Genomic DNA, 50,225 nt, shown 5'->3' with positions numbered 1-50,225 from the left:
GGAAAACATTCAAGAAATGTGATGAAGACAGATGTCAGAGAAATGGAAGGAACATATGAATTGGATGTGGATCTTCCAGGCTTCAAGAAAGAAGATGTGGAATTGTCATTTGACAATGGATATTTGACAATCTCAGCTAAAAAGAGCTTAAATAAAGATGAGAAGAATAAAGAAGGACAATATATCCGACAGGAAAGATATGCAGGAAGCATGAGTCGAAGCTTCTATGTAGGAGAAAGTGTACCACAAAGCGATATCAAGGCTAAATTTGAAGATGGAGTCTTGAGAATATCAATACCAAAACAGGATATGAAAGTCATCGAAAACAACAATACAATTACGATTGAATAAGCAGGGTTAAAACAACCCTGCTTTACATATTCTTAAACAAAGTTTTATATAAAATGATAGTAAGCTCATGAAAAAGAGCGTATATTAAGGACAGTTATCAGGTTTTCTCTCCACAATAACATTCTTTATACTGATAACCAAGTGGGTTAACCACTTTTTTTATTGTACAACAACCGCTGTGCCAGATACAGTCACCATTAACATACCATTATCAGCACCTAAAACTTCATAATCAACATCAATTCCTACAATAGCATTTGCACCTTTTTGATAAGCACGTTCTTCTAACTCTTTTAATGCATTTTCTCTAGCTTCTAACAATTCATTTTCATATGTGGCAGATCTTCCACCAAAAAAATTAGATAATCCTGCAGTAAAGTCTTTTATAAAGTTAATACCAGAAATAACCTCACCAAAAACAATACCTTTGTATTCAATAATTTCTTTTCCTTCAACAGAAGGTGTTGTTGTTAAAATCATATAATCGCCTCCTTACTTTTAAAATATCATATTTGTTTGGAAAAGATGTGTATTTTACAGTTAATAAGATTGCCTTTTTGATTATTTTTCGCTAAAATGGAATGGAGTTAAGGAGTGATGAAAAAATGGCATTAACAGCCGGTATTGTAGGACTTCCTAATGTAGGTAAGTCAACATTATTTAATGCAATTACAAATGCACAGGTCGAAGCTGCCAACTACCCATTTGCAACAATTGATCCAAATGTGGGAGTGGTAGAAGTTCCTGACTATCGATTAGATGAATTAACAAAGATTTTTAATCCTAAAAAAACAATTCCAACGACTTTTGAATTTACTGATATAGCAGGTCTTGTTAAAGGGGCAAGTCGTGGAGAAGGACTAGGAAACAAGTTTTTAGCAAATATTCGTGAAACAGATGCGATTTGTGAAGTTGTTCGTTGTTTTAGAGATAAAGACATTACACATGTTGATGGAGATGTTGATCCTGTAAGAGATGTTGAAACAATCAATTTAGAATTAATTTTTGCAGATTTAGAAACAGTTGAAAAACGTATTGGAAAAATTGAAAAGAAAGCAAAATCAGGTGATAAGGAAGCCAAAGCTGAAATGGATGTTCTAACGCCATTAAAAGAAACTTTAGAAGCAGGAAAACCAGCAAGAGTGATGACTTTTTCAAAAGAAGATATGGATATTGTCAAACAATACACATTATTAACAATGAAACCATTAATTTATGTGGCTAATCTTGGTGAAGAAGATTTAGAAAATCCTGAAAGTAATCCATATTATGTTGCATTAAAGGATTATGCAACCAAAGAAAATTGTGATGTTGTTCCTATCTGTGCCAAAATTGAAAGTGAACTTGTCGGACTTGATAAAGAAGAAAAACAAATGTTCTTAGATGATTTAGGTATTGATGAAAGTGGTTTAGATAAATTAATTAAAGAAGCTTATGCTTTATTAGGTTTAAATACTTTCTTTACTGTTGGAGCTGATGAAGTCAGAGCATGGACATTTAAAAAAGGAATGTTAGCTCCAGAAATGGCAGGAATTATTCATACTGATTTCCAAAAAGGATTTATTAAAGCAGAAACATATAGCTATGATGATTTAATGGAATATGGCAGTGAACATGCTTTAAGAGAAGCTGGAAAAATTCGTCAGGAAGGAAAACAATATGTAGGACATGATGGAGATATTATGTTCTTCAAATTTAATGTATAATGAACAAAATAATCAGAAGAATATTGCTTTTTATATGTATTTGTGTTTTTCTATTTTCAGCTTTTCAATTAGGAAAAATCTTTTATAATTATTATACAATTGAAAAAGAAAGTGCAGAATTAGTGACTCAATATGTAGAAGAACCAGAAGAAGAAAAAGAAGATCCATTAAAACGTGTTGTTAATTTTGAAGAACTACAAAATATTAATTCTGATGTGATTGGATGGTTATATATTCCTGATACAAAAATTGATGAACCTATATTAAAAGGTGAAAACAATAATACTTATTTATATACAGATTTATATATGAAATCTAATACAGCAGGAAATGTATTTATTGATGAAATCAATTCTAGAGATTTTAGTGATGATAATACCATCATATATGGTCATAATATGAAAAATGGTTCACGTTTTCATGATTTGAGATATTTTGTTGAAAAAGATTATTTTAATGAACATCAAGATATTTATATCTATTTGCCTGATGGAAGTGTTTATGTTTACCAGGCTGTAGCTTCTACAGTTATTGCCGCAACAAGTGATCTGTATCAAAAAGGTATAGATTATGATTCTTATATGAATCAGGTTAAAAGTGAAGCTTCTGTTTATCAAAACGTAAGTGATGAACAAGTGAACATGATTATGTTAAGCACTTGTTATTCAGGGACTGAAAATAGATATGTTGTTTATGGACAGTTAAGAGAAAAAGTAAAAAGTGAATAGTTATGAAGAATTATAATCAAGACAAATGGTTATAATTCTTTTTTTATAAAAGACATCTATAAAAAGAGTCATTTTCATCACATGACAGTCATAGAAAGGGTATGCATTATTTTTGGAAAATAATGCAAAATAATAAATTGATTAAATATAAAGAAAACGTTAATAATTTCAAATAGAGTTCATATGATAGAAAGGAAAAGAGGTGTAGTATGCTTACACAATTTCATGAACAGGCACAAAAAGCAATTGTCATAGCTGAAAGTATTGCGTTTGATTTAGGACATAGTCATGTAGGAAGTGAACATCTTTTATTATCATTATTAAAGATGAAAGATATACTTATGACAAAGATGTTAAAATCTTACCATGTTGATGATGAAGTCATATATAAAGATATTGTAAGGTTGTTTGGTGAAAAGGATATTCAACCTTTTTATATGGAATATAGTGATATTGTCAAAAAGATATTAGAAGAAGCTATCAATATCACACGTGAAAGAAAAGAGTCAAATGTCAGTTTAAATATATTGTGCTTAGCTTTACTTTCACAAAAGGAAAGTGTTGCTGTTGAATTATTAAATAAATATCATGTTTCTTTTGATCAGATTAAAGAAGAACTAAGTCAAACCAGATCATTACTCTATGAATTAGATAAAATTCATGAACTTGTTAATTTTAATGAATTAGTAAAAAAAGAAAATAGATTGATGATAGGGAGAGATCAGGAATTAGAACAACTTTTTTTAACATTATGTAAAAAAGAAAAAAATAATGTTTTATTGATTGGAAAAGCTGGTGTGGGTAAAACGGCGCTTGTTGAAAAATTAGCTTATAAAATCAATCACAAGGAAGTTCCAAAGCTATTACAAAACAAAGTTATTTATGAACTCAGTTTATCGAGTATTGTTGCAGGGACAAAATATAGAGGAGAATTTGAAGAAAAGTTTAAGAAGATTATTGATAAAGTGATTCAAGCAAAAGATGCTATTTTATTTATTGATGAAATTCATAATTTAATTGGTGCAGGAGGAGCAGAAGGAGCTATTGATGCTTCTAATATTTTAAAGCCTTTTCTAGCTAGAAAAGATTTAACTTTGATTGGGGCAACGACTATCGAAGAATATTATAAATACTTTGAAAAAGATCAAGCTATGAACAGACGTTTTTCCATACTCAAAATAAACGAGAATACAAAAGAAGAAACAAAAGATATTCTTTTAGGTTTAAAACAACAGTATGAAAATTATCATCATATTGATATACCTGATGAACGTATTGACGAAATTATTAGTCTTTGTGATCAATATTTATTATCACGTGTTTTTCCTGATAAAGCTCTAGATGTTTTAGATTTATCATGTGTCAAAGCAACTTTCCAACAAGATCAGACTTTACAGTCACAACATATTGAAAAGGTTATTGAAGAAATTTCAGGAGCAAGTCTTCAAAATCATTCTTATCAGGATATTGAGACTTCATTAAATCATCATATTATTGGACAACAGAGAGCTATACATCAACTTATTGAATCTTTAGAGTCCTTAGCACAGTTTCCCCATCCTCATAGACCAAAAGGTGTTTATCTGCTGACAGGGAGCAGTGGCATTGGAAAAACAGAAACAGCCAAATTTTTAGCAGAAACCATGCATAAACATTTTATTAAATTAGATATGTCTGAATATAGTGATACAACGAGTGTCAATAAGATTATTGGTTCATCACCAGGATATGTTGGTTATGACCAGCAATCGACTTTATTTCATGATATGATTTTATATCCTGACAGTATTTTATTATTAGATGAAATAGAAAAAGCCAATCCACAAGTTATGCATTTATTTTTACAAGTCTTTGATGAAGGTGTATTAAAAGATAATCATCATCATATCATTTCATTTAAAGATACCATTATTATCATGACTTCTAATGTCACAAAACAAAATCAATCTATTGTTGGTTTTAAAAAGAAACTTCCTTCATATCAACATTTAGAGTCTTATTTTTCAAAAGAATTCTTAAATCGTATTGATGAAATTATTGAATATCAAACATTACAAAAAAAACATCTACAACAAATTTTAAAAAATCAGACACCAATCCCACTTACCGAGAGTATGATGGAAGATATTTTAAAAGATTATGATGTCAATCAAGGAGCAAGAACATTATTAAAACAGATGAAAAAATATCTTGTTTCTAAAAATAGATAATGATAGATACTGAGTGCTATTGATAAAAATAGCACTTTTTTGTAGATTCTTTTATTTTGATGAATGTTTTCATTTATCATTTGATGTGGTATGGTAATGATATGGAAAAGAAAAGAGGAAGATTATGTTAGATAGAAAAGATAGTCAATCCATGCCAACACAGCAAGATATAAGTCAATATATTCATAATCCATTATGGGACTTGTTTTATCAATATATGATAGATTAATACTTTATCACACCAAAATATGAATTTAGTAAATGTAGCTGGGAGTATGGCTGGAATATCAAAATGAAAAAAAGTCAAAAAACATTATGTACGATTTATCCTAGAGAGAATTATTTTACTGTTATGGTTGTTATTGGAAAGAAAGAGAAAGACAGTTTTGAACAAATATTACCAACATTACACAGTAACATACAAAATATTTATGCAAATACACAAGAGGGAAATGGACAAAAATGGTTAATGATTGATTTAGATGATGATAATAAACAATATGAAGATATCAAGACAATCATCAATATAAAAGCTTGTGGAAAGTAAGAGGTATAAATAAAAATGTTCATTTATGAAGAAAATACATTAAATATTGAAGATATTAAAAAGATAAGAGAAGGTGTACAATGGAGAATGTTGACTGATCATCAATTACAACAGGCTTTAGATATGACAGTTTATAGTATTGTTGTTAAAGATTATGAACATTCTATTGCAATGGGAAGATTAATAGGTGACGGCATTTATTATCTGATTTGTGATGTGGCAGTTCTCCCAGACTATCAGCATCAGGGAATAGGGACAAAAATTATTCAATGTATGATTCAATATGTCCAATCACATTTACAAAAAGAAGAACGCTGTTCTCTTCAATTGATTGCCGCAAAAGGAAAAGAGAGTTTTTATGAAAGTTTAGGTTTTTCATTATTGCCTAATGATTTATCAGGACATGGTATGCAGATGTTTATAAAGAAAAAATAATACATATTTAGAAATGGAAAAGAGACTATCTTTTATATAAAATGAATAGGAGGAGGGATAGTATGAATAGAACAGAAATAATGCAAAAAGCTGATGATGTGATCAAAGATCAGAAATTAAGAGAAATGTTTAAAAAATGTTTTATGTCAACTTTAGAAACAAGTTTAAAAGTTGAAGGAGATAAGACTTATATTATTACGGGTGATATTAATGCTATGTGGTTACGTGATTCAAGTTGTCAGGTGAATCATTATTTAAAATTAATGAAAGATGATCAGGATCTACAAAATAAAATCAAAGGATTAATTCGCTCACAAATAGAATATGTTTTATTGGATCCATATGCTAATGCTTTTTTAAATACGGAAGATGTTCCAAGAGAATATCATGATACAACAATTATGAAACCATATGTCTGGGAAAGAAAGTTTGAACTTGATTCATTATGTTATCCAGTCAAACTCGCTTATCAATATTACAAAGAAACAAATGATACAACTATTTTTGATAAACAGTATCTTTATTTTATTCATACGATTTTAGATGTTTTTGAAACTGAACAGTATCATAGTCAGAAATCTTCTTATACTTTTGAAAGAGATATGGCGAAAGTATGGAATTTAAGAAAAACAGAGACATTACAAAATCATGGACATGGATTTGATACAAGATATACAGGAATGGTATGGAGTGCTTTTCGACCTAGTGATGATGCCTGTGCTTTGAATTACAATATTCCAGGAAATATGTTTTGTAGTGTTATTTTATCTTATTTAGTAGAGATTGTACGTGATCTTTATCAGGATGAACGTCTTGTAGAACGTATTATTGATTTGAAGTTCCAGATTGATTATGGTATTGAATTATTTGGAACATATCTTCATCCAAAATATGGCAAAATTTATGCCTATGAAACAGATGGATATGGAAATCATATTTTAATGGATGATGCCAATGTACCAAGCTTATTATCTTTACCATATTTAGAATATTGTCATGAAGATGACCCGATTTATCAAAATACAAGACGTTTTATTTTAAGTGAAGATAATCCATATTATTATGCAGGAAAAAAAGCCAAAGGCATTGGTTCTCCACATACATGGGAAAACTATATTTGGCCAATTGCGCTGACAATGCAAGCTTTAACATCTACCAATCAACAAGAAATTCAGACACTTATTGATATGATTGTGAATAATACAGGTGATACAGGATATTGTCATGAAAGTTTTGATGTCAATGATGATAGTCAATATACAAGACCATGGTTTTGTTGGGCTAATTCATTGTTTGCTGAACTGATTATGAAAGTCTATTTCTAAGAGGTAACAACCTCTTATTTTTTTGTGGAAATCTGTAAAAATATTACAGGTTTTGTAATTTCTATTTGAAAGTGCTTTCTGTATACTTATTGTTGTTGAGGAGGAAAAAATATGAAATTAATTATGTCATTTTTAGAGAAGTATCTTATGCCACTTTCTGATAAGGTCACTTCAAACAAGTTATTAAATGCGATTAAAGACGCATGTATCTTAACGAGTCCATTTACTGTTGTTGGATCTCTTGCAGGTTTAGTGAGTCAACAAGCTAATTATTGGTTTACACAATGGGGAATTCCTTTAGATGGAATCTTAGGAAGTATTATTAACGCTTTTACAAATATTAATACAGTTGCTATGGGTATGACTGGTTTAGTTGTTGTACTGGCTTCATCTTACAATTATTCTAATCAGTTAAGAGCAAATAAAACAGGTGATAAATGTGTTCCATTAGTAGCTTGTATTGTTTCACTTATTGCTTATATCGCAACAATTCCAAATGCTATTGATGTTGGTGATTCAACAATTACAGCATTTCAAATTAATTTCTTCAATTATGAAGGTATGTTTACAGGAATGATTATTGGTTTAGCTTCATCATTCTTATATTATCATTTAGTTAATTCTAAATATACAATTAAATTACCAGGACAAGTTCCACCAATGGTATTAAATTCATTTTTATCAATTATTCCATTTTTTGTCATTATGGTTATTTTCTCAGTTATTAAAGAAATTGTTGTACTTTGTGGGTATGCTTCATTACAGGCATTAATGACTGAATTTATTATTTCACCATTAAATGGTATTGGTACAGGATTACCAGCCGTTATTTTAGTTATCATTATTATGCAATTATTATGGTTCTTTGGTGTTCATGGATTCTCAATTATGTGGGGATTAATCTCAGTTTTATGGATGCCAATTTTCTATGAACACATTCAAATGTATGTGGAAACAGGTTCATTTGATGGTATTACACAAGTTGCTCCAAATACATTATGTAATGTTTATGCCATGATTGGAGGATCTGGTTCGACATTAGCACTTGTTGTTTTATTACTTATTTTAGGTAAAAAAGGTTCTGCTGAAAGATCTATTGGTAAAGTTGCAATTATTCCAGGATTATTTGGTATCAATGAACCAGTCACTTTTGGTTTACCAATTGTATTAAACCCAATTATGTTCTTACCATTTGTTTTTGTTCCTGTTATTAATGCAATTATTGGTTATTTTGCGACTTCTTGGGGTTGGGTTAACCATTTAGTTGTCTTAAATTCAGGTGTAGAACCTATCTTTGTCAATGCATGGGTATTAGGTGCATTTACAATCAGTCCTGTTATCTTATGTATTGTATTGTTTATTATTGATTTAATCTTATATTATCCATTTGTTAAATTACAAATTAAACAAAATAGTATTGAAGCCCAGAATGAAGGTGTTGTTCTTGAGTAATATTCATTTTATTCCTCATGTTCATTGGGATAGAGAATGGTTACGTTCAACAGATGCTTCACGTATTAAACTTTGTTATTTCTTTGATCGTTTAATTGATATGTTAGAAAACGATCCACAAATGAAATATTTTACATTCGATGGACAAACTGCTGCTTTAGAAGATTATTTAAGTATTAAACCATTTCAAAAAGAGCGTATTGCAAGATTAGTCAAAGCTCGAAAATTATTTATAGGTCCATGGTATGTGCAACCAGATATGATTATTCCATCAGGGGAAGCATTACTTAGAAATTTAATTATAGGATCTCAATATGCGCAGTCATTTGGACATTGCCTCCAAGTTGGATGGGTTCCAGATGCATTTGGTCAAAATAAAATTACGCCTTATCTATTTAAACAAATTGGTATGAAAGGTGTTTATGCATGGCGTGGATTTGATTATGATTGTTTAGAAGATTCATTGTTTTTATGGGAAGGAAACGGCAATACAGTTTTACCGGCTATTCATTTTGCTTTAGGATATGGACATTATCGTGGTTTCCCAGAAGATTATGAAGATGTTAAAAAGGATATGGAAAATTTTATTCCAAAACTTAAAGAACGTTATCAGGATGGCGAAATATTATTTATGCTAGGAAGCGATTATGCTTTCCCTAGACGCCATTCTTCTCAAATGATCAATCGTTTACAAAAAGATGGATATCAATGTCAGATGACAAACCCTGAAGACTATCTTGAAAATATTTTAAAAGCTGCTAAGCAAAATCATCATGAATTAAAAGTCTATAAAGGTGAAGCAAGAAGTGCAACTTTAGGACGTATTCATGCAGGCATTACGTCTACACGTGTAGATATAAAAAATGCGATGCGTTATTATGAAACAATCATGGCAAAAGTTGTAGAACCAATGGTCAGTATGACACGTTCACTTGGGGGTCACTGTGATCAGGAATTAATCAATTATTTCTGGAAGATTATCTTTAAAAATCAGTTCCATGATTCTATATATAGTTCTTCGCCAGATAGTATCAATCATACAGTGGAAAATCGTTTATTAAATTTACGACATGGTTTGAATGAACTGATTTGGATGAATTTTAGATTTTTAGCCGAAACAGTGGATTTAAGTGAATTAAATGATCAGGAAGATATTTTGGTATTATTTAATACTTTACCATATCAAAGACAAGATTTTGCCTTTGTAAGCATGATTGTCAAAGATAAAGATTTTGTATTAAAACGTCATGATGGGACAATTGTTCCTTATCAATTCATGAATGAAACAAAAGAGACATGTCATGATATTGAATACTATAATGGTATGGAAAACTTCCATGACTCAGGAGAAGTATTAGAGGGTACGAAATTTAAAGTTCAATTCAAAATTGACACTTCATTTTTACCACCAATGGGTTATGAAATCTTAAAAGTTTGCTTCAAAGAAAAAACATCTACATCTCTACAAGGAGATGTGAGTGTGATGAATCATGGAGCACAAAATAAATATTTATCAGTAGTGATTGAAGAAGATGGCACTTTAACAGTCACAAATAAACTGACAGGTGAAACTTATCATCATCTTCATACATTACTTGAAAAAGGTGATGATGGTGATGAATATAATTATTCACCATGTATTGATGATCAAGAAATCAGAATTAATGATGTGAAACCAACTATAGAATTGGTAGAATCATCATCCATTGAAGTCAAATATCGTATCACTTTTGATACAGCTGTGCCATCAAAAGTGGTGGACCATCATCGTAGTCAAGAAACAAAACCATTACGTATTATCACTGATGTTTCTTTAAAGGCTCATAGTCAGACAGTTGATTTTGAAACAACTATTGAAAATCATTCTTGTGATCATATTGTCAGAGTTGCTTTTGATGATATCTATACTTCTAAACAAAACTGTAGTCAAGATCAACTTGGAACTATTATCAGAGATAATGTGATTACAAATCAAAAAGGAATAGAAAATGGGGCAACAGAATATGTTTTACCTATCTATGCGATGCAACGCTTTGTGAAATTAAATCATCAAAATGCTATCATGTCATTATTAAGTCAAGGACCTCTTGAATATGAAGTAGAAAATGATCAAAGAATTTGTTTAACACTTTTAAGAAGCGTTGGAAAATTTGGAAAAGCTGATTTGCTGATTAGACCTGGAAGATCATCAGGATATCGTATGGATACGCCATCTTCACAATTGCTGGATAAAAAAGTAACGAGTCAATACTCACTTTTCTTTGGTGAAAGTCAACAAATGTCTGATTTGGTTCGTACAGCTGAAATATTAAATACACCAGTTCAAACACGTTATCTTAATGATATCAGCCGTCAAAAAAATAAAGGATTAAAATGGCAATATGAAGATATAAAATTAGATACAAGAGTTGAACTGATGGCTTATAAGAAAGCTGAATGTGGTCAAGCATCAGTCATCCGTATTCTTAATAATCGTGATGAAGATATTGAAAATGTTGTTTTATATATTCCAGCAGATAAAAAATGTTATCTTGGGGATGCATTAGAAGAAAAACAAGAAGAACTTGAAAATCAAGATGGAAAAATTTATATCAAAAGCATGATGTCAAATACTTTTGTAACTGTTATAATAGAGTAGATTTTCTACTCTATTTTCATATGAAAGGATTGATTGTTTATGAGTCTCATTAAAAATTTTCAAGAATATGGAAATCATTTAACTGAACTAGAAGTGGAATGTTTTCATAAACTTTTGAGTTTTCAGGATTTACAGCCAAATTTAACAATATCTTCATTATCTGAGGCTTTAAATGTATCCACAACAACTATTTTTAGAATGGTGAAAAAATTAAATTATAAAACATTTATGGATTTTCGCTATGATCTTTTATACCATCGTAGAGATGAATATGAATATACATCTAGATGTGATAATGTTTGTGATACTATTGAAAAGGAAATCAAAGATACAATGTCTATGTTAAGACATTTAGATATTGGAAAAGCTATTGAAAGTATAGTACAGGCTAAAAATGTTCTTGTTTGTTCCTCTGGGATGAATAAATATGTTGCGAAGATATTGGCAGTAAAACTGAGTTTATTTGGAATCAGAACAATATATCCAGATGATAATTGGTTTTTATATTTAGAAGCGAATCATTTAACTTCTAAAGATTTTGTCATTGTGATTTCACGTGGTGGGGAAACAAAAGATATTATTGACGTTATGAAAACTGCTAAAATGAATGGATGTCAAATATTATTAATTTCAGAAAAAATAAATTCAACGATGTCAAAACTATCTGATTATACTGTGAATGTATCAGTATCAAAAGATGAAGGATATGATATTGATTCACGTTTACATATGCATTTGGCTATTGAATATTTACTTAGAGAATTAGTGAATCAACATTTATATAGTAAAAAATATTTATAAATAAAAAATGAGGAAAGAAAATGGTAGAAAATATAATTAAACAAATGACTTTAAAGGAAAAAGTTGGTCAATTAAACCAGCATTTATATGGTTGGCAATGTTATCAGAAGGTAGGAGACCATTATGAATTAACAGATTTATTTAAAAAACACGTTAAAGAATATGGAGGCGTTGGTGCGATTTATGGAATTATGAGAGCTGATGCCTGGTCACAGATTGATGAACATAATGGGATTACACGCCAAGAAAGTTATCAGGTTATTCAAATGATTCAGGATTATATCAAGAAACATTCGCGTTTTCAAATACCAGCCTTGATTACAGAAGAATGTGTTCATGGTCATATGGCATTACAAAGTCCTGTTTATCCTACGCAACTAGCGATGGGGATGACCTGGAATCCTTTGTTGATGGAAAAAATTGCACAGAATGTCAGTCAGGAATTAGCCGCCAAAGGTGGAAATCTTGCTTTATTTACTGGTTTTGATGTATTAAGAGATCCACGTTGGGGAAGAAGTGAAGAATGTTTTAGTGAGGATGCGTATCTGACTTCACAAATGATTCAAAGTGCTGTGCAGGGATTTGAAAAAGATCAAAATGGAGTCAGCGTTGTTGTCAAACACTTATGTGCTCAAGGAGCCTGTGAAGGTGGACATAATTCGGATGCAGCTAAGATTGGTCCAAGAGAATTAAGAGATATTCATTTGCTACCAGTCAAGGCAGCAGTCAAAGCGGGTGCAAGAGCTGTTATGGCAGCTTATAATGAAATAGATGGAATTCCCTGTCATATTCATAAAAATCTTCTTCATCATATTTTAAGAAAAGAGTATGGTTTTGATGGCATTGTCATGGCTGATGGATGTGCTTTAGATAGACTGTTATTATTAAATGACAATCCTTTACAAATGGGAAGTCTGGCTTTAAAAGCAGGTGTTGACTTGAGTTTATGGGATCAGGTTTATACCAAACTTGATGAAGCTGTTAAACAAGGTTATGTCACTGAAGAAGAATTAGATATAGCGGTTGAAAGAATTTTAAGACTCAAAGAAAAGTTAGGTCTTTTTGAACCTTCACAAAATATACCATTGCCTCAATGTGATGAATTATTGTTGCAAAGTGCAAGAGAATGTCAAGTGTTATTAAAAAATGATACTCATATTTTACCATTAAAGAAAACACAAAAAATTGCTGTGATTGGACCTAATGCCCATCATTATCTCCATCAGTTGGGTGATTATACGGCTTATCAAAATCCTCAAGACATTGTGACTGTTTATCAGGGAATCTGTAAAAAAGCTTCACAAGTCAGCTATGCATTAGGATGTACTACAAGAAAGAAACAATTTGAAAATTTAGATGAAACATTAAAGATTGCAAAAGATGCAGATATTGTTGTGTTGGTTTTAGGTGGTAATAGTACGCGTTTATATCAAAATGCTTTTGAAAATAATGGCGCATTAAGAATTCAAGATGAAAATGAAATGAATTGTGGAGAAAATATTGATTTAGCAAGTCTTGAATTAGAAGGATATCAAAATCAATTATTAAAAGAGATTCATCGTGTGAATCCAAATATTGTCACAGTCTTGATTCAAGGAAGAGTTCATGTGATCAATGATGTCATGCGTTATTCTCAAGCGGTTGTGGCTAGTTTTTATCCTGGTTCAAGAGGTGGAGATGGAATCGCTGATGTGCTATTTGGAGATTACAATCCTAGTGGACATTTGAGTGTTTCTATTCCACGTCATGTAGGGGCATTGCCATGTTATTATAATCATAAGCATAACGGAGCACAAAAAGATTATATAGATTTACCATCTGGTCCATTGCTTCCATTTGGTTATGGACTGAGTTATACAACATTTGAATATCAAAATATATCTTTATCTCAAAAGATTTCCATTCAGGAATTAAAAGAAAAAGGACTCACTATTACTTTAGATGTCCATAATACAGGTCAAAGAGATGGAGAAGATGTGGTTCAGATTTATATCAAGCATTTACAATCAAGCATTGTTTCTAGAGTGCTGGAATTAAAAGGATTCCAGAAAGTATATGTTCCTCATCATGCTGTTCAGACAGTCAGTATCACATTGAGTTATGATGATCTGGCAATATGGAATATAGATATGGAACATATTGTAGAAACAGGACGTTTGGCTGTTTGTGTCGGTCAAGATTCACAAAATTATAAGGAATATAGTGTCTGTATTGAAGAAAGCTGCTAAGGTAGCTTTTTTTGATAAATTAGGGTAAATATGGTATGATAAATGCAGTTTATAGAGAGAAAAGAGGAAGAACAATGTATAGTGTCATTATTTTATGTGCTGGACAGGGGAAAAGAACAGGATTGAATTATAATAAAATGTTATATTCATTTCGTGGTAAGACAGTCTATGAAATGACTTTAGAAACTTTTATCAACGATACACGCTGTCAACAGATTATTGTTGTGACAAGACCTGAAGAAAGAAAAGAATTTCAACAATTATTAAGTGATGAACGCATAGAGTTTGTTGATGGGGGAAAAGAAAGACAGGATAGTGTATTTGCAGGTTTACAACATGTGACATATGAAAATGTTTTGATTCATGATGGAGCCAGACCTTATTTAAAAAAACAACAGATTGATGATCTGTTAACATGTCTAGAAGAACATCCAGCATGTTTATTAATGGTACCTTGTAAAGATACAATTAAAAGAGTGATTGATGGTGTTGTCGAAGAAACACTTAATCGACAAGAATTAATGCAGGCACAGACACCACAGGCTTTTCATACCAAACTGATTTTAGATGCTTACACAAAAGCGATACAACAGCACTATTTGGCTACTGATGATGCTCAAATGGTAGAACATTTTACTGATGAAAAAGTTTATTTTGTTTTAGGGGATTATGAAAATAAAAAAATTACAACAAAAGAGGATTTAAAATAAAACTTCTGAATATAATCAATGGGGTGGTCTTTTGAAAAAGAAAAAACACAGTTTACTTGTTATTATAATATTATTATGTATCTGTTTGACTATTTACTTCTTTATGCCACATCCACCATGTTCATTATCTTCTTTTGACAAAAGAGCTGTCTGGTTTGCGTATGGAGATTTAGAACAGTTTTCTTATGAATCAAAGGAAAGCTTTGAAGAAGATTTTTCACAAGCTATTGAAAATATAAAAGATTATAAAATCAATACCGTTATTGTTCAGGTGCGTGCTTTTAGTGATGCTTTATATGCATCAGAATTGTTTCCTCTTTCAAGAGTGATTACACATCAGGAATCATTATCATTTGATCCATTAGAAGTGATGATTGACATTGCTCATCAACAAGGTATGTCCATTGAAGCATGGATTAATCCCTATAGAGTCTCTTTAAATCAAGCAAGCTTTGAACAGTTTTTAAATCATTCACCGCATCGTGACTGGTTGGAAGATGCAACTCAGACAATTGGTTATGCCACATATCAATATATTTTAAATCCTGCCAGTCAGTCAGTGAGAGATTATATTGTTGATGGAGTGAAAGAAGTTGTGGAAAACTATGATGTTGATGGTATACATTTTGATGATTATTTTTATGTATCAGGAACACATGATGGCACAACGGCCAATCAACGTATGGATTATGTTAATATGCTCATACAGGATGTTTATCAGACAATTAAAGAGACTGATGAAAATGTTGTATTTGGCATCAGTCCTCAAGGCAATTATGAAAATTGTTTAAATGATGGGGCTGATATTGATACATGGTTAGGGGAAGAAGGCTATATTGATTATTTAATGCCTCAGATATATTGGAGTGATCAGTATGGTGAAAATAAAAAAACAACAATGTTTACTGATCGATGTGAGCAATTTGCGAAAATACCAAGACATCAAGATGTTATGTTATATGCTGGATTAGCGCTTTATCGTGCTGGCGGGGCTGTTGATGAGGATTATGGATGGCAGGAAAACTCTCGTAATATTGCTTCACAAGTTCAAATTTTATATGAAAATGGATATAAAGGGTTTAGTTTATTTCGATATGATTCATTCCTGAAAGAATCATCAATACAGGAATTAAATGAATTATTAAGGCAACATGCATAAAAAAGGATGTGACCAATCGACTTATATAGTCTATTGGATGACATCCTTTTTTGTTTTTGTATGGATTGTTTGTGTCAATTGATAACTTTCATCTATATATTTGAAAATATCTTCATCAGATAATGTTCCATCTAAGATGATAGAAATCCATTTCTTTTTATTCATATGATAAGCTTTATAAAAACCATTTTCTTGAAGTAGTTGTAAAATATGTTCTTCTTTTAATTTTAAATTGATGATTTCTACATCCCCGTTTTCAGAAGTGATTTTATTTTTATTGATGTTCATCATTAAAGCATACCATTTTTGATTGTTGTGATGTCTAAAAACGCCATAGTGAGGATCGCTCGTCCATGGAAAATCAGGATAATCATGATATGTTTTTATTATGTAATCAGCGATTCTATTGGCTTGAGGATATATAAAATATTGCGGTGTAGTACATTGGTCTTTGATATCATTTAAAATCTTTTCATATTCTTGACGTATTTTTGTGATAAATTCACCAGTTTGCGCTTTGATACGAAAATTGATATATTCTTCATGAAAAGCTAAATCAATCATTTTTCCATGAATATCTTCATCAGTATTGATAGTAATGATGACTTGAAAGCTATTATCTAAAATATTTTGAATATAAACATATTGATGACATTCTTTTTGAAAGCCATAGGCTATCAGTTTATTAAAATCAATTTTTGTTCTTTGAAATATATCTTGTTCTAAACTCAAGATGAATCACCTCATTATAGAGAATTTAAGAATTCTTGCCATTGATCTTCATGATCAACAAAATATTTCGGACAGATTTTACCAGTAATATCATAATGTCTAATCACATCTTGACTTTGTAAGTGATAGGAGTCCATTAAAGCACGCACGAGTTTTTGTAATGACTGGTAAGTTGCATCATTAAACTGTCCGCTTTCATCAGGATGGCAGCATTCAATAGAAATGGTATCTTTATTACGATTGTTAGAAGCATAAGCGACTTCATTCAAAGGAATACATTGAATGATTTCTCCTTCTAAACCAATGATAAAATGGCTAGATACAGAAGTCGTTCTGGTTATTTTCAGATTTTCAAAATAATCTCTGTTATTTTGAGCAGTGGAACCAGGATTGGCAGTATAGTGAATCACAATACCATTAACTCTTGGTAATGTTTTTCCACTTCGCGAATTGGGATTAACCGTTAAAAATTGATGTTGTATCGATAAGCCATCAACCTGATATTCTTCAATATCATTATGATGACGTGAAGACAGATAAATTGTTCCTATGCCAATGATCAGTAAAATCACAAGCATACAAATCATAGGCTTTTTATTGATTCTTTTTTTCTTTGCCATAAGATCACCTCGCTTTTACATTATGTCATGATAGCATTGAAAATGTATAAATAATTTCTTAATATTTTATAAATTGATGTGGATATCAACTATTATATCATGATTGTTGATTTGAGAATATCAAATGATTATTGTATTGTAAAAAGTATTGATTTTATGAGGTTTTTATATATGTCTGGATTGACAAAAGGGCGTATATGTGGTATATTACGTGAGCATGTAATAAATTTACTGCCTGTCTATATTTAAGATATAGACCATTAGACCATAGGAGGAGGTAAAAAGATGAATAAGTACGAAATCATGTTTATTGTAAAACCTGATGTTGAAGAAGAAACAAGAAATGCATTAATCGAAAACTTCAAAAACATTTTAACAAATGGTGAAGGAACTGTAGATAATGTTAACGAATGGGGATTACGTGATTTTGCTTATGAAATTCAGGATTACAAAAAAGGATATTATGTTGTCGTAGATACAACAACTACTCCTGAAAATATTTCTGAATTTGAACGTATTTCACGTATCAATGCAAACGTTATCCGTCATATGACTCTTAGAAGATCTAAATAAGAAGGTGAATTCTGATGATTAATCGTGTTGTATTAGTTGGAAGAATGACGAGAGATCCTGAGTTAAGAAGAACAAATAGTGGTGCTGCAGTTACAAGCTTTACTTTAGCATTAAATCGTAACTATAATTCAGCAGATGGACAACAGGCTGATTATATCAATTGTGTTGTTTGGAATAAAGTTGCTGAAAATGTAGAAAGATATTGTTCAAAAGGTTCATTGGTAGGTGTCGAAGGAAGACTTCGTTCACGTAGCTATGATAATGCTCAGGGACAAAAAGTGTATGTTGTTGAAGTTGTTTGTGATAGTGTACAGTTCTTAGAAACAAGAGCTGCTAGAGAAAGAGCACAGCAACAACAACCACAAGTATCACAAGATAACTTCTATGATATGAAAACAGTAGAATTAGAAAAGGATTTTGATAATTCTTTTGATTCATTTGATATCATGGAAGATGATATTCAATTTTAAGGAGGAAAAGGTTTATGGCATTCAAAAGACAAAGACCAAGAAAAAAAGTTTGCTATTTTACAAAAAACAAGATTGATTACATCGATTACAAAGATGTTGAATTATTAAAAAGATTTGTTTCTGCTAACGGTAAAATCATTCCTAGACGTGTAACTGGAACAAGTGCTAAATATCAAAGACAATTAGCAGTTGCTATTAAACGTGCTAGACAAATGGCTTTATTACCATACGTTGGTGAATAGAAAGAAAAAAAGCCCATATAATCAGGGAATTTTGAAGTTAAAATGTAAGCTGGTGGCAAACTGGTGGCACTTTTAAAGTGATTTTTAACTTAATATGATATGTTTTTTTAGAAACTACGGAAGCTATTTCGTAGTTTTTTTGTTGTTTCTTACACCATTACCTCAATATGTCGTAGGAAAGGACTTATTTTGTTATCGGAGCGTATAAAGTCAGCTTGAAACTTTATATAACATATGTGATCATAGATGGGAATTTATACTATGATAAATGACAATATTATGTCGATATGGATGAATATAAGAAATATCATCAATAAAGAAGATTTTTTCATGAAAAAAGGAGTCCAGATTGTCTGGCTTCCTTTTTAGAACAAATCAGAATGTGTACCTGTTCTAACCAATGCAAGTGTCAATTCACATTTTTCTATTCTATAAATGAGAAGCCAATCAGGCTCAATATGGCATTCTCTAAAGTTTCTATAATTGCCTGTCAATTCGTGGTCACGATATTTTTCATCAAGTGGACGCTGATTAGCCAGTTCATTAACAACGTATTTCAGCTTTGCCAAATCCTTTCCACGTTTCTTCATCAGCTTATAGTCTTTTTTGAAGGTATGATGATACCTGATTTTAAGCATCTAAATCATCGAATAATTCATCCACAGTATCAAATGATTTGCTGAGATTCTGATTGTTTGCTGTTTCATCAAGAATCTTAAGAGTATCACTGTTATATAGAGAAACATCAAAAGGTATTCTGCGTTCTCTACACATTTTTTTAATAAAGATTGTCAATGCAGTCGTTGGATTCAAACCTAGTTCTTCACATATCTTTTCGAAATCTTTCTTGACTGAATCATTGATTCTGAAGCTCATCTGTGCCATGTTTCATTCGCCTCCTTCTCTCACCATCATTATATCAAAATGTAATTCGTTGTCAATACATTGAACTACATTGATAGTATACGCAGTTTCAACCATTTTATGCACTATCTCATATCATTATTCATTATGGTAGTATATCTTTAATTGTTTATATACATGATTCATTTATTTTTGTTATAGTGTAAATAATTATATTATAAAAAGGTGATGAAAATCAATTAATGATAATCATTGCTTTTTTTGGGTATAATAAAATTATCGAGCAATTAGATTTACATAATCTCTTTAAAATAATAAATATAACGTATTTCAGTTATCATTGTAGTATAAAATAATCGAATAAATGAATTGTTCAAAGCATATGGAAATAAATTGAATATAAGAAATTTGAGTTGTTTAAAGGGAATGATTAAATTGATAATTCATATTGACAATAAAGATTTATCAGAAAAACTTCAATTTGCAAAAAGGTTAAATGAAATAGTTCCAGACAATGAGATGATTTTTGATTTTACAAAAATGCATAAATTTGATCCTCTTCCTATGTTGTTTATGGGAGCTATCATACGTCATTATATAAACAAGTTTCCACAAATATCCTTTGACTTTACTGGTGTTGATAATGGTGGAAAGAATTATGCAGGCACAATGGGTTTCTTTAAATATATTTCATCATCATTAGAAATTGGAAAGAAACCTGGTGAAGCAAACGGGAGTCAAAATTATATACCCATAACACCAATAGTTATAGATGAATTACAGAAAAAAGAATATGCGAAAGGGAACTATATGGTTCTTGGTGAGTTAATTGCAGCTGAAGCGAGTCGATTAGCACGTGTTGTAGATAGAGGAAATAAAGAATTGCATAGATTACTTACATTTTTAATTCGTGAGATTTTACGAAATACACCAGAACATGCTAAAACAAATACTGTTTGGATATGTGGGCAATATTGGCCAACTTACGAACTTGCAGAAATAGCAATTTTAGATGAAGGAATTGGCATTTATAACAGTTTGGTACAAAATGCTGCACATAAAGAATATATTACGAATAATCAAGAAGCATTATATTAGGCGTTAAAAGCCGGATATCGTCATATTGATACAGCAGCAGCTTATTTTAATGAGGAGGATGTAGGAAGAGCAGTCAAAGATAGTGGTATTCCTAGAGAAGACATCTTTATCACAAGTAAACTATGGTTACAGGATTATGGTTATGAACAAGCAAAAATAGGTATTGCAAGATCACTGAGAAAACTTGATTTAGGATATATTGATTTATATTTGATTCATCAACCCTATGGTGATGTTACAGGAGCTTGGAAAGCTATGGAAGAAGCTAAAAAAGCTGGACAAATCAAATCAATAGGTGTCAGCAATATGACACCTAAGATTTGGAATCAGTATGTTCCTCAATTCAAAACAAAACCAGCTGTTAATCAGGTTGAATGTAATCCATTCTGTCAACAAAGAGAACTTCGTCAAATTTTAGATAAAGATGATGTTAAATTAGAATGTTATTATCCATTGGGACATGGTAATACTGATTTATTAGGACATCCATTAGTCACTTCATTAGCACAAAAATATAACAAGGATGCAGGACAGATTTTATTACGTTTTGAAACACAGGATGGGCTTATTGTTTTACCTAAGTCTACCAATCCCCAAAGAATTCAAGGTAATATACAAATTTTTGATTTTCAATTAACTGAACAAGAAATGGAAGCTATGAGAGCATTAGATACTGGCAAAACTACACATGATCCAGAAGCAGAAGGTGTGGAAGATATGTTACGTAATGCTTTTGTGATTGAAGATTAAATAAAAATATATGATAGCACTTCAGGTTTTAAAGTGTACCCCATGTCAAGGACAATTAAATAAAAAGGTATATTTTATAAAAAAATTATCTTATATGATTGTGTCAAGGAGGAATGACACAGTCTTAAGCCACTGGTCAAGATCAGTGGCTTTGTGTCTAAGATGATTATGTATAATTTTAATGATTATAAAAATTTAGACTTGTTTGTGTTAAGTATGACAAATGTATTGAATTCAAGACCAACAGAAATGGTAATATCATTGAAGGAATCCTTTTCAAAGGAATTTATTATCATTGGATTGCCTTCCCATCTCTTAATGCTTCCTGTCAGCTTACTGTTTTTTTTAGATTCTTTTTGGAATGAGGAATAGCTTTTCAATCAGAATTATCAATCCTACACTGATGGCTATAAGTTCATCTCCACTCGAGAGTATATTTTCCAGCTTGAAAATCAATGCGAGATTTTATCAGTTGATTGAGAAGCAGACTCGTTTTGAATATGAGCTTGTGTTTATTGGGTATATATCTGCCATTCTTCTATGTAGATTGGCTTTCCTTAATCTCATACTAACATTAAGTAAAAAAGAAAAGACGGCAACTTGCCGTCAATATATTATATCAATAGGATTGTTTATCATATTTCCAAGCCTTCATCATTGTCGAGATGATGACTTATCATCTTCTCTATAACATCCAAATATGATTTTGTTTCTGTTAATGAACGCTCTATTTTTCTTTTTTCAAGTCTATAATTCAAAATATAACGTGTTCGAGCTTCCCACAATGAAAACATCTCACTATGATCATCAATATACTCATTAAGATACAATTCAACATTATTGATGTTTGCCAATCTTATCAATTGGTCAATATCGTGGGTTTTTGGATAGTTGACTCCATTCATTTCAAGCATATACTTGATGGATAGCTCCAGTGCCTGCTGGATATGATATCCGACATAATTAAGATAAGCTTCATCATTTATGGCAATGGTTGAGTAAATACTTTCTGCAACCTTTAAATTCTGCTTTGCCTTATCAAAAAGAGTTTCATTGTTCATATATGACCACTCCTTTCTTTTTTATTTCTTTCTTAAGACGTTCATCAGCAGTGAAATTAGTCCATAAGTCAAATACAAAATCAAAATATCTATTGATTACTTTTTTATCCTTCTTCAATTCTACATATAGGTCAATGTCAGAATCATTATGACAATTTGAAGTGATGCTTGAGCCAAATAATGTTATAGACTTTATGTCAGCATCCTGTTTGAGATAATCAAGCATTTCTTTTACTTTCCTTTGTTGTGTTGGATATACTTTTTCGCAGAATGGAAATGGATTTTGAATGCAAATTTTATATTTCAACTTAGACCACCACCTTATATTATAAGTATACCATATATAAACAAATATTTTCCAGTAAATTAACGACCGCAACTTGCCATCATTATAGTTCCATATCATTTTCTTCTTGTAGCTCATCATTAATCAATTGATTATTGGTAAGCACGGTAGATGTTAAATCGGATTGAATTTCATATGATTGAGTTGCTGCTATTTTTCGATAAGGGCGTTTGTTGCACCCAATTCCTGTTCCACAGATTCTTTATTTCTCAACATGACTGACAGATAGGTTTTTCCTTATCTTGGTGCTCTTTTTTGTTGACGCTTATTGTAGCTATTTTTCTAGCTTCTGATAGGCAATCTTTTCTTCAGGAGACATTTTCCTTGTCTTGAGGCGACCATCATTGTATTTTCTAGTATCTTCAAATCTTTCCAAGTGCGGTGCTTCCTTTTTTGTTCGTTGGACAATGTTACTTATATGTTTTGGCCCAAGATTATGTGAATCAATATCAAAGGAGAAAGTATGAAAGAAAGGGTATCACTCTTTGAATAGCAAGTCCAGAATTCCATTTTAAACTTTTGAGAATTTTGTGAGATATCTTTTTAATATATGGATTATCCCTGAGTATTTTCGTTTGTATGTTATAAAAGAAATCTGTTTTATATAGTTTTTTATTAGTAAGTTACTTATCATAGTAAACATCTTGATATAAATCATTATGATATATTTCAGCATTGTTACCTAGAAAAGCCTGGCTTGCATAAATGTCATCTTGTAATTGCCACATTAACCATGCTGTAACATATCCATCTGCTGAATATAACATCTCTCCGTGATCAGCCTCTTTTCTTCGCATCATGACTTTTGGTGAAGGAATTTTATCATACATTTGTTGCATGGCTTCTCAAGGAATAATAGCTTTGGTTTCAAAATCACCTTCTGTTCCTGCAATCATGAATAGGGGAATAGAAATTTGAGTGAGATCATAGGCCCATCCCAAATCATGAGCCATTTTTTCATGAGTGGGTGATAAAGCAATAGCTGTTTTATAAATCTGTTGATGTTTTGTATGAGATATAGCAGTCAATACACCAACACCACCTTGAGAATGACCCGTTAGACCAATGTGTTTCAAATCAATATGATGGTGGAGAATATGATTTTGATTTTCATTAATTTTTATTAAGTAGTCAATTGTTTCATCAGCTGATAAACCAAATCCTGTGCTTGGATCATCATTGCCAATGACAATAAATCCCCATGAAGCCAAATGCTGAAACAAAGCAGGATATTTTTTAGGTAAAACACCAGTTCCGTTTAATATAACGACAACAGGATATTGTTTTTGTGTCTTTTTTAATTCTTGAGGATAATAGATATGGAAATACTTTATGAGTTCTGTTCCTTTTTCTTTTTGATATGAGATATCATTTGGACCTAATTGAAGATATTGAGCTTCTATTGAGCCACCTGTTTTAATAGTCTTTGTATAATTGGTTGGAACAGATGGAATTGTAGACATTAATAAAAGTAAACAACCAACAAGCAATATTAAAATCAAAAGAATTATAGCTATTATTTTTATCATATTTTTAATCACTTATTTACTGACTCCTCTACAGGTATATATTTATCTAAATAAGCTTCTACTGTTTGCATATATTGATAATAGATTTTATTGTCATTTTGTAAGCCATGTCCGGAATGTTCAGCTACAAAGTATTGATAATCAACATGATGATCTTGATAGGTTTTTAATAAACGTTGTGAACCTTTAAAAGGTTGTACTTTATCATATTTTCTATAAGCAACAACACTTGGTACGGTTTCTTCGTTAATCCACATGAGAGCTGAAATAGGTTTGACTTTTTCAAGATATGTCTGATCTTGAATCATTTCAGATGTGATTTGTGTCCCAGACATGACACTGAATAATCCAGCTGCACCTTGTCTGGCTTCATCTGTATTTTGATCAAATCCATATATATTCTAATCTTCTTTGTAAAAGCTTGATGGACCTACAGCACCAAAGAGCAACTGAATGGGAACAGGGGATGTTTTGGCATCACGATAAGCATAAATCATCGCAAGAATATGTCCTGCTGATCCCCCGGCAATTGCCATTTGATCAATGGAATAACCATATTGTTTGGCTTGTTCAATGATATGAGGAATAGCGTCTTTGATTTCTAGAGATTGTGTGTAGACATTGGCATCAGGATTGTCTTCATTAAAAAGTGTATAATTAATCCCAACAGCAACATATCCTTTGGAACAAAGCCATGATAATATATCTTTATCTCCTGATTTGTCTCCAGAGGTAAACCCTCCAGCATGGAGATAAACAACCAATCCATAATGTTTTTTTGTCTGATCATGAGGTAAATACATATCAAATCGGTTTGATTCTTTTTCGCCATAAGATAAATCAGTATACAATGTTCCAACTTCTGGTGTCATTTTCACTTCATCATTTTTGGCCCATGAAGGTTTTAACACAACTTTTGAACCTATTCCTAGTAAAAAACAAACGACAAATGTCATTATGCATATAAATATAAACATTTTGCGGCCTCCCTTTTTTAAACTCATAAAAAGTTTCCTCCAAATAATGTACCACCTAAAAGTAAGTTTAAAATAGTTCTCAATGCTAATCTTCCTAATACAAAAGCCATAATAGCAATAATCAAAAGAATCATTATACGTGTTTTTGTTAAAGTCATATGTTCTCCTTTCGTTTCTATCTTGACAAGATCGTTTGTATTTTGTTAAAATTCTGATGAAACATATGTATCATCGAATGAAACAAGTGTATCATGGTTGATTGGCTTATTCAAGTTATTTAAAAAAATGATACGAAAAGGAGGATTGTGTTACATCATGGATAATGATGAAAGAAATCAATATGTCAAAGTGGCAATGACAAAAGCATTATTAGAACTTTTAAATACAAAAAATTTAAAGGATATAAAGATTAGTGAAATTACTGAAAAAGCTCAAGTTGGGAGAGTTTCTTTTTATCGTAACTATAAAGATAAAGAAGATATTTTAAAACAATATCTTGACAAAATTATCAAAGAATGGAAACTTCAAGATCAGATGCCCTTTGAATTGATTATGAAAACTTTATTTGAACATTTGGTAGCTTATAAAGATTTTTATATTTTACTTTATCAAAAAGATTTATTTTATTTATTTAGAAATACTTTAAAAAAATTAATGATTCAAGATAATCAATTATCTAATCCAGAAGCCTATGCAGTCGCTTATATGACTTATGGCATTTATGGCTGGATTAAAGAGTGGATTGCACGAGGCATGCAAGAAAGTCCGGATGATATTTATGCTTTTATGGAAGCACAAAAAACAGATAAATCTCATATATAAAAGGAAAGTTCTTATGTTATTTTCAACATTTGAACTTTCCTTTTATTCTTGCAAAGTTTCTTTATAATGTGTTCCCCATTGTCCCATAATATCAATAATAGGACGAAGCGATTCACCTATTTCACTTAAACTATATTCAACTCTTGGTGGTACTTCAGGATAAGCCGTTCTAATGACGATACCATCTTCTACCATGGATTTAAGCGTAGCAGTTAAAACTTTTTGAGAAATTCCATCTAATGATCTCCTTAGTTCATTATAACGTTTTTTTTCAGTCATCAAATCTCTTAAAATGAGTAGTTTCCACTTACTTCCTATAAGTTGAACAGTTGTCGCAACAGGACATTCAGGTAAATTTTCTTTTTTGATCATTTTAAACACTCCTTATAGTCAATTTTTATGATATATGCCAAAAGTTATGTATATAAGAATTATATGATATAAGCATATCATGATGCAAATCATAAAATCAATTTTTTTATAATTCCTACTTTTTGGTAACTATAGCACAAAAAAGTGCCTACTTACAAATTTATCAAATTTGGAGTATATTATGATAGAGGAGAGAAGAACAATGGAAAAACAAATGGATTTAAATAAAAAGTCTTTTATACCTGTTCATACAAATATTGAAAATGTAGAACTTGATGGTGAAAAAGTATTAAGAGTTATCAAAGTTGAAAAAATCATGGAATTTGATGAAAATACTTATGCAAAATTAAAAGATTTTTCATTTCACAATGGAACAATCGAAGTGAAAATGTTAAGTCGTCTATTGCCTGATGCACCAGATTTCGCAAGAGGATTTATAGGTATTGCTTATCGTATTACAGATGATGACAAGCAATTTGAGTCATTTTATGTACGACCAACAAATGGTAAACAATGTCAAGATCCTATGAGAAAAACGCATGGATGCCAGTATTTTTCATATCCAAAATATACTTTTGAATATTTTAGAAATCATCAAATCACACAATATGAAGCACCTGCTGATATTGATTTGAATGAATGGATTCAATTAAAAGCAGTTATTGAAGATGAACATGCTTCATTTTATATCAATGATAAGCTGATTCTTGTTGTAGAAGATATGAAACATGGGAAAGATTTGAAAGGTTCAGTTGGATTTTTTGTAGATATTGGAACAGAAGCTTTCTTTAAAGATTTAAAAATTGATATCAAATAGTTATTTGAAAAGCTAACCCTGGGGTTAGCTTTTAAAGTTCATGAAATATAGGTTGCATCTTATCAAAAGTACAATAATATTCAAAGCCTAATTTTTTAAGTTCTTCTCTGGCTTCTTCAATATAAGCACCGAGATGATCGGGTTGATGTGAATCACTACCAATTGTAATAATTTGACCACCCAGTTCTTTATAAAGCTTTAAAATATTTCGAGATGGGGTCATATCTTTTAAGCCATAACGATGATATGAAGTATTGATTTCAATGCCTTTACCATCTTTGATAACAATCTCTAAAATGTCTTTGACAATATCTTGAATATAAGCAAAATCAATAACACCATTTAAATCATAACGTGTAATCAAATCCATGTGTCCTAAAACACTATAATCTTTATATGTTTTTACAACTTCAAGCATTTCCTGATAATAGCGCATATTATATTCAAGCTGTGTTTTGCCTTTTTGAAAATCCTGTGTCCAAAATTCTTGATCTTCTACCTGATGAATAGAAAGAATAATAAAATCAAAAGGATATTCATGAAATAATTTTTGATATTTTTCAATTGTATGTGTCTGAATACCAAATTCCAGTCCCATTTTCAATGTCATCTGATCTTTATATTTTTCTTTTAACTCATCAATTTCTTTTTCATATTCAGGATAATTGACATTTGCTAAAAGTGTTTCATATCTTTTTTGAAAAGCTCGTGGATCATCCCAGTCATACTTGATTCCATAATCCACATGATCAGTAAAACAGATTTCTGATAATCCTTTATTAATACCATCTTTCACAACATCTTCCATGAGATATTCACTATCATCACTATAGTGAGTATGTACATGATAATCACAAAGCATAATATTCCTCCTATCTTTATTTCTAGTTTATCAAAAAAACATAAAATAGAAAGCTAAAAACATCTTCCTGACAAATATTTTTCAATAAAACAAGATTATTTCTTTATTTTCAGAATATATTTTGTAAATCCTATTTACAAAATATAAGCTTATACATTTTATTTTTTAAAACAGGTTTTGAAACTTTCGTTCAAGTCTTTTATCATGAAATCCTTTTTGTTAAATTAAAAAAGCAGAAAGGAGAAAAGTTATGGAAAGTATCAGAAATTATAAAAGTGTAAGTCTTTGGCAACGTTATCAGAATAGTTATTTAAGTTACTTTTTCATGTATAATTTTTATTATTTATCATGGGCATTATTGAGTGCTTTGATTTCAGTTTATTTGATGGGCATGGGATTTAAAGCCAGTGAGGTTTCATTGGTTGTATCTGCCTCATTTTTAATATCTTTAATCACACAACCCATCATTGGTAAATGGAATGATCAGTATAATCTCAAAAAAGTGAATACTATTTTATTTGTCATTGCGATTGTGGGTGGTCTTGTTTTTATGTTATCATGTCATCTTATCATGATTATGATCAGTTACAGTGTTGTTTTGATGAGCATTAATGGTGTCAATCCTATCATGGAAAAAATTGCGACTGCATCCCCTTATCAATATGGAAAAATAAGAATTTGGGGAACAATTGGTTATGCTTTAGGTTCACAATTAGCTGGGCTTCTATACGAACGTATTTCACCACAATCTATTTTTATTGTTTTTGTTTTCACCATGTTTTTATGTATTCTTGGTTTGTTAGGAACTCAACCACATATGCAAAAACAATCACAGCGTGACAATACAGCCAAAACAAGCGAAATATTAAAAAATAAAAAGTTCTTATATTATTTACTGATTTGTGGTCTGTTTTATGGTGTGACTTATATGTCTAATACATTTATTCCATCCATGTTGACAGATAAAGGATTAGATGTAGGAATAACATCGACAGTCTTATCTATTGCTGTTTTTTGTGAAGCACCACTTGTATTATTATCTAGTCATTTTATGGATCGTTTATCTAATAAAACATTATTAATGATTGCGACGACAATGGTCTGTGTTCAATGTGGTGTATATGGATTAGACATGCCTATGTGGATGACTGTGATTGTCACTTTTTTAGTCAAGCATCCTGCTGGAATGTTATTTATAATGACTAATCTTAAAGTTGTGAATACATTAATTGATGAAAAACATCAGATTACCGCTTTAGCCATTGTCGCGACATTAAAAAATCTAGTTTCAATTATCTTTCAAAATGCAGCTGGATACATACTGGATATGAGTTCATATTCTTATCTTTATATGATTTGTCTGATTTGTATGGTGATCAGTTTATTATTAGTTATTTTCTTTAAGATTGATCGAGGAAATGAAAAAAGATTATTTAGTTAGAAATTGGGAATGAGAGAAGAATAAGGAGAGATGAAAATGAATCAGAATACAAAAGTCAAATTATGTTGTTGTCAAAAGATGCCTATTATTGCTTTAGGTGTATGGCAAAGTGGAAAAGATACAAAACAGGCTGTTTTAGATGCTTTAAAAGCGGGTTATCGTCATATTGATACTGCAGCCTGTTATGGTAATGAAAAAGCTGTTGGAGAGGCTGTCAAAGAAAGTGGAATACCAAGAGAAGATATCTTTATTACGACAAAATTATGGAATGATGATATCAGAGCTGGAAATACACACAAGGCTTTATTAACAAGTTTACAGAAATTACAGATGGATTATGTAGATTTATATTTCATTCATTGGCCTGTAGAGGGTTATGTTGAAGCTTATTTAGAAATGGAGAAACTGAAAGAAAAAGGACTTGTCAAAAGTATAGGTGTATCTAATTTTAGAAAATCACATTTACAAAATTTATTATCTCAGGTTCATAAGATTCCAACAGTGAACCAAATAGAAATCAATCCACAAATGCAGGATGAAGAAACTATACAGTTTTGTCAGGACAATAAAATTGTTTTGGAAGCCTGGTCACTACTAGGAAGTGGAGCCTGTTTACATATGCCTGCTATTCAAATGATTGCTGATAAATATCATAAATCAACAGCACAGATTATTTTAAGATGGTTACTACAAAGACATATTGTTGTATTACCTAAATCAGTTCATAAAGAACGTATTGAAGAAAATATTGATTTGTTTGATTTTGAATTAACGAAAGAAGAAATGGAGATCATGAATGCACTGAATCAAAATAAAAGAACCGGACCTGATCCAGACCATTTTGATTTTTAAGGAAGAATGTCTATGCGTATACATTATAAAAATAGTTATTTCAGTTATTTACTCATGTATTTCTTTTATTTCTTTTCATTAGCTGTTTTTTCTGGATATATATCTGTTTATTTGATGGATAAAGGTTATCATGCTTCACAAGTTTCTATGGTTGTCTCATGTTCATTTATTTTATCCATGATTATTCAACCTATTGTCGGTTATTTCAATGATCATTATTCTCAAAAAAGATTAAATATGTTGATTTTATTATTAGCAGCAGTTTTAGGAATCATATTTATTTATGCTCAAAATATTTATATGATTGCTTTGATTTATAGTTTAGCTTTAGGATTATTTAATGCGGCTAATCCTGTTATTGAGAATATGGCAACATTATCACGTTTTTCCTATGGAAAGATTAGAATTTGGGGAACGATTGGTTATGCGGTTGCATCTAAGATATCAGGTGTTATTTATGATGATGTTTCACCAGAAGCTATGTATGCATTCTTTACGATAGGATTGATTTTATGTGTCATAGGTATTTATGGCACACAAAATGTAAAACAGATTAAAACCCAAAAGAAAGAAAAAACAACAGGTTTATTTCAAAAGAATTTTATCATCTATTTAATTATTGTATGTCTGTTCTATGCTATAACAAATACCAATACAACCTACCTACCAGCTATGTTTCAAAATTTGGGATTATCAATGAATACAATATCGACAGTGATTTTTATTTTGACTCTTTCTAAACTACCGATTATTTATTTTTCACAGTATTATATGAACAGATTAACTAATAAACAATTACTTATCGGTATATTTTTATTACTAACGATACAGTTTTTTACTTATTCCTTTATAAAACAGGCAATGATTGTAATCATTGTATCAATATGTACAAAAGCAGTTTCCACAATGTTATTTATCATGTTGAATTTAAAAATTGTCGCAACAATTGTGGATATGAAACATCAGATGAGTGCCTTAGCCCTTGTTCAGACATGTCGTAATTTTGGCTCTATTGTGTTTCAGTTTGTTGCTGGATATTTGATTGATTTTTATTCATATGATATATTTTATTTAATTCTATGTTTATTATCTATAGTGGGTATGGTGATTTGTATCTTTTATAGAATACCAAGTGGAAATCATCAACATTTATTTGATTAGGAGGTTTTTTATGGAATTTCAAGATAAGGTTGTGGTTGTGACAGGTGGCGCTAAAGGTATTGGGAAATGCATTGCTGAAATGTTTCAAAAAGAAGGAGCGCATGTTTGCATTATAGATACTGAAAAGAATGATTATTTTCAGGGTGATGTTGGCAGTCAAGATATTTTAGAACAGTTTCATCAAAAAGTGATTGATGATTATGGGCATATAGATTATTTGATTCATAACGCAAAACCACTGTTTAAAGGAATTGAAGAATGTAGTTATGATGAATTTCAATATGCTTTATCTGTTGGTGTCACTGCTCCGTTTTATTTGACGAAATTGTTTCAAGATGATTTTCGTAAAGGAGGTTGTATTATCAATATTTCTTCATCAAGAGATGGGATGAGTCAGCCTCAAAGTGAAAGTTATAGTGCGGCTAAAGGTGGTATTCATGCCTTAACGCATAGTTTAGCCATGTCCTTAGCTGGAAAAGTGCGTGTGAATTCTATTTCACCGGGATGGATTCAAACAGAATCAGACCAGACAGTTTATCAGGGAGCAGATGTTTTACAACATCCTGTCAAACGTATTGGGAAAGTTGAAGATATTGCGCATATGGTTTTATTTTTATGTAGTGATAAAGCTAGTTTTATCACTGGTGAAAACATTTGTATTGATGGCGGTATGACAAAACAGATGATTTATCATGGAGAACATGGATGGGAATATAAGGGATAGAAAAAGATATAGCGCAATGGCTATATCTTTTTTAAAATTCATCTTCTTTCATAATATCAATGGTTGAAAAACGTCCTTTTTCAATCATTGAAGAAATCTTTGTTTTTCTTTCTACGTTTTGATCATAGTTTAATGCAAAGATGCAGGAATAAAGTAAATCTAATATATATTCAAAAGAAATATCAGTAGAAAAAGTCGCAATCTTTGAATAAAGCTTTTCTCTTGTACAAATTCTTAAAACCACATCTGCATGTTTAGAAACAGTGTTTTCACCGATGTTTGTTAAAGCGATGATGGGAATGCCATTGGCTTTTAAAGCTTGAATGACTCTTGAAAGAATGGGTGTTTCACCTGAATAAGAAACAATAATAGCACAAGATTGAGGTTCAGCATTCATAGCACTATAAACCAGTTCTCCTTGCAGATGACAGATCGTGACTTTCTTTTGGATTCTAGACATATTATGTGCAATTCTGATTAAAGTAGAAGGTGAAGTATATGTAGCGTTTGCTATATCCTTGGTTGTCATATCCTTAATTTTCATTTTTTCTTTTAAAATAAAATCAATAATGACTCTTTCGCTATGAGAAAAGTCACATCTTTCTAATCGTTCTCTAATTAACATGGATATCACCTCATTTTTATCATAGCATAATTTTTTAAGGACTCTAGAATCACCCAAAGATTCAAAATGAATTTACATAATTGCGTATTAAAAACAACTTATTTGTAAATGGAATTTTATTTCAATGAAATACCATTGTTTAATGAATCTAAAATCAATATGATAAAAGTGCTTATAAAAATGATAAGGAGGAATCGTATGTTATCAAATTCAAAATTAGGTTTTGGGTTAATGAGATTACCAAAAGACAAGCAAGGTCAAATCAAGTTAGATGAAGTCCAGAGAATGGTTGATTCTTATATGGAAAGAGGATTTAACTATTTTGATACGGCTTATGTGTATGAAGGAAGTGAAGAAGCTATTCGTCAAACTTTAGTTGAAAAGTATCCTAGAGATGTTTATACATTAGCAGATAAGCTTCCTGCATGGAAATTAGCTTGTCAGGAAGATGTTGAAAGGATTTTTCAGGAATCATTAAATAGAACGGGTGTTGATTATTTTGATTTCTATCTATTGCATAGTGTTGAAAAGAGTCATTATCCAACATATGAAAAATATCAGTGTTTTGATTTTATTCAAGAAATGAAAAAGCAGGGAAAAATCAAATATATGGGATTCTCATTTCATGATGATGCTGATTTTTTAGACAAAGTTTTAACAGAGCATCCTGAAATAGATTTTGTACAGTTACAACTTAATTATTTAGATTGGGAAAATGGAGTGATTCAATCAAGAAGAAATTATGAAGTAGCTAGAAAACATCATAAACCCATTGTTGTGATGGAACCTATCAAAGGTGGAACACTGGCAAGCTTTTCTGATGATATTGAAAAAATATATAAGGACTACGCTCCTCAAAAATCTATAGCGTCATGGGCTTTGCGTTATGTTGCATCCTTAGATGGTGTTATGACAATTTTATCAGGTATGTCTAATGCACAACAGATGAATGATAATCTGGATACGATGACTCATTTTGAAAAAATCAATAATGAAGAAGCCAAATTGATCAAGCAAGTTACAGATCAAGTCTTATCATATCCAACTATTCCATGTACAAAATGTCGTTACTGTACACCAGGCTGTCCAATGCATATTCAAATACCGGATTTATTTACAGCTTATAACAGTGCCAAAATGTATGGCGAAAATAGACGCTATCAGATTTATTATAAAGATCATAGCACAGGAGATTATCAACCCGCTAAAGCTTGCATTGCATGTGGACAATGTGAAAGTGTCTGTCCACAGCACTTAGAGATTATATCTTTACTCAAAGAAGTATCAGAAGTTTTTGATTCATAGAAAAGGAGATGGAATCATGAGTCGTGATTATTTATTTCGTTATTTTTATCGCTGGGTGAGCACAATGAAAAATGCACATGTCTGTCATGACAAGAATATTGTGTGTTTTTGTAATGATAAGTATCATGCTCATATCATATTTTATAAAGAGTTTAACATGATGGAATTGTCTATTGAGGATAAATGGACTGAAAAGAATGTGTTTTATTTACATTTTGAAATGATGGATATTTTATCAACCAGAAAAAACATTCTCTCTTTCTTCCAATTTCTAAAAGATGAAAATCATCACAATAAAGTAAATTCCTCTTTAAAACTTTCCTCTTTAAAAATATTAATCTGTTGTACATCAGGTTTAACAAGTCATTATTATGCTTCTTTAATGCAACAGGCTCAACAAAATATCTTTGTGGATGCTTATCCAATAATGAATGTAGAAGATGTAGCAAATGATTATGATATCATTTTATTAGCACCTCAAGTGGCTTATATGTATCCAAATTTAAAAAGAAAGTTTGGCAAAAAGGTTATGGAAGTAGAAGCCTTAGATTTTGCGACAGGAAATGTTAATCATACTTTAGAAAGTATTTTTGTATAGATGTTTTTAACGATGCGTAATAATCATAATTGAATATATGTTTATATGATTTTCTTCTGTTATTTTGTTAAAATTATGTGTTCATCTTATCAAATATTTCCATTATAGATGGTTTTGTTGGGCTTAAAAAACTAATAAGATGAAAAGATATTGATATCAATAGAAATATACTTATAATAAAATTATAAGCTTATATTTTATATGAGGAAAGGAGAAAGAAGATGGTATTAAGTAAGGATTTTTTATGGGGTGGAGCTTTAGCTGCCCATCAATTTGAAGGTGGTGTTTTAGAAACATCAAAAGGTTTAAGTGTCGCAGATGTCATGACAGCAGGAGCACATGGCGTACCTAGAGAAATTACGGATGGTGTGATTGAAGGAAAATACTATCCTAATCATGTTGGGATTGATTTCTATCATCATTATAAAGAAGATATTGCCATGTTTGCTGATATGGGCTTTAAATGTTTTAGAACATCTATTGCCTGGACACGTATCTTTCCATTGGGTGATGAAGAAGAACCTAATGAAGAAGGATTACAGTTCTATGATGATGTTTTTGATGAATTATTAAAATATGGTATTGAACCCGTTATTACTTTATCTCATTTTGAAATGCCATATCATTTAGCCAAAGAATATGGTGGATTCATGAACAGAAAGACAATTGATTTCTTTGTGAAATTCGCAAAGGTCTGCTTTGAAAGATATAAAGATAAAGTCAAATATTGGATGACTTTCAATGAGATCAACAATCAGATGAATTATAAGAATGATATCTTCGGATGGACAAACAGTGGAGCTCATTTTGGAGATTATGATAATCCAGAGGAAGCCATGTATAAATGCGCTCATCATACCCTAGTTGCCAGTGCTCTAGCTGTCAAAGCAGGTAAGGAAATCAATCCTGATTTCAAGATTGGAAACATGATAGCCATGGTTCCTATTTATCCATACTCTTGTCGTCCTGCGGATATGGTGTTATCAGTACAAATGATGCATGATCGCTGGTTCTTCTGTGATGTCCAATGTCGAGGACATTATCCAGCTTATGCTTTAAAGATGTTTGAAAGAAAAGAATTTGATATTGATATTACAGAAGAAGATAAAAAAATCTTAGCAGAGGGAACAGTGGATTATATTGGATTCAGTTATTATATGACAAACACTGTAGATTCAACAGCGCATAAAGATGTTTCTAAGGCAACAGATGGTTCTAGTGAATACAGTGTAGAAAATCCATATGTCAAAGTTTCTGACTGGGGATGGGCTATTGATCCAGAAGGATTAAGATATGCCTTGAATATTTTCTATGAAAGATATGAAAAACCATTATTCATTGTAGAAAATGGATTTGGCGCAATAGATGTTAAAGAAGCAGATGGTTCATGCCATGATCCATATCGAATTGACTATCTAAGAGCACATATTGAAGAAATGAAGAAAGCAGTAGAAGAAGATGGAGTAGACTTAATGGGATATACACCATGGGGATGTATTGACTGTATTTCATTTACAACAGGAGAAATGAAAAAACGCTATGGATTTATTTATGTAGATAGAGATAATGAAGGACATGGAACATTAGAAAGAAGTAAAAAAGATTCTTATGACTGGTATAAGAAAGTCATTGCTTCTAATGGTGAGGATTTAGATTAATCAAAAAGAGAATACAATATTAAAAAGAGGTTCCAAGATTTTCTTGGAGCTTTTTTTGTAAAAAATCATAGACTTGAAAATATTTATTATTGAGAATATTTAAAAAAATAGATAAGATAGAATTATGGGAAAAGTGGTGAAATCATGGTTAAAAACAATTTAAAATCATTAATAGTGATATTAGGCATCATTGGAGCATTGATGATAGGCATTATTTATTATCATTATCAATATCCTAATACACAAAATCGCATATTTGGTGTGACATACATGACAATGAATAATCCTTTTTATGAAGTTATCAACAATGAGTTATTGAAAGCAATAGAAGACAATGGCGATCAGCTTCTTGTCAGAGATCCTGCTTTAGATGTGGATAAACAAATAGAACAGATATACTCATTTATTGATTATCATGTAGATGGTATTTTTATTAATCCCATTGATTCTGAGAAAATTACACCAGCATTAGAAGCGGCTCATCAAGCTGGAATACCTGTTATTGTTGTGGATGCACCTGTTAAAAATGAAGAACTTGTGAATTGTACAATTGTTTCAGATAATTATGATGCAGGGGTACAATGTGCCAATGATATGATGAAAAGATTTGATTCTGCGCGCATTGTTTTGTTGAAACATACAAATGTCAAATCTGCGAAAGATCGTATAGATGGTTTTTTAGATACAATAGATGGATTATCACAATATCAAGTTGTAGATGAAGGTGAGTGTGAAGGACAGGTAGAACTGGCGATGCCTTTAATGGAAGATATATTACAGCGTCAATCAAATATTGATGTTGTCATGGCATTGAATGATCCAAGTGCTTTAGGAGCTTTGGCTGCATTGGAAGCACATCATCAGGAAAATACAGTTGTTTATGGAGTTGATGGAACACCTGATATGAAAACACTTATAGGTAGTCATGCAATGATAGCTGGAACAGTCGCTCAATCACCTATTTCTATTGGGCATCTGGCAGCAGAAAAAATGTATGAATACTTAGCAGGAAAAGATATTGAAAATGAAGTTGTCATACCTGTTCAACTGATTAATGAAGATAATATTGAAATGTATGATGAAACGGGGTGGCAATAATGCAATATTCTTATCAGCGTTTATTATCATTTTTAAGAAATGCAATGACGATATTGAATATGTTGATTGTTGTTTTTTATGGCAGTGTTATTCTTTTGACAACGCAATATATTGTTTCCACACGTTTGGCTAGGGATTTTTTAGATCGGATTACGCATCTTCCACATCAGCCCATTGTTGCATTTTTTGGTTCATTGATGTTGTATGGTATATTTATCTTTATTATGTATAGTCGTAGTGAAAAAGTAATTGCGCATAAAAGACTCAATTTTATTTATAGTTTTATTGAAATGATTGTTAGTTTTACTTTGATTTATTTTTTGTATATGGGATATAATGGTATCTTGTTGCTTGTTTTTTGTGATTGTATATTTCATTTAAGAGATGGAAGATATTCTAAGTGGTTTATTTGGGTTTTGGTTGTGGCTTATTTAATATCTAGTTATGATGTTTTTTCGGCTATTTTTCCATTGACAAGTATAAATGAATATTTTCAAATCTATGGATCACAAATTAATGGTATCTTTATGATGAGTAAGTCATGTTTAGAAACGCTCAATATGATATTGTTTATTGCTTTTATGATTGTTTATCTGGTAGATGAAATACAAAAGAATCAGCATATTTCTCAAGAATTGGATATGGTGCATCAGGTGAATAAAGAATTAGAAAATTATGCAGCCATTACCGAAAAAATTGGAGAAAACAATGAAAGAAAACGTCTGGCTAGAGAAATCCATGATACTTTAGGTCATGCCTTGACGGGAATAGCAGCAGGAGTGGATGCTTGTATTGCGATGATTGATCAAAATCCTAAAGCAACGAAAGCGCAGCTACAAGTTATTTCAAAAGTTGTCAGGCAGGGCATTAAAGATGTTCGTAATTCTTTAAATAAGTTAAGACCAGGAGCTTTAGAAGAACATAGTTTAAAAGAAGCTATAGAACGTATGATAGGAGAATTTTCTAGTGTAAGTGATCTGACGATTGCATTAGAGTATGAACTAGAAAATATAGATCTGGAAAAAACAAAAGAAGAAATTTTATTTAGAATTATACAGGAATCTATTACGAATGCTTTGCGTCATGGACATGCGACAGAAGTTCATATTCATCTTTATCAGGAAAATCATTTCTTATATCTCAAAATACAAGATAATGGAATTGGTTGTGATCATGTCCATTATGGATTTGGCTTAACACAAATGAGAGAACGTCTTGCGGTTATTAATGGTCAGGTAGAGTTTGATGGTCATCATGGCTTTTTGACAATCGCTAAAATACCAGTATAAGTAAGGGGAGAGGACAGATAATGATTAAAGTGATTATTGCAGATGATCAGGAATTGATTAGAGAATCTTTAAAAATTGTATTAGGGACACATGAAGATATCCAGGTTGTAGATGTTGCATCGGATGGGTTTGAAGTGATTCATATTCTTGAACAAGAAACAGCTGATGTCATTTTGATGGATATTCGTATGCCAGGAATGGATGGTGTTCACTGTACAAAAATTGTGAAGGAAAAATATCCTCAAACAAAAATTATTATTTTGACAACATTTGATGATGACGATTTCGTATTTAGTGCGCTTAAATATGGAGCGAGTGGTTATTTATTGAAAGGTGTAGGAATGGATGAGCTTTATCAGGCTATTGTCACTGTGAATAGTGGTGGAGCTATGATTAATCCCGATATTGCCACGAAAGTTTTCAGCATGTTTTCTAAAATGACACAAAATAATTATGCAATTCAGGTTGATGAAGAGGCTATTCAAGATATTAGTCATCCTGAATGGCGAGTGATTCAACAAGTTGCATTTGGATTATCCAATAAAGAAATAGCACAAAAGCTTTTTCTATCAGAAGGAACAGTAAGAAATTATTTAAGTTCGATTTTATCTAAATTAAATTTAAGAGATCGTACACAACTGGCAATATGGGCGGTACAAACAGGTATTACGACAAAGGATTTTAGCGATGAGTAGAAAAAAGATAGTCTGTATACTGGTTGTATTGGGATGTCTTTTATGTGTTGTTTGGCGCCCTCAACGCATAACTTTAAAAGTTGGTATTTTTGCTGGAAGTAACTGGGATGTACCTAATGGTGATTGTTATAAAATTATTGATCAGGCTATTGAAAGATATGAAGAGGAAAATCCTGATATTCATATTGAATATGAAAGTGGTCTTTTAAAAGATGATTATTCAGAATGGTTATCTGCTCAATATTTAAAAGGAGAAGAACCAGATATCTTTATGGTCTTAAGTGAAGATTTTAATACTTTAAGTGCGCTAGGTGCATTAAAGAACTTAGATGATTTTATGCAAAAAGATAGTCAGTTTCATAGTGATGATTACTATGAAAACGCCTTGCTTGCAGGGCAATATCAGCATCATCAGTATGCTTTGCCTTATGAAAGTAATCCAACATTAATGTTTGTGAATCAAACATTACTGCAAAAAGAAAATATAGATCTTCCAAGTAATGACTGGACTTTAGATGATTTTTATAATATCTGTCAACAAGTAACAAAAGATACGAATAATGATGGACAGATTGACCAATATGGTTGTTATAATTATGATTGGTTAGACTCTGTTTATAGTCATGAAGTTAGTTTGTTTGATGAAACAGGTCAGACATGTTATTTAAACCAGGAACCTGTAAAAAATGCGATTGCTTTCATTCAGAGATTGAATCAATTGAATAAAGGCTATACAGTGACTTCTCAGGATTTTGATACAGGGAAGGTGGCATTTTCTCCGATGCCTTTTGCACAATATCGTACTTATAAGCCTTATCCTTATCGTGTTCAAAAATATTCTCAGTTTGAATGGGATTGTGTTCCTATGCCTGGGATGACAGAAAGTCGTAGTGAAGTGTCTTCATTATTGATGGGTATTTCTGCTCGTACATCTTATGGACAGCAGGCCTGGGATTTTTTAAAACTACTAACATATGATCAAGAAACGCAAGAAAGTCTTTTTCGCTATTCACAGGGAATATCATCTTTAAAAACTGTTATTCAATCAACTGAAGCATTAAGTCTACTCAACGAAGAATCCTTAGGAGATACGCAAGTTGATTTAAGCTTGTTGAATGATGTTATGGAAAATGCTATGAATCAAAATCAATTTCGAAAATATAATGCCACTCTAACAATGATGGATACACTGATACAACAGATGATACAAAATAATGAAGATTTAGATTTATCATTAATGTCTTTACAAAATGAAGTTAATGAATATTTAAGAGAATAAAGCATCAAAAATTGTATATTTTTCTAACTTGTTTATGATTTATAATGAGTCATGAAAAAATAAGAGATTTCAACAATGATTTTACGCTATCATTTAAGAAATCTCTTTTTATATTTCATTATTATATTCTTTTGTATCTGTAATTAGAGGCTTTCTCTTATTTTGTTTCTCACCATCATAAGACTATATCCTAGTCAATTTTTACCCTTCCAATAAGACATATCATATCTTTTTTTATCATTCATTGACAAACCAATACCCCAGATTTTATCGCCAACAGCGCATTCAGCCAATATAGTTTCTTATGTGTTTAATAATTCTATTTTTAATTGTTCATTTTGTGAAAATTTAGCTAATAAACCTTCATAAATAATAATTTGCCTGATACCATTCCAATAAGATTCATTATAATTGGAAACTTCTCTTCCTAACGCTTTGATAGTGGCAGGATTATCAGTAGATAGTATTTTTTCAGCTATTTCATGATCATGAAAATATTTAGCTTTCATATACATCATGTATTGTTCCATAGAAGAAAAGGACATATCATGTATAGTAAACTGTGATATGTACCAATTGCTTAAATATCCATTTTCTTCATCTGGGTTATGAAAGAAAACAAAATCCATATTAGTATTCACCCACTTTCTTGACTGCTAATTCTAAATTATCAGTTAGGTAAAAAATCCTCTACCATAATCATGCTTATCTTCTCCATAGCCATAAGTAGGTTTAATCATTTTATGAGGACTTCCATGATATAAAATAATTTTCGTCATATGATCTGTTCCTTTCTTTTCAACTGAGTTAATAATAATAAAACTATACTGAAAACTTATCTATGTGGAAAGTCATTGATGACAGCAATAACATAGCTCCATCTTGTTGTATAAATATGAGTGTTTTCTCATCTTTCTTGTTAATTACTTTGAATATTTCATGATGAGATTTATATTGATAAAATATCCCATTCTATAATAACAATTCATTCTTCTTATGGATAATTTTGCTATATGTTTTTGTTGAGTACAAGAGTTAATTGTTAAGAAAAGAAATTTATTAAAAAAGCATGACAAATGTCATATTTGTTTCTATCATCTGTCATGATAAAAATGTGACAATAGACAGATGGAATGAAAGGGCTTAATTGATACAATAATGGTGTCAAAAAGAGGAGGGGAAAAAAGAAATGAAATACTTAGTCTTGGTAAGTCATGGACAATTTGCTGATGGATTAAAAGATGCACTTTCCATGTTAGCAGGAGAACGTGATGATGTTTTATCAGCTGGTTTAAAAAATGGAAAAAGTGCTGATGAATTCGCTGAAGAATTTTCACATGTTATTGAGGGTATTCATCAAGATGATGAAATCATTTTATTAGGTGATTTGATTGGTGGATCTCCACTGACAACAGCTATGAATGTAATCGCTGAAAAAGGATTAAGTGAACATTGTACAACAATAGGTGGAATGAATTTACCACTTGCTTTAACAACAGTATTGATGAAAGATACAATGGCACGTGATGACCTTGTTGTACAAGTTTTAAATGAAGCACAAAGTGCTTTAAAAGAATTTAAAGTTGTTAATGATGATGAAGATGATATTTAAAGGAGGAGAATAATATGTCAGTTTCATTTATTCGTATTGATGATCGTATGATTCATGGGCAAACATGTACACGTTGGGCTCGTGAATATCCATGTGATGGATTGATTGCTGTGAATGATAAAGCAGCTAAAAATGATGTGTTAAAAGCTGCTTATAAAGCTGCCAGTGGAAAGAAAACATTTGTCTGGACATTGGATGACTTTCAAAAAAAGGCACAAAAGGTTTTAGATAGTGATACAAGATATTTCTTGATTACTAAAAACCCAGTTGATATGTGTAAAATTTTAGTGGATCAAGGGTTCAAATGTGGTATTGATACAGTCATTGTTGGACCATGTAATGATCGAGAAGGGGCAGTCAAATTAGGAAATAACCAGTCTATTACACAAGAAGAAGCAGATGCTTTCGAGAAAATTGCTAAAGCTGGTTATAAAATCAAATTTGCCTTATTACCAGATGTTTCTATTGGAACATGGGATGATTTTAAAGGAAAATTTGGATATTAAAAAATAAAGGGGAGGTTTCATTATTATGGAAATTAGTTGGATTCAAGCTGCCTTACTTGGACTCTTTGCCTGTTTATCAAGTATGCCAGGTTTAGGTGGAACATCAATTGGTAACTACACCTTAGGTAGACCATTAATTGGTGGATTGGTATGTGGTATTATTTTAGGAGATATTTATTCAGGTATTTTAGTTGGGGTAGCGATGCAAGTCGTTTATATTGCTTTAGTTACACCTGGAGGAACTGTTTCAGCTGACGTTCGTGCTGTAAGTTACATTGGAATTCCACTAGCTATGATTGCATTAAAGAGCTATGGTTTAGATGCCGGAAGTGCAGATGGACAAGCTATGGCAACTTCATTTGGAACAATGGTTGGAACTTTAGGAACTGTTTTGTTTTATGGAACAGCAACAATCAATCTTGTATGGCAACATATAGGATGGCGTGCTGTAGAAAAAGGTGATTTCAATAAATTATATGTTGTCAATATGGGATTACCTTGGATTTCACATATTCTTTGTTCATTTATCCCAACTTTGATTATGTGTAAGATGGGAGCTCCAATGGTAGAATTAATTAAAAATTATTTACCAATGGATGGTATTGCAATGATGACATTATTTACTGTTGGATCATTACTTCCATGTGTTGGAATTGCGATTTTATTGAAACAGATTGCAACAAAAGCAGTTGACTTTATTCCATTCTTCTTTGGGTTTACTCTAGCAGCAGCATTAGGTATTAACCTTGTATCTGCAACAGTGATTGCCGGAATGTTTGCTTTAATTAACTATCGTATTAAAATGTTAGCAATCAATAAGCCAGCAGCTGCATCAGAAGCTGATGATGATGACGAGGAGGATATTTAAGATGGAAAAGAAATTAACAAAAAAGACTCTGACAAAGTCATTTCATAATTGGTATTATGGAAACTTAACATGTTTCTCTCAGGAACATATGCAAACTTTTGGATATTTATGTTCAATGCTTCCTGTTGTTAATGAATTGTATGACAAACAGGAAGATAAAGCCAAAGCTATGCAAACTTATACAGCTTTCTTTAATACAGAACCACAAATTGGTTCAGTCATTGTTGGTATGACAGCTGGTTTGGAAGAAGCGCGTGCCAATGGTGATGATGTAGATGATGAAACAATTAATGGTTTACGTGCTGGGTTAATGGGACCTTTAGCCGGAATTGGAGATTCATTAGTTGTTGGTACAGTCATTCCTATTTTATTAGGCGTTGCATTAGGAATGTCTGATGGGGGATCACCTTTAGGAGCTATCTTCTATATCATTGTTTGGAACTTATTTGCTTACTTTGGAATGAAATTCTTATATTTCAAAGGATATGAATTAGGTGGGAAAGCCGTTGATTTCTTAGTTGGACCTCAAGGAGAGGCTTTAAGAGAGTCAATTACAATGTTAGGTGGTATTGTTATTGGGGCTGTAGCAGCAACTTGGGTATCAGTTTCAACAAGTTTTACTTTGACAGCTGAAGGGGCCACAGAACCATACTTGAATTTACAAAAAACTTTGGATAGTGTTTATCCAGGATTTTTAACGGCAGCATTTGTTATGCTTTGCTGGTATTTACTTGCTAAAAGAAAAATGTCACCAATCAAAGTTATGTTATTACTTGTTGTGATTGCATTTGTTGGTGTATTAGTTGGATTCTTTAATCCAGGTTTACAATATTAATCAAAGGAGACGATATCATGGATGCCAAACTGAAAAAAGCATATATAGCAGAAGTACAATATCAAACAAAAATGTTAAATCATTTAAAAAAATGGTTAAGAAATCTTATTATATTTTCTTCAATTTCTTTCGTTCTTGTTCTATTTGGTTCATCCATTCATCCATTTATACAAGTTCTAGGAGTTATACTTTTGATTATCAGCATCCTCTCTTGTGCTCTTGTAGGACTTGGCTATAAAAACGGATATGATAACGTTCAAAAAATCATTAATCAGATCAAATAGTGGATTGTTATTAAACAATCCCTTTTTGTATAAAGGAGAAATATTATGTATCAGGCTATTTTTAGTGATGTTGATGGAACACTTTTAAATCAAAATCATCAAGTCACACCATTGACACAAAAAGCACTTCATCAATTGATGGAAAGAAATATTCCTTTTGTTGTGGTTTCAGCACGTAGTCCATCAGGTATTTTCCCTATACTTAAAGATTATCAATTGAAAGCATCAATTATTGCCTATAATGGAGCTTTGGTTATGGATCAGCAGCGATATATTTTAGCAGAAAAAGGTATGGTCACGACAACAGCATTACAAGTTTTAAAAGAACTGGAAACATTTGATGTCGCATGGTGTGTTTATTCTTTTGATCAATGGTTTGTTAAAAGTCGTCATGATGAGCGTATTTTAAGAGAAGAAAGTATAGTGAAAGCACAATCTTTAGAAGCCACTCTAGAAGACTTACAGACATTATCAACAGTTCATAAAATTCTTTGCATTTGTCATTCATCAGATATTTTCACCATCGAACAACATCTCCAACAAGCTTTTCCTCAATGTACGATTGTTCGATCTTCTGATATTCTGATTGAAATTGTAGATTTAGGAATTAATAAAGCCAAAGCAGTTCAAAAGCTTTGTCAATTATGGCGTATACCATTAAAAAATGTTGTTGCATTTGGCGACCAGTATAATGATTTAGATATGTTGATGGAAGTTGGCTATGGCTGGGCAATGGGGAATGCTCCTGTAGATATTCAAAAGAAAGTCGGAAGAGTCACTCAGGATAATAATCATGATGGCATTTATCATGCTTTAAAAAGTTTAGATAAAAAGGAAGAACATGGGATGTAATACATTTCATGTTTTTTTGACGGAAAAAATAATAAAATTATTTTATTGTAACTATTGATGTTACAACAAAGCGGATATATAATAAAGTTGTAATAAGAAAAGTTACAACAAAACAAAGGAGGAAAACTTATGAAAATTGCAGTTGTTTGTGCCAACGGAAGAGTTGGAAGATTAGTTGTTAAGGAAGCGGTAGAAAGAGGGTTGGATGTAACAGCCGTTGTTAGAGAAGATAATCAAAGTGTTGCCCCTCATGTGATTAAAAAAGATTTATATGATTTAACAAAGGAAGATTTAGCTGGTTTTGATGTTGTGGTAGATGCATTTGGTGCATGGGCTCCAGAAGACCTTCCAGGACATAGTACGTCATTAAGACATTTATGTGATATTTTATCTGGAACAGACATCAGATTATGTATTGTTGGTGGTGCAGGAAGTTTATATATGAATAAAGAGCATACATTACAGGTTATGGATGGTGAAGATTTCCCTGCAGAATTCAAACCATTAGCTTCTGCACAAGGAAAAGCTTTAGATGAATTAAGAGAAAGATATGATGTCAAATGGACATTTATCAGTCCAGCAGGAGATTTCCAGGCTGAAGGAGAAAGAACAGGTCAATATATTTTAGGTGGAGAAGAATTGACATTGAATGAAAAAGGAGAAAGCATTATTTCATATGCTGACTATGTTATTGCAATGGTAGATGAAATTACAAAAGGAAATCATATCCAACAAAGAATCAGTGTTGTGAGAAAATAAGTCCGATCATTTCGGACTTTTTTCGTATCTTGTTTATCTTTTTTATGAGTGCTATAATTTGATTAATGGAAATAGAATTTTAAGAATATCCATATTGAGAGGAGGAAAGAAGATGTCAAATCAAAAACCTATTCCAGGAACAAATGGAAATCATTATGTACCTTATAATGAAAGAAGTGGAAAAGAATCTATCGTTTATTTTACAAGAGATCTTTCAGCAAAAGGATTATTAAAAGTTTATAATCGTATTCAGGAACATTTAAATGGAAAAGTTGCAGTGAAACTTCATACAGGAGAACAACATGGACCTAATATTATTCCTCGTCCATGGGTAGAAGAGTTAATCAAAACACAGTTACCAGATGCGACAATTGTGGAAACAAATACGTATTATGAAGGAGATCGTTATACAACAGATCAGCATCTTGAAACATTAAAAGTGAATGGATGGACATTCTGCCCAGTTGATATTATGGATGCTGATGGAACAGTCGATTTACCGGTGAAAGATGGAAAATGGTTTGATCATATGACAATGGGAAAGAACATTGTGAACTATGATTCTATGCTTGTTTTAACGCATTTTAAAGGACATACACAAGGTGGTTTTGGAGGATCCAATAAAAATATTGGTATTGGCTGTGCTGATGGACGTATTGGAAAAGCCATGATTCATACCACACCTGGTTCTGATGATATGTGGGATATTGCGAAAGAAGAATTTATGGAACGTATGACAGAATCAGCAAAAGCTGTTGTTGATCACTTTGGAGATCAGATTGTCTTTATCAATGTGATGCGTAATATGTCTGTTTCTTGCGACTGTGAAGGAACAGCTGCAGCACCAGTTGTCACACCAAATGTTGGTATCTTAGCTTCATTAGATATCCTTGCGATTGATCAGGCATCAGTAGATTTAGTCTATGCCATGAAAGAAGAAGACCATCATGATTTGGTTGAAAGAATAGAAACACGTCATGGTTTACGTCAATTATCATATATGAAAGAATTACACATGGGAAATGATAAATATCTTCTTATTGATGTGGATCATGATGATCAACAAATCTCTTTAGAAGATGCTGTTAAAGATGTTGTTCCTTTTACAAAGTAATATAAGTTCAGGGAGTTTTTCCTTGAACTTTTTTTATGCACAGGCAATCAATGAAAGAACATCATCAAAGGACATATTATTCATATCGTTGACATATCTTTCCATACGTTGAGCATAATCTTCTTCGCTCATATTATCCGGATTATCCAAGTGTATAGTCTTCTCTATGACAGGACTATATTTTCCTTCATCGGTTCCATATCCTAGATAGTCTGTATAATAGACAAAGTGCTGTTTATTGTCTTTATCTGTATGTAAATATAATGAAAGTCCTAGATTGATATTATTCTTTTCTACCATAATAGAATTAATAAGTTTAACTGACAATATTTTCCCTCCGCCAACAACAAAAGGAGTCTATGAGACTCCTGTGGCAAGGAATAGTATATCACATTAAATGCTTGTTGTATGAAATTTATCAAAAAAATTGTTCATAAAACTTTCATATTTTTTCCATCTATTATCCACATTTTTATAATAATATGAATTTATAAAGTGGAAAGGAGAAAAACAATGAAGAAAGTATTTACGATGATTTTATCAGGTATCATGGTGTTTTCAATAACAATCGGAAACGTTATGGCTTCAAATGAAAATCCTGCCATACAGTATACAGAAAACACCATAAATAATCCATATTTAGAATTGAATGAGATTATTCCTGTAATCAATGAAAAAAGTATTGAATTGAAGGGAACGACGAATCCGTTATATTGGGAGTTTAAGAATTTTGATAATGCTATAGCTATCATGAAATCCTATAATCAGGATAAAATCGACTTATCAGAATTAACGATTCATAATTGTGAAAAATATGCAGAGGAATTCGAAAAGTTATATACAATAGATGAAGTGGCTCAAGATAAACAGCTTAAGATTTTAAGTCAATTTTTTACAGTCTGTAGAAATCATATTATGAACAAAGAAATATTAAGTCTATATAATCAAAAAGATTATCAATTTGATGAATTAGTGATATTGTTACCATACACGAGTCCAGTCATTGAAAAGGTTATAAATTCAAATGCAACTTTAAGAATGGCTCCAAGAAGTATAAGTGCAAGAGATAGAAGAATCATGCAGCAAAATAGATACGCAAGGGTATATGGCGATAAACCAAATACAAAAAAGTATAAGTATTATCAAGGAGATAATAGGGGAGATTGTACAAACTTTGTTTCACAGATTTTAGTTGCTGGAGGAATAAAAACAAATAACACATGGAAACCTTATACAAGAACCTGGGTAAATGCACATGCTTTTGTTTTATACTGGTATATGAAAACAGGAGCTAAAAATGGATATCCTAACTTTGCTTCAATATCTAAGAGTCTTAAAGCAGGAGATATTATAGGAGCTGATTGGGGTGGAGATGGCCATTATGACCATTGTGCATATGTTGTTGCTGACGGACCTAAAACATCAGCCGGATATTATGATGTGACGATTGCACAACATACTCCAAATTATGTTGCAAAAGCTTCTCAGAAAGGTTGGAAGGATTTAAAGAAAGGATTATATGTAAGATTAAGAATATAGTATGAAAAATAAAACAAAAGGAATCATATTAGGACTGATTGTCGCTATATCACTTGTTGCTATGTTTTTGAATCAACCCATCAAAACAAAAAAAGAAATTCGTTATAACGAAACACATAAAGAAGAAGATGTCCATATGATTATGGACGACGCCATCAAAAGTTATAAGAACGATAATTCAAAAGTCTATAGCGTGTATTATGACGAGAATAAAAGCAAAGAAATGGAAGCTGAGTATGTCAAAAAAGGCAGTTATCGAGAAGTGATAATCGTCTATGTGGAATTTAAGACTTCGTTTTTCAATGCTCCTGAGCAATTAGGCAATAATCACTATTATTTTGATTATATGTATATAGCCGGAAAGACTGCAGAGGCGACTTGGGAATGGATTGATGGTGGATATGTTTAATAGTTTCAAAAAATCAATTGGTAGTTATTTCTAACTACCTTTTTTATATTATAGGAATTTGGTTTCGTTTGGTTGATAAACGCTTAAAGCAAATATTAACAATGAGCAAAATAAAAAGTAATGCACCAGCATTACTCTATTTTTCTGCATGCAAAAACGTAACCAGATATATCATTTCTTGACCTGGTGCATTGTTCCTTTTCCACATTTCATGCAGATGCATGACAGTTCATCATCTCCATCAGCCTCCGCTATTTCACTTAATATGTATCCGTCAAGTTCCATTTCACATCCGCA

The 50,225-nt window shown here is 31.3% G+C and carries 58 protein-coding genes and 1 pseudogene; 41 read left to right on the top strand and 18 right to left on the bottom strand.

What is annotated here, in order from left to right; translation table 11 throughout:
* The coding region (locus B5G32_RS05675) for an Hsp20/alpha crystallin family protein (protein WP_087936099.1) at positions 1-351 on the top strand (351 nt) is incomplete at its 5' end.
* Between the two features lie 159 nt (positions 352-510).
* Here the strand turns inward: B5G32_RS05675 and B5G32_RS05670 are convergent.
* Positions 511-831 (bottom strand): putative heavy metal-binding protein, encoded by a 321-nt coding sequence (locus B5G32_RS05670; RefSeq protein WP_087244223.1) that lies wholly within the window; start codon positions 829-831, stop codon positions 511-513.
* Positions 832-956: 125 nt separating this feature from the next.
* Between B5G32_RS05670 and ychF the strand changes: the two genes are divergently transcribed.
* The 12 genes from ychF to B5G32_RS05610 all read left to right on the top strand — a co-directional run bounded on the left by ychF (position 957) and on the right by B5G32_RS05610 (position 16,290).
* Positions 957-2,057: a redox-regulated ATPase YchF gene (ychF, locus tag B5G32_RS05665; RefSeq protein ID WP_087297939.1), complete on the top strand. Its 1,101-nt coding sequence runs from the start codon at positions 957-959 to the stop codon at positions 2,055-2,057.
* Positions 2,057-2,785 (top strand): class B sortase, encoded by a 729-nt coding sequence (gene srtB, locus B5G32_RS05660; RefSeq protein ID WP_087936098.1) that lies wholly within the window; start codon positions 2,057-2,059, stop codon positions 2,783-2,785. Before ychF ends, srtB begins: the two co-directional genes overlap by 1 nt.
* A 209-nt stretch (positions 2,786-2,994) precedes the next feature.
* On the top strand, positions 2,995-4,995 hold the full coding sequence (locus tag B5G32_RS05655) for an AAA family ATPase (protein ID WP_087936097.1): 2,001 nt from the start codon (positions 2,995-2,997) through the stop codon (positions 4,993-4,995).
* Positions 4,996-5,230: 235 nt separating this feature from the next.
* Positions 5,231-5,542 (top strand): DUF3788 domain-containing protein, encoded by a 312-nt coding sequence (locus B5G32_RS05650; RefSeq protein ID WP_204209657.1) that lies wholly within the window; start codon positions 5,231-5,233, stop codon positions 5,540-5,542.
* A 15-nt stretch (positions 5,543-5,557) separates the two neighbouring features.
* The gene (locus tag B5G32_RS05645) at positions 5,558-5,977 is read left to right on the top strand and encodes a GNAT family N-acetyltransferase (RefSeq protein ID WP_087936096.1); all 420 of its coding nucleotides are present in this window, start codon (positions 5,558-5,560) and stop codon (positions 5,975-5,977) included.
* 62 nt (positions 5,978-6,039) lie between these two features.
* Positions 6,040-7,302, top strand: coding sequence for a glycoside hydrolase family 125 protein (locus B5G32_RS05640; RefSeq protein WP_087936095.1), 1,263 nt, complete (start codon positions 6,040-6,042; stop codon positions 7,300-7,302).
* Positions 7,303-7,413: 111 nt separating this feature from the next.
* Positions 7,414-8,754: a PTS sugar transporter subunit IIC gene (locus tag B5G32_RS05635; protein ID WP_087936094.1), complete on the top strand. Its 1,341-nt coding sequence runs from the start codon at positions 7,414-7,416 to the stop codon at positions 8,752-8,754.
* Positions 8,738-11,392 (top strand): glycoside hydrolase family 38 N-terminal domain-containing protein, encoded by a 2,655-nt coding sequence (locus B5G32_RS05630; protein ID WP_239386207.1) that lies wholly within the window; start codon positions 8,738-8,740, stop codon positions 11,390-11,392. Before B5G32_RS05635 ends, B5G32_RS05630 begins: the two co-directional genes overlap by 17 nt.
* 39 nt (positions 11,393-11,431) lie before the next feature.
* Positions 11,432-12,193, top strand: a complete 762-nt coding sequence (locus B5G32_RS05625) for a MurR/RpiR family transcriptional regulator (RefSeq protein WP_087304383.1) — start codon at positions 11,432-11,434, stop codon at positions 12,191-12,193.
* Positions 12,194-12,213: 20 nt separating this feature from the next.
* A complete protein-coding gene (locus B5G32_RS05620) occupies positions 12,214-14,421 on the top strand; it encodes a glycoside hydrolase family 3 N-terminal domain-containing protein (protein WP_087936092.1) in 2,208 nt (735 codons plus the stop codon).
* Between the two features lie 74 nt (positions 14,422-14,495).
* Positions 14,496-15,131, top strand: a complete 636-nt coding sequence (gene ispD / locus B5G32_RS05615; protein ID WP_087297947.1) for a 2-C-methyl-D-erythritol 4-phosphate cytidylyltransferase — start codon at positions 14,496-14,498, stop codon at positions 15,129-15,131.
* A gap of 31 nt (positions 15,132-15,162) precedes the next feature.
* Positions 15,163-16,290, top strand: coding sequence for a glycoside hydrolase family 10-like protein (locus tag B5G32_RS05610; protein ID WP_239386204.1), 1,128 nt, complete (start codon positions 15,163-15,165; stop codon positions 16,288-16,290).
* 30 nt (positions 16,291-16,320) lie between these two features.
* Here B5G32_RS05610 and B5G32_RS05605 read toward each other — a convergent pair whose 3' ends face one another.
* Together B5G32_RS05605 and B5G32_RS05600 are read right to left on the bottom strand one after the other, a co-directional pair.
* Positions 16,321-17,022, bottom strand: a complete 702-nt coding sequence (locus B5G32_RS05605) for an MmcQ/YjbR family DNA-binding protein (protein WP_087936091.1) — start codon at positions 17,020-17,022, stop codon at positions 16,321-16,323.
* 14 nt (positions 17,023-17,036) lie between these two features.
* Entirely contained in the window at positions 17,037-17,642 is a 606-nt protein-coding gene (locus B5G32_RS05600) for a peptidoglycan recognition protein family protein (protein WP_087936090.1), read from the bottom strand.
* Between the two features lie 285 nt (positions 17,643-17,927).
* Between B5G32_RS05600 and rpsF the strand changes: the two genes are divergently transcribed.
* The 3 genes from rpsF to rpsR are packed head-to-tail and all read left to right on the top strand — an operon-like array spanning position 17,928 to position 18,927.
* A complete protein-coding gene (gene rpsF / locus B5G32_RS05595) occupies positions 17,928-18,215 on the top strand; it encodes a 30S ribosomal protein S6 (protein WP_087244235.1) in 288 nt (95 codons plus the stop codon).
* 14 nt (positions 18,216-18,229) lie between these two features.
* Positions 18,230-18,685 carry a single-stranded DNA-binding protein gene (gene ssb, locus B5G32_RS05590; RefSeq protein ID WP_087244236.1) on the top strand — a complete coding sequence of 152 codons (456 nt, stop codon included), beginning with the start codon at positions 18,230-18,232 and terminating at the stop codon, positions 18,683-18,685.
* Between the two features lie 14 nt (positions 18,686-18,699).
* The gene (gene rpsR / locus B5G32_RS05585; protein ID WP_087244237.1) at positions 18,700-18,927 is read left to right on the top strand and encodes a 30S ribosomal protein S18; all 228 of its coding nucleotides are present in this window, start codon (positions 18,700-18,702) and stop codon (positions 18,925-18,927) included.
* 365 nt (positions 18,928-19,292) lie between these two features.
* On the opposite strand, the gene B5G32_RS05580 is transcribed toward rpsR, so the two are convergent.
* Positions 19,293-19,565, bottom strand: coding sequence for a type II toxin-antitoxin system YafQ family toxin (locus B5G32_RS05580; RefSeq protein ID WP_087936089.1), 273 nt, complete (start codon positions 19,563-19,565; stop codon positions 19,293-19,295).
* Positions 19,558-19,812, bottom strand: a complete 255-nt coding sequence (locus B5G32_RS05575; protein ID WP_087244239.1) for a type II toxin-antitoxin system RelB/DinJ family antitoxin — start codon at positions 19,810-19,812, stop codon at positions 19,558-19,560. The genes B5G32_RS05580 and B5G32_RS05575 overlap by 8 nt, the downstream gene beginning before the upstream one ends.
* Positions 19,813-20,217: 405 nt before the next feature.
* Here B5G32_RS05575 and B5G32_RS13925 point away from each other — a divergent pair, with 405 nt between their 5' ends.
* Complete coding sequence (locus B5G32_RS13925; RefSeq protein WP_204209642.1) at positions 20,218-20,889, top strand: hypothetical protein; 672 nt, start codon at positions 20,218-20,220, stop codon at positions 20,887-20,889.
* Between the two features lie 12 nt (positions 20,890-20,901).
* Positions 20,902-21,639 (top strand): annotated as a pseudogene (locus B5G32_RS05570) (aldo/keto reductase); the annotation flags it as partial.
* Positions 21,640-22,274: 635 nt separating this feature from the next.
* Here the strand turns inward: B5G32_RS05570 and B5G32_RS05560 are convergent.
* The 7 genes from B5G32_RS05560 to B5G32_RS14270 form a co-directional block, all read right to left on the bottom strand.
* A complete protein-coding gene (locus tag B5G32_RS05560; RefSeq protein ID WP_087297504.1) occupies positions 22,275-22,700 on the bottom strand; it encodes a HEPN domain-containing protein in 426 nt (141 codons plus the stop codon).
* Positions 22,690-23,007, bottom strand: a complete 318-nt coding sequence (locus B5G32_RS05555) for a nucleotidyltransferase family protein (protein ID WP_158093979.1) — start codon at positions 23,005-23,007, stop codon at positions 22,690-22,692. Before B5G32_RS05555 ends, B5G32_RS05560 begins: the two co-directional genes overlap by 11 nt.
* 662 nt (positions 23,008-23,669) lie before the next feature.
* Complete coding sequence (locus B5G32_RS05550; RefSeq protein WP_087936087.1) at positions 23,670-23,885, bottom strand: hypothetical protein; 216 nt, start codon at positions 23,883-23,885, stop codon at positions 23,670-23,672.
* Positions 23,886-23,891: 6 nt separating this feature from the next.
* Entirely contained in the window at positions 23,892-24,575 is a 684-nt protein-coding gene (locus B5G32_RS05545) for a poly(ethylene terephthalate) hydrolase family protein (protein ID WP_143746601.1), read from the bottom strand.
* Between the two features lie 8 nt (positions 24,576-24,583).
* On the bottom strand, positions 24,584-24,910 hold the full coding sequence (locus B5G32_RS14135) for a hypothetical protein (protein ID WP_239386203.1): 327 nt from the start codon (positions 24,908-24,910) through the stop codon (positions 24,584-24,586).
* 66 nt (positions 24,911-24,976) lie between these two features.
* Complete coding sequence (locus B5G32_RS14130; protein ID WP_239386202.1) at positions 24,977-25,552, bottom strand: alpha/beta hydrolase; 576 nt, start codon at positions 25,550-25,552, stop codon at positions 24,977-24,979.
* Between the two features lie 23 nt (positions 25,553-25,575).
* On the bottom strand, positions 25,576-25,710 hold the full coding sequence (locus B5G32_RS14270; RefSeq protein WP_255374748.1) for a hypothetical protein: 135 nt from the start codon (positions 25,708-25,710) through the stop codon (positions 25,576-25,578).
* 157 nt (positions 25,711-25,867) lie between these two features.
* On the opposite strand from B5G32_RS14270, the gene B5G32_RS05535 reads away from it, so the two are divergent.
* Entirely contained in the window at positions 25,868-26,374 is a 507-nt protein-coding gene (locus tag B5G32_RS05535) for a TetR/AcrR family transcriptional regulator (protein WP_158093978.1), read from the top strand.
* Positions 26,375-26,416: 42 nt separating this feature from the next.
* Here B5G32_RS05535 and B5G32_RS05530 read toward each other — a convergent pair whose 3' ends face one another.
* Positions 26,417-26,746, bottom strand: a complete 330-nt coding sequence (locus tag B5G32_RS05530; protein WP_087244251.1) for a winged helix-turn-helix transcriptional regulator — start codon at positions 26,744-26,746, stop codon at positions 26,417-26,419.
* Positions 26,747-26,948: 202 nt separating this feature from the next.
* On the opposite strand from B5G32_RS05530, the gene B5G32_RS05525 reads away from it, so the two are divergent.
* The gene (locus B5G32_RS05525; RefSeq protein ID WP_204209640.1) at positions 26,949-27,563 is read left to right on the top strand and encodes a family 16 glycoside hydrolase; all 615 of its coding nucleotides are present in this window, start codon (positions 26,949-26,951) and stop codon (positions 27,561-27,563) included.
* A 31-nt stretch (positions 27,564-27,594) separates the two neighbouring features.
* Here the strand turns inward: B5G32_RS05525 and B5G32_RS05520 are convergent, their stop codons facing one another.
* Positions 27,595-28,425, bottom strand: coding sequence for a histidinol-phosphatase HisJ family protein (locus B5G32_RS05520; protein WP_087936084.1), 831 nt, complete (start codon positions 28,423-28,425; stop codon positions 27,595-27,597).
* 250 nt (positions 28,426-28,675) lie between these two features.
* Between B5G32_RS05520 and B5G32_RS05515 the strand changes: the two genes are divergently transcribed.
* Genes B5G32_RS05515 through B5G32_RS05500 form a run of 4 tightly spaced genes read left to right on the top strand, consistent with a single transcriptional unit; the run spans position 28,676 to position 32,603 of the window.
* Positions 28,676-29,866: an MFS transporter gene (locus B5G32_RS05515; RefSeq protein ID WP_087936083.1), complete on the top strand. Its 1,191-nt coding sequence runs from the start codon at positions 28,676-28,678 to the stop codon at positions 29,864-29,866.
* A 36-nt stretch (positions 29,867-29,902) separates the two neighbouring features.
* Entirely contained in the window at positions 29,903-30,718 is an 816-nt protein-coding gene (locus B5G32_RS05510; RefSeq protein WP_087936082.1) for an aldo/keto reductase, read from the top strand.
* Positions 30,719-30,730: 12 nt separating this feature from the next.
* A complete protein-coding gene (locus B5G32_RS05505) occupies positions 30,731-31,879 on the top strand; it encodes an MFS transporter (protein WP_239386201.1) in 1,149 nt (382 codons plus the stop codon).
* 10 nt (positions 31,880-31,889) lie between these two features.
* Positions 31,890-32,603 carry an SDR family NAD(P)-dependent oxidoreductase gene (locus B5G32_RS05500; RefSeq protein ID WP_087304364.1) on the top strand — a complete coding sequence of 238 codons (714 nt, stop codon included), beginning with the start codon at positions 31,890-31,892 and terminating at the stop codon, positions 32,601-32,603.
* A gap of 31 nt (positions 32,604-32,634) precedes the next feature.
* Here B5G32_RS05500 and B5G32_RS05495 read toward each other — a convergent pair whose 3' ends face one another.
* The gene (locus B5G32_RS05495; protein ID WP_087936081.1) at positions 32,635-33,228 is read right to left on the bottom strand and encodes a MurR/RpiR family transcriptional regulator; all 594 of its coding nucleotides are present in this window, start codon (positions 33,226-33,228) and stop codon (positions 32,635-32,637) included.
* A 198-nt stretch (positions 33,229-33,426) separates the two neighbouring features.
* Between B5G32_RS05495 and B5G32_RS05490 the strand changes: the two genes are divergently transcribed.
* From B5G32_RS05490 to B5G32_RS05460, 7 genes are all read left to right on the top strand, one after another.
* Positions 33,427-34,533 carry an aldo/keto reductase gene (locus tag B5G32_RS05490; protein ID WP_087936080.1) on the top strand — a complete coding sequence of 369 codons (1,107 nt, stop codon included), beginning with the start codon at positions 33,427-33,429 and terminating at the stop codon, positions 34,531-34,533.
* Between the two features lie 16 nt (positions 34,534-34,549).
* A complete protein-coding gene (locus B5G32_RS05485) occupies positions 34,550-35,131 on the top strand; it encodes a PTS sugar transporter subunit IIB (protein WP_087936079.1) in 582 nt (193 codons plus the stop codon).
* Positions 35,132-35,352: 221 nt separating this feature from the next.
* On the top strand, positions 35,353-36,789 hold the full coding sequence (locus tag B5G32_RS05480) for a 6-phospho-beta-glucosidase (RefSeq protein ID WP_087936078.1): 1,437 nt from the start codon (positions 35,353-35,355) through the stop codon (positions 36,787-36,789).
* A 144-nt stretch (positions 36,790-36,933) separates the two neighbouring features.
* Entirely contained in the window at positions 36,934-37,887 is a 954-nt protein-coding gene (locus tag B5G32_RS05475; protein WP_087936077.1) for a sugar ABC transporter substrate-binding protein, read from the top strand.
* A complete protein-coding gene (locus tag B5G32_RS05470) occupies positions 37,887-39,176 on the top strand; it encodes a sensor histidine kinase (RefSeq protein ID WP_087936076.1) in 1,290 nt (429 codons plus the stop codon). The genes B5G32_RS05475 and B5G32_RS05470 overlap by 1 nt, the downstream gene beginning before the upstream one ends.
* A 20-nt stretch (positions 39,177-39,196) precedes the next feature.
* A complete protein-coding gene (locus tag B5G32_RS05465) occupies positions 39,197-39,871 on the top strand; it encodes a response regulator transcription factor (RefSeq protein WP_087244262.1) in 675 nt (224 codons plus the stop codon).
* Complete coding sequence (locus tag B5G32_RS05460; RefSeq protein WP_204209638.1) at positions 39,864-41,150, top strand: ABC transporter substrate-binding protein; 1,287 nt, start codon at positions 39,864-39,866, stop codon at positions 41,148-41,150. Before B5G32_RS05465 ends, B5G32_RS05460 begins: the two co-directional genes overlap by 8 nt.
* A gap of 302 nt (positions 41,151-41,452) precedes the next feature.
* Here B5G32_RS05460 and B5G32_RS05455 read toward each other — a convergent pair whose 3' ends face one another.
* Both B5G32_RS05455 and B5G32_RS13675 read right to left on the bottom strand, forming a co-directional pair.
* Positions 41,453-41,779, bottom strand: a complete 327-nt coding sequence (locus B5G32_RS05455) for an NADAR family protein (RefSeq protein WP_239386200.1) — start codon at positions 41,777-41,779, stop codon at positions 41,453-41,455.
* A 45-nt stretch (positions 41,780-41,824) separates the two neighbouring features.
* Entirely contained in the window at positions 41,825-41,929 is a 105-nt protein-coding gene (locus B5G32_RS13675; RefSeq protein ID WP_143746597.1) for a DUF3990 domain-containing protein, read from the bottom strand.
* A 410-nt stretch (positions 41,930-42,339) separates the two neighbouring features.
* On the opposite strand from B5G32_RS13675, the gene B5G32_RS05450 reads away from it, so the two are divergent.
* The 8 genes from B5G32_RS05450 (at position 42,340) to B5G32_RS05415 (ending at position 47,980) form a co-directional block, all read left to right on the top strand.
* Entirely contained in the window at positions 42,340-42,762 is a 423-nt protein-coding gene (locus B5G32_RS05450) for a PTS sugar transporter subunit IIA (RefSeq protein WP_087244266.1), read from the top strand.
* A 14-nt stretch (positions 42,763-42,776) separates the two neighbouring features.
* Complete coding sequence (locus B5G32_RS05445; protein ID WP_087244267.1) at positions 42,777-43,268, top strand: PTS sugar transporter subunit IIB; 492 nt, start codon at positions 42,777-42,779, stop codon at positions 43,266-43,268.
* A gap of 25 nt (positions 43,269-43,293) precedes the next feature.
* Positions 43,294-44,136 (top strand): PTS mannose/fructose/sorbose/N-acetylgalactosamine transporter subunit IIC, encoded by an 843-nt coding sequence (locus B5G32_RS05440; protein WP_087936074.1) that lies wholly within the window; start codon positions 43,294-43,296, stop codon positions 44,134-44,136.
* 1 nt (position 44,137) lies between these two features.
* Positions 44,138-44,971, top strand: coding sequence for a PTS system mannose/fructose/sorbose family transporter subunit IID (locus B5G32_RS05435; protein WP_087936073.1), 834 nt, complete (start codon positions 44,138-44,140; stop codon positions 44,969-44,971).
* A 17-nt stretch (positions 44,972-44,988) separates the two neighbouring features.
* Positions 44,989-45,255, top strand: coding sequence for a hypothetical protein (locus B5G32_RS05430; RefSeq protein ID WP_087297521.1), 267 nt, complete (start codon positions 44,989-44,991; stop codon positions 45,253-45,255).
* A 45-nt stretch (positions 45,256-45,300) separates the two neighbouring features.
* Positions 45,301-46,107, top strand: coding sequence for a Cof-type HAD-IIB family hydrolase (locus B5G32_RS05425; RefSeq protein WP_087297522.1), 807 nt, complete (start codon positions 45,301-45,303; stop codon positions 46,105-46,107).
* 129 nt (positions 46,108-46,236) lie between these two features.
* The gene (locus tag B5G32_RS05420; protein WP_087936072.1) at positions 46,237-46,866 is read left to right on the top strand and encodes an NAD(P)-dependent oxidoreductase; all 630 of its coding nucleotides are present in this window, start codon (positions 46,237-46,239) and stop codon (positions 46,864-46,866) included.
* Positions 46,867-46,978: 112 nt separating this feature from the next.
* On the top strand, positions 46,979-47,980 hold the full coding sequence (locus B5G32_RS05415) for a DUF362 domain-containing protein (protein WP_087936071.1): 1,002 nt from the start codon (positions 46,979-46,981) through the stop codon (positions 47,978-47,980).
* 33 nt (positions 47,981-48,013) lie between these two features.
* On the opposite strand, the gene B5G32_RS05410 is transcribed toward B5G32_RS05415, so the two are convergent.
* Positions 48,014-48,307, bottom strand: a complete 294-nt coding sequence (locus B5G32_RS05410) for a hypothetical protein (protein ID WP_087244274.1) — start codon at positions 48,305-48,307, stop codon at positions 48,014-48,016.
* Positions 48,308-48,493: 186 nt separating this feature from the next.
* Here B5G32_RS05410 and B5G32_RS05405 point away from each other — a divergent pair, with 186 nt between their 5' ends.
* Together B5G32_RS05405 and B5G32_RS05400 are read left to right on the top strand one after the other, a co-directional pair.
* Entirely contained in the window at positions 48,494-49,519 is a 1,026-nt protein-coding gene (locus B5G32_RS05405; RefSeq protein WP_087304349.1) for an amidase domain-containing protein, read from the top strand.
* Between the two features lies 1 nt (position 49,520).
* On the top strand, positions 49,521-49,928 hold the full coding sequence (locus tag B5G32_RS05400; protein WP_087297525.1) for a hypothetical protein: 408 nt from the start codon (positions 49,521-49,523) through the stop codon (positions 49,926-49,928).
* The last annotated feature ends 297 nt before the right edge of the window (positions 49,929-50,225 follow it).

Origin of the sequence: Massilimicrobiota sp. An80, from assembly GCF_002159255.1 — a bacterium.
Lineage (GTDB): Bacteria > Bacillota_I > Bacilli_A > Erysipelotrichales > Coprobacillaceae > Allocoprobacillus > Allocoprobacillus merdigallinarum.
The sequence above is the reverse complement of the archived record's forward strand: the minus strand, read 5'-3'. Positions and strand labels throughout refer to the sequence as shown.

Bases quoted from the DNA above. Each gene is read 5' to 3' on its own strand.
- B5G32_RS05460 (WP_204209638.1), top strand. From the start codon at position 39,864: ATGAGTAGAAAAAAGATAGTCTGTATACTGGTTGTATTGGGATGTCTT.
- B5G32_RS05400 (WP_087297525.1), top strand. From the start codon at position 49,521: ATGAAAAATAAAACAAAAGGAATCATATTAGGACTGATTGTCGCTATA.
- B5G32_RS13925 (WP_204209642.1), top strand. From the start codon at position 20,218: ATGATTAAATTGATAATTCATATTGACAATAAAGATTTATCAGAAAAA.
- B5G32_RS05655 (WP_087936097.1), top strand. From the start codon at position 2,995: ATGCTTACACAATTTCATGAACAGGCACAAAAAGCAATTGTCATAGCT.
- ispD (WP_087297947.1), top strand. From the start codon at position 14,496: ATGTATAGTGTCATTATTTTATGTGCTGGACAGGGGAAAAGAACAGGA.
- B5G32_RS05480 (WP_087936078.1), top strand. From the start codon at position 35,353: ATGGTATTAAGTAAGGATTTTTTATGGGGTGGAGCTTTAGCTGCCCAT.
- B5G32_RS13675 (WP_143746597.1), bottom strand. From the start codon at position 41,929: ATGACGAAAATTATTTTATATCATGGAAGTCCTCATAAAATGATTAAA.
- B5G32_RS05645 (WP_087936096.1), top strand. From the start codon at position 5,558: ATGTTCATTTATGAAGAAAATACATTAAATATTGAAGATATTAAAAAG.
- B5G32_RS05430 (WP_087297521.1), top strand. From the start codon at position 44,989: ATGGATGCCAAACTGAAAAAAGCATATATAGCAGAAGTACAATATCAA.
- B5G32_RS05625 (WP_087304383.1), top strand. From the start codon at position 11,432: ATGAGTCTCATTAAAAATTTTCAAGAATATGGAAATCATTTAACTGAA.
- B5G32_RS05470 (WP_087936076.1), top strand. From the start codon at position 37,887: ATGCAATATTCTTATCAGCGTTTATTATCATTTTTAAGAAATGCAATG.
- B5G32_RS05495 (WP_087936081.1), bottom strand. From the start codon at position 33,228: ATGTTAATTAGAGAACGATTAGAAAGATGTGACTTTTCTCATAGCGAA.
- B5G32_RS05415 (WP_087936071.1), top strand. From the start codon at position 46,979: ATGTCAAATCAAAAACCTATTCCAGGAACAAATGGAAATCATTATGTA.
- B5G32_RS05525 (WP_204209640.1), top strand. From the start codon at position 26,949: ATGGAAAAACAAATGGATTTAAATAAAAAGTCTTTTATACCTGTTCAT.
- B5G32_RS05445 (WP_087244267.1), top strand. From the start codon at position 42,777: ATGTCAGTTTCATTTATTCGTATTGATGATCGTATGATTCATGGGCAA.
- B5G32_RS05490 (WP_087936080.1), top strand. From the start codon at position 33,427: ATGTTATCAAATTCAAAATTAGGTTTTGGGTTAATGAGATTACCAAAA.
- B5G32_RS05560 (WP_087297504.1), bottom strand. From the start codon at position 22,700: ATGAACAATGAAACTCTTTTTGATAAGGCAAAGCAGAATTTAAAGGTT.
- srtB (WP_087936098.1), top strand. From the start codon at position 2,057: ATGAACAAAATAATCAGAAGAATATTGCTTTTTATATGTATTTGTGTT.
- B5G32_RS05670 (WP_087244223.1), bottom strand. From the start codon at position 831: ATGATTTTAACAACAACACCTTCTGTTGAAGGAAAAGAAATTATTGAA.
- B5G32_RS14135 (WP_239386203.1), bottom strand. From the start codon at position 24,910: ATGTCTGGGACACAAATCACATCTGAAATGATTCAAGATCAGACATAT.
- rpsF (WP_087244235.1), top strand. From the start codon at position 17,928: ATGAATAAGTACGAAATCATGTTTATTGTAAAACCTGATGTTGAAGAA.
- B5G32_RS05575 (WP_087244239.1), bottom strand. From the start codon at position 19,812: ATGGCACAGATGAGCTTCAGAATCAATGATTCAGTCAAGAAAGATTTC.
- B5G32_RS05500 (WP_087304364.1), top strand. From the start codon at position 31,890: ATGGAATTTCAAGATAAGGTTGTGGTTGTGACAGGTGGCGCTAAAGGT.
- B5G32_RS05550 (WP_087936087.1), bottom strand. From the start codon at position 23,885: ATGCAACAAATGTATGATAAAATTCCTTCACCAAAAGTCATGATGCGA.
- B5G32_RS05475 (WP_087936077.1), top strand. From the start codon at position 36,934: ATGGTTAAAAACAATTTAAAATCATTAATAGTGATATTAGGCATCATT.
- ychF (WP_087297939.1), top strand. From the start codon at position 957: ATGGCATTAACAGCCGGTATTGTAGGACTTCCTAATGTAGGTAAGTCA.
- B5G32_RS05455 (WP_239386200.1), bottom strand. From the start codon at position 41,779: ATGGATTTTGTTTTCTTTCATAACCCAGATGAAGAAAATGGATATTTA.
- B5G32_RS05600 (WP_087936090.1), bottom strand. From the start codon at position 17,642: ATGGCAAAGAAAAAAAGAATCAATAAAAAGCCTATGATTTGTATGCTT.
- B5G32_RS14130 (WP_239386202.1), bottom strand. From the start codon at position 25,552: ATGTTTATATTTATATGCATAATGACATTTGTCGTTTGTTTTTTACTA.
- B5G32_RS05640 (WP_087936095.1), top strand. From the start codon at position 6,040: ATGAATAGAACAGAAATAATGCAAAAAGCTGATGATGTGATCAAAGAT.
- B5G32_RS05545 (WP_143746601.1), bottom strand. From the start codon at position 24,575: ATGATAAAAATAATAGCTATAATTCTTTTGATTTTAATATTGCTTGTT.
- B5G32_RS14270 (WP_255374748.1), bottom strand. From the start codon at position 25,710: ATGACTTTAACAAAAACACGTATAATGATTCTTTTGATTATTGCTATT.
- rpsR (WP_087244237.1), top strand. From the start codon at position 18,700: ATGGCATTCAAAAGACAAAGACCAAGAAAAAAAGTTTGCTATTTTACA.
- B5G32_RS05405 (WP_087304349.1), top strand. From the start codon at position 48,494: ATGAAGAAAGTATTTACGATGATTTTATCAGGTATCATGGTGTTTTCA.
- B5G32_RS05635 (WP_087936094.1), top strand. From the start codon at position 7,414: ATGAAATTAATTATGTCATTTTTAGAGAAGTATCTTATGCCACTTTCT.
- B5G32_RS05620 (WP_087936092.1), top strand. From the start codon at position 12,214: ATGGTAGAAAATATAATTAAACAAATGACTTTAAAGGAAAAAGTTGGT.
- B5G32_RS05530 (WP_087244251.1), bottom strand. From the start codon at position 26,746: ATGATCAAAAAAGAAAATTTACCTGAATGTCCTGTTGCGACAACTGTT.
- B5G32_RS05485 (WP_087936079.1), top strand. From the start codon at position 34,550: ATGAGTCGTGATTATTTATTTCGTTATTTTTATCGCTGGGTGAGCACA.
- B5G32_RS05420 (WP_087936072.1), top strand. From the start codon at position 46,237: ATGAAAATTGCAGTTGTTTGTGCCAACGGAAGAGTTGGAAGATTAGTT.
- B5G32_RS05510 (WP_087936082.1), top strand. From the start codon at position 29,903: ATGAATCAGAATACAAAAGTCAAATTATGTTGTTGTCAAAAGATGCCT.
- B5G32_RS05425 (WP_087297522.1), top strand. From the start codon at position 45,301: ATGTATCAGGCTATTTTTAGTGATGTTGATGGAACACTTTTAAATCAA.
- B5G32_RS05515 (WP_087936083.1), top strand. From the start codon at position 28,676: ATGGAAAGTATCAGAAATTATAAAAGTGTAAGTCTTTGGCAACGTTAT.
- B5G32_RS05520 (WP_087936084.1), bottom strand. From the start codon at position 28,425: ATGCTTTGTGATTATCATGTACATACTCACTATAGTGATGATAGTGAA.
- B5G32_RS05465 (WP_087244262.1), top strand. From the start codon at position 39,197: ATGATTAAAGTGATTATTGCAGATGATCAGGAATTGATTAGAGAATCT.
- B5G32_RS05505 (WP_239386201.1), top strand. From the start codon at position 30,731: ATGCGTATACATTATAAAAATAGTTATTTCAGTTATTTACTCATGTAT.
- ssb (WP_087244236.1), top strand. From the start codon at position 18,230: ATGATTAATCGTGTTGTATTAGTTGGAAGAATGACGAGAGATCCTGAG.
- B5G32_RS05450 (WP_087244266.1), top strand. From the start codon at position 42,340: ATGAAATACTTAGTCTTGGTAAGTCATGGACAATTTGCTGATGGATTA.
- B5G32_RS05435 (WP_087936073.1), top strand. From the start codon at position 44,138: ATGGAAAAGAAATTAACAAAAAAGACTCTGACAAAGTCATTTCATAAT.
- B5G32_RS05440 (WP_087936074.1), top strand. From the start codon at position 43,294: ATGGAAATTAGTTGGATTCAAGCTGCCTTACTTGGACTCTTTGCCTGT.
- B5G32_RS05535 (WP_158093978.1), top strand. From the start codon at position 25,868: ATGGATAATGATGAAAGAAATCAATATGTCAAAGTGGCAATGACAAAA.
- B5G32_RS05580 (WP_087936089.1), bottom strand. From the start codon at position 19,565: ATGCTTAAAATCAGGTATCATCATACCTTCAAAAAAGACTATAAGCTG.